Genomic DNA, 46,281 nt, shown 5'->3' on the forward strand with positions numbered 1-46,281 from the left:
TCAGTGTTACAGATTATAAAATCAACACCTGTAATACCTGCCTTGTACATGTGGTTTACTGCATTACCACCGCCGCCGCCAACACCAATAACCTTGATGATAGACGACTTTTCTTTTAACATCTCAAATTGCATAATCCTATTGTTCAGTTATATGTGATTTGACGAATTTTAGATTTCACCATTGTAATATTAGCACTTTTTCAACAACCTTTTTCCACAAATGTCTATAATGTGGAAAAATTGAAAATTGTGAATAAGTCAGCCTTTTGTTCCCCTCCTGAGAGGGGGCGCATTGGATTTGTGTGATGGCAGGGGTGTGTTTTACTCTGCAAATCTTATAAACACACCCCTACCCCTCTCCAGAGGGGAACCCGGCGCTCAAAGCTTGTTTCCTATTTCAAAAAGTCCTCATCTTTAATATCGTCCTTAATAAATTTCTTACCGCTTTCCAATATTTTGCCAAATAATCCAAACTTTTTATCCTCAGCGTATTTAACAGTTTTATCAACCTTTTCTGCGGCCGGGGTTTCTACTATTCCGGTATATTCCATCTTCTGGATACCTTTTATTAACAGACCTATACCTGTTGCAAAAGTTGGGCTTTGCAGCTCTTCGTAAACGTTTTTAGGCAATACTTCGTTCTTGGCTAAATGCTCGTTAGGATAGCCTACGCGGCAATCTAAGCCGGTAACAAATTCAACCATCTGCGGCAGATGTTTTAATTGCGCGCCGCCACCTGTTATTACAATACCTGCAATTAATTTTTTCTCGTACCCGGATGATTTGATCTCATAATACACATGCTCTACGATCTCTTCCATACGGGCCTGAATAACAAAAGCCAGGTTTTTTACTGATATTTCTTTGGGCTCACGTCCGCGTAAACCAGGCACACACACAATCTCATTCTCTTTGTTTTCTTCAGCTAAAGCTGATCCGAAACGTATCTTTAACTGCTCTGCAATATTGCGCATCACTGAACAGCCTTCGCGGATATCCTCGGTCACGCTGTTACCACCAAATGGTATAACCGCTGTATGACGAATAATACCTTCATGAAAGATGGCCACATCAGTGGTACCGCCACCAATATCAACCAAAACCACACCTGCTTCTTTTTCCTCGTCGCTTAATACCGACTCGGATGATGCCAATGGTTCCAATATCAGTTCCTGGCTTTCTAAATTTGCTTTGTTAACACATTTCACAATATTCTTTATAGCTGTAACCTGGCCGGATATGATATGGAAATTAGCTTCCAAACGTACACCCGCCATGCCGATTGGGTCTTTAACTCCAGGCTCGCTGTCAACAGTAAACTCTTGAGGTAATACATGGATGATCTCCTCGCCCGGAGGCATTACCAGGTTGTACATATCTTCTATCAGCTTGTCAATATCCTTGCGACTGATCTCTGATTGCAGATCGCGACGGGTTATCAGCCCGCGATGCTGTAAGCTTTTAATGTGCTGCCCTGCAATACCTACATTCACTACCCTTATCTCTACGTTTGATTGTGTGCTGGCAATTTCAACCGCCGCGGTAATGCCCTGCACAGTTTTGTCGATATTTGAAACTACACCACGGGTTACACCCGCAGACTCGGCCTTACCGATACCCAGTACTTCGATCTTGCCGTTTTTGCTGCGGCGGCCAACAATTACGCAAATTTTTGTGGTACCAATATCCAATCCCACTACAATTGGCGAACTTTTTTCTTGTGTTGAACTCTTATCCATATTACTGCTTTATTAGAGATGTGTCTTTTTTTAATTTTGTTGAATCAGCAGCAGCCTTCATTCTTACCGAATCTGCCTTTGAATTTTTTACGCCTATTATTTGGTTGGCATATTTAATGTTTATCAGCTTATAAGCATCCCAGCCAACTTGTGGCAATGCCTGTTTATAAAATGCCAGCAGGTTATGAAATTTCAGATCTAATGAATCTGCATTACCCAGCAATATGCGCTGGTTGCCAACCCTTGGTATCAATTCAATTTCATGCTCCTTGTTCACATATATCTGCGCTATCTGCGCATCCCAAAGCGAATCCTTCCTGATGTAAGAAACCGTTTTAAAAAGATCTTTTGCCAGCATAGTATGCAACGTATCTATCTTGCCGCCAAAAAACTCATCAATAAACCCGTTAGCTGCCAATACCCTCGCGGTATAGTTATCTGATAATGGAATTTTTAACCCATTCTTATCTATATAATAATCCTGGTTAAATTGGTTCATAACGCGCAATATGGGTTGGCGCTGTGCTATCTCTATCATAATAACACCATCCATATCCGCATATACTTTAACCAGTTCAATAAAAGGGTTTGCCTTTAATTTGCCTTCCAGGTCATGCAGGTTAATATTTTTCATTTTACGCCCAACCAATGTATAACTGCTGATGTGCAAAATATTCTCTACTTCCTCTTTGTCAATAAAATACTGGTTGCCCGGTATGTATATTTTTACATCCTTACAAACCACTTCCGCCTTTTTTATTTCGATGAAACTCATGAACACAACCAGTCCGCCCAGGCTTATCAGCCATAAGAAACTAATTAATAATATGCGCCATATTGGTTTCTTAAACATCTTCTAAAGCACTTTTTAATGGATATACTAACTGATCAATATCGCCCGCGCCAACTGTTAACAGCAGCTCGGGTTGTTCTGATCTTATTTTATTAATAGCTTCCTGCTTGCCTAATATTTGTTTGTTCTGCAACTTCATGCGGTCCAATATCATATTCGAGCTTACGCCTTCAATCGGTAGTTCACGGGCAGGATAAATATCCAGCAATATTAATTCGTCGCTCATATCCAATACCTCTGCAAACCCGTCCACAAAATCGCGTGTACGGGTATATAAATGAGGTTGAAAAATTGTTGTGAGTTTTTTATTTGGATATAAGCGTTTAATAGATGTAATAGCCGCCCTTAATTCTTCCGGATGATGTGCGTAATCATCAATATAAATATGCTGCTTGTTTTTAACAATGTATTCAAACCGGCGCTTTACTCCTTTAAATGAGCCTAAAGCACTTTTTATGGCATCCCAATCAATATGCAAACGCAATGTGGCTTCAATGGCAGCAACTGCATTTTCAATATTATGCAAACCGGCAATACCGAGTTTTATATTGGGGATGATGATAGACCCACGTTTAAAATCAAAATAAAAATCGCCATTTTCAATGCGAATATTTTCTGCCATCGCGTCAGCAGCTTCGGTGATGCTGTAAGTAAATCCATTGTTTAACGGAAGCCCCCGGCGATGGATCAATGCACCGCCCATTTTTATTTGCGATGCAAAAAGCTGAAATGATTCTGTTAATTGTGCATGGTCACCGTAAATATCCAGGTGATCAGCATCCATAGAAGTAACAATAGCAATATTTGGAAAAAGCGTAAGGAACGAACGGTCATACTCATCAGCCTCAACCACCACGATATCATTATTGCCAAACAATACATTGGTTTGATAATTGGATGCAATACCACCTAAAAATGCCGAACAATCTTTGCCCGAATCTTTCAATATATGTGCTATCATACACGAGGTAGTGGTTTTACCATGTGTGCCTGCAACAGCAATAGTGAATTTACCTTTGCTAATCAATCCCAATACCTGCGAGCGTTTCCAAAGCACAAAACCCTTTCGCTGGAAAAAGTTTAAGATCACCGAATCCTTAGGAATAGCAGGTGTATAAATAATCAAGGTATTATCATCTACATCTCTAAAACTCTTTGGTATGCCTTCAGCGTTGTCTTCAAAGATCACCTGTATACCTTCATTACGTAATTCGTCGGTAAGGTCGGTAGGGGTTTTATCATAACCACAAACAATACAACCCAAATGACAGAAATAGCGGGCCAGGCCACTCATGCCGATGCCGCCAATGCCGATCAAATAAACCCGTTGTATGTTGCGTAATTCCATTGTTCTTAAAAAGCCCTCCTTCCTTTGCGGGGAAAGAGAGCTAAGATTTAATTGTTATTAATTGTTATTTGAATAACCTCTTTTGCAATAACCTCATCGGCATCAGGCAGGGCCATTTTACCAATGTTGTCGCTTAATTTTTTTTGTAATTCTTTATCATTTAAAAGCTCAATGGCTCTATCTATCAATTTCAATTCTGCATCCCTGTCGGCAACAAAAACAGCCGCCTGGTCATGTACCAGCGCCAGCGCATTTTTGGTTTGATGATCTTCTGCCACGTTTGGCGAAGGCACCAGGATAACCGGCTTTTTTACCACACATAACTCGGCAATAGTACCCGCGCCTGCTCTTGATATAATAATATCAGCAGCGGCATAAGCCAGGTCCATCCGGTTAACAAATTCCATTATGCGAATATTTGGATGATAATCTTCGCCCAACTTTTCAATTATACTGTTGTAATAAAACTTACCGGTTTGCCATATTACCTGCACATCGGCAGCTATTAATTTATCCAGGCCAGCCATCACGCTGTTATTTAAAGTACGCGCGCCCAAACTACCGCCCGTAACCATGATGGTTTTTTTAAACGCCGATAGCTTATACAGCTCTAAAGCCTGCATTTGCTTACCATCTATAGCAACCGATTCTTTACGGATTGGATTACCTGTTTTTATCAACTTATCTGCAGGGAAAAACTGCTCCATACCATCAAACGCAACACATATTTTTTCGGCCTTTTTACCCAGCCATTTATTGGTGATACCTGCATACGAGTTTTGCTCCTGTATTAAATAGGGTATCCCTTTTAATGATGCCGCATATAATAGCGGACCAGACGCATAACCTCCTACACCAACCGCCGCATCGGGTTTAAAATCTTTTATGATCTTAAGCGCCTTATTCACACTGCTGAATAATTTTACCGGAAACAGCAGGTTTTTCCAAATCGATTTACGTTGTATCCCTTGTATGTTCAACCCTATAATTTTATACCCCGCTGCCGGAACTTTTTCCATTTCCATACGGCCGATGGCACCAACAAATAATATCTCGGTAGCAGGATCAAGCTTTTTCAAAGCATTGGCAATAGCAATAGCCGGGAAGATATGCCCCCCTGTACCGCCGCCGCTAATAATGATCTTCTTTGATTTCACCGATTTTATTATTTGATTACACTGATTTATTTTCTTACCCGCTATTGTTCCCCTTTTAGGGGGTTAGGGGCTTATGCTATGTTCATTTGTATATTACCTGATTCTTTTATTTCGCCAACTACTACTTTTTTCGGGTCCTCTATATCACGGCTAACCGATAATATAATACCGAACGCTATGCTTGTAAACAAAATGGACGTACCGCCCATGCTTATAAAAGGCAAAGGCACACCCGTTACCGGCCCTAAGCCTACCGCTACCGCCATGTTGGCAAATGCCTGTATGGTTAAACTAAAGCTTAAGCCTGCGGCCAATAATGCCCCGAACGCTTTTGGCGCTTTTGTTACAATCTTTATACATCGATATAATAAAAACAAGTAGATGCCTATTAGTGCTATCCCGCCTACCATGCCGTATTCTTCTATTATAATGGCGTATATCTCATCCGAATATGCCTCAGGCAAATAATTCACCTCGTTGCTTTTACCCGGGCCTTTGCCAAACAACCCGCCGGTAGCAATAGCTATTTTAGCATGGTCTGCCTGAAATGATTTATCAGGATTTGCTGCTTCGGGGTGTAAGAACGTATGGATACGCGATGTATAGGTATGCCTGCGCGGACCTAAAAACACTACACCTGTAAGCAATATGGCACCTGCTAAACAGGTAATTGCTATTTGCTTTATGCTGATACGGCCAATAATAAGCAGTAAAACGCTTACACCAAAAAGCATTAACGCGGTAGATAGATTTGCCAATGCTATCAATATAAAAACTATGCAAACCGCACCCATTATCGGGATGAATGATTGCTTAACATCTTTAATGTTTTCTTGCTTGCGCGACAGGGAACGCGCCAGGAATGTTATCAACGCCAACTTAGCCAGATCGGATGTTTGGAAGCTTAGGCCGGTACCGGGTATAGCTATCCAGCGACTGGCATCATTTACATGGCTACCAAATATCAACGTGTATAATAACAAGGGTATAGTGATATACATCAATAGTTTTGATATGCCCGAATAGTACCTGTAATCCAACTTATGCGAAATATACATCAGCACAATACCACCAATTATCATGGCCAAATGCTTCATTAAAATAGACTCGGCACCTACCCCACGTTTGTAAGCCAGCGTGCCAATAGCGCTATAAACAGACAACAGCGATATCAACGAAAGCAATATGACAATAAGCCATATCCAACGATCTCCCTTTATGTTACTGAGTATTGCGTTCATTTTACTTGTTTATAAATCTTAAATATCCGGCGTCATTGCGAGGAACGAAGCAATCTCTACACATGCATATTTTAGAGATCGTTTTGTTTTTGCGATGACGCTTTATTATATTTTTCTTTTTTCCTTCGGCATTCTACTTATGCTTAGCTTATGTAGAGATTGCTTCGTTCCTCGCAATGACGCGTTGGTTATTTGCACATCCGCAAATCTGCATATCCTATAACTCTTTTACTGCCGCTTTAAACTGCGTTCCTCTATCTTCATAATTTTTAAACAGATCAAAACTTGCACAAGCCGGTGATAATAAAACGGTATCTCCTTTTGTTGCTAAATGGTAAGCTATTTGTGCCGCTTCTGCTGCCGAAGATGTGTTTACTATAATGTCTACATCATCTTCAAAAGCGTTATGAATGCGTTGGTTATCCTTGCCTAAACATACTATTGCTTTTACCTTTTGCTTTACCAGGTCCTTAAGCATAGTATAGTCGTTGCCTTTATCTACGCCTCCTAATATCAACACCACGTCGCTGGTCATACTCTCTAATGCGTACCAGGTTGAGTTAACGTTGGTAGCTTTAGAATCATTAATGAAGCTAATGCCCGATATTTTGCCAACAGACTCCAGCCTGTGCTCAATGTTTTTGAATGTAGCCAGACTTTCCCTGAGGGTGTCGTTGCGTAATTCGAGCACTTTTGCTACAATACCAGATGCCATAGAGTTGTAGATGTTGTGCTTGCCTTGCAGGGCCAGTTCTGTAATTGACATTTCAAAATGTTCTTGAGGGGTGTTGATGACAATATTGTCGTTTTCGAGATATGCTCCCGTTGCAATTTTTTTTTTGATTGAAAATGGCAGTTGCCTTGCTTTCAGGTTGCGTCCTTCCATTCCTTTTATCGTTTCATCATCATCAGCACAGTAAATAAATACATCATCGGCTGTTTGATTTTGTGTTACACGGAATTTTGATGCTGCGTAATTTTCCATGTTATAGTCGTACCGGTCCAAATGATCGGGCGTTATGTTTAATAATACCGCTATGTCTGTTTTAAACCGGTACATATCGTCAAGCATAAAACTGCTTAGCTCTAAAACATAGCAATCGTATTTTTCGGTAGCTACCTGGTAGGCAAAACTTTTACCTATGTTACCTGCCAAACCCACATTTAATCCTGCATTTTTTAGGATGTAGTGGGTTAAACTGGTAGTGGTAGTTTTCCCGTTCGATCCGGTAATGCCTATTATCTTAGCCTTAGTATATCTTCCCGCAAACTCTATCTCTGATATAACCGGTATACCTTTTTCTTTTATTTTTTTGATGATAGGCGCCTTATCAGGTATACCCGGACTTTTTATTACTTCAACCGCGCTTAGTATTTCGGCCTCCGTATGTCCATTTTCTTCGAAGCGGATATTCCAGCCTTGTAACTGCTCTTTATAATGCGGGGTAATAGTGCCAAAATCTGAAACAAAAACATCATACCCCTGCTGTTGGGCAAGGTATGCCGCACCCACACCGCTTTCGCCGGCACCAAGGATTGCTATGTTTTTGTTTTCGTTCATTTTTTTTAGTCCATAGTCCATAGTCGATGGTCCATAGTCCTTTTATCTTTTTTACCATGGACCATCGACTATGGACCATAGACTTTATCCTACCTCAATTTCAATGTTATTACGGTTAAAATAGCCAGCATTATACCTATGATCCAGAAACGTGTTACAATTTTAGCTTCGTGAAAACCTTTTTTTTGATAATGGTGATGAAGCGGGGCCATTAAAAACACTCTTCGTCCTTCGCCAAATCTTTTCTTGGTGAATTTGAACCACCCCACCTGCATAATTACCGACAAGCTCTCCAACAGAAATATGCCGCACAATAGCGGTATCATTAGTTCCTTACGTATCATGATAGCGAATACAGCTATAATACCGCCTATTGCCAAACTGCCGGTGTCGCCCATAAATACTTGTGCCGGGTAAGAGTTGTACCATAAAAATCCAACACATGCCCCAATAAACGCACCGGCAAAAACCACCAGCTCTTCCGATTTAGGGATGTACATAATATTGAGGTAATCAGAAATAATGTAGTTACTTGATACATACGCCAGGATAGCCAGCGTAACCCCGATAATTGCCGATGTCCCAGTGGCCAACCCATCTATTCCATCGGTTATATTTGCCCCGTTGGATACAGCTGTTATAATCACAATAACAAAAAATAAGAATACAACCAGTGTATATTTTTGATAACCCGGCCCTAAAAACTTAAGCACTTTATCATAATCAAACTCGTTGTTCTTATAAAAAGGCATGGTGGTTTTGGTAGATTTAACATCCTGCGTTAAAACCGGCTTATTACCCCGCATGTGGAAATCTATCTTGGTATCATATTGTACAGGTAATTTAACTTCCTGCTGTATCATTATGTCTTTATGATTGTACATGGTAAAGCCTATAATAAGCGCTAAACCAACCTGACCCACAATTTTAAACCTGCCGGCTAAACCTTCTTTGTTTTTTTTGAATACTTTGATATAATCATCAAGAAAACCAATAGCGCCCAGCCATACCGTAGTTATTATCATCAGGATGATATAAATATTATCCAACTTGGCAAACAAAAGTGTTGGTATTAATATACCCAGGATGATGATGAGCCCACCCATGGTAGGTGTGCCTGCTTTTTGCATTTGGCCCTCTAAACCTAAATTCCTTACCGTTTCGCCTACTTGCTTGTAGCGTAAATAATCTATCAGTCTGCGCCCGTAAACGGTGGTCACAATTAACGACACAATAACTGCCATAGCCATCCTGAACGTGATGTATTGAAACACCCCCGTTCCCGGAATGCTGTAGTTTTTGTTTAAGTATGTAAATAGATAGTATAGCATTATCCCATCAATTTAAATTGGTTTATCAACTCTTCTTTATCATCAAAGTGATTTTTCACACCTTTTATTTCCTGGTATTTTTCATGACCTTTTCCTGCTAACAGGATAATATCACCCGGCTGTGCCAGCATACAAGCCGTTTTAATTGCTTCATGCCTGTCTGTAATACTTACGGTCGATCTTTTAAAAGCCGGGTCAACCCCTGCTTCCATATCCTTAATAATCGCCTCCGGATCTTCAGAGCGTGGATTATCAGATGTAAGTATTACCTTATCACTCCACTCGCAGGCTACCTTTGCCATTATGGGGCGCTTGGTCTTATCCCTGTCGCCGCCGCAGCCAATTACGGTTATTACTTTTTCAGTGCTTTTACGGATATCATGAATGGTGCTCAATACATTTTGCACAGCATCCGGCGTATGGGCGTAATCAACAATCCCAATGATCTTATTTGGTCCTACTACATAATCAAACCGACCTTCGGCACCTGATAGTTTACTTAAGCCGGTTAATACTTTGGCCCTGTCCTGCTCTAACAACATGGCAGCAGCATATACTGCTAATAAGTTATATGCATTAAAGGTGCCTACCATCTTAAACCAAACTTCCTCGTTATCTATCAGCAGCAATAAGCCACCGAATTGATTTTCAAGGATCTTGCCTTTATAGTCCGCCATACTTTTAAGGGCATAGGTTTTTTTATAGGCCTTAGTATTTTGCAGCATCACGCTGCCATTCTTGTCGTCGCTATTAGTTAATGCAAAAGCGTTTTTTGGTAAACCGTCAAAAAATGTTTTTTTGGCTTTTAAGTAATTATCAAACGTTTTGTGATAGTCTAAGTGGTCATGCGTCAAATTAGAGAATATACCGCCCGAAAATACCAATCCTTCTATTCTGTGTTGGGCCACCGCGTGCGAGCTTACTTCCATAAAGCAATAATCGCAGCCTTGCGTAACCATTTCATCCAGTAGCTTATTCAGTTCTACAGGGTCGGGTGTGGTATGGGTTGATGGGATGACTTTGCCATTAACCTGGTTTTCTACCGTTGAAAGTAAACCGCATTTATAACCCAGATCGCGAAACAATTGATACAATAATGTAGCAATGGTAGTTTTGCCATTAGTGCCCGTTATCCCAACCAACTTTAATTTATTGGATGGGTTGTCATAAAAATTAGCAGCAATAATACCCAGTGCAATGGCCGAATTTGCCACCATTAAAAAGTCGACCTCGCCTGCTGTATGGCCCGGCAGTTCCTCGCATATTACTGCTATGGCTCCATCTTTTACAGCTTGCTCAATATAATCATGACCATCAACCAGTGTACCTTTTACTGCAACAAATAAACAACCCGGCACAACCTTGCGCGAATCAAACACAACAGCGCTGATCTCTACGTCTACCGCGCCTTGCAGCTCGGTAAACGGTAACCCGGTTAATATGTCGCTTAAATATCTCACTCTAATATTATTGTAATTTTTGAACCTTTTGGCACCTGGCTTCCTCCTGTTATGGATTGGCTTTTTACTACACCACTACCTTTCACACCTACTTTATACCCGGCGTTACCTAATAAATATAGGGCATCACTTAATCCCATACCTGTTACTGTTGGTACAGTGCCGGTTTTGTATTTAACTTCTTCATATGGCAAACCGCTGCTGGTATCTAAACCAGTATTAACCGCGGCATACAATGGCTTAACGCCCAATTTTGAATATACTTGTTTTAACGCGCTTAAATTACCCTGCTTAACTTTTGGTAAAGTTGTATTACCTACAAAATGCGCGGGCGCATTATGTTTCATTTCCAAATCGCTTGAGTATACCCTGTCTGCCACCTCCCTAAATACCGGGCCAGCCACATAAGCTGCCAGATAATTGCCCGCCGTTGGGTGATTGATCACTACTATCATAGCATATTTAGGATGATCTGCCGGGAAATAGCCGCAGAAAGATGCCTGGTAGGTTTTTTGTTCGCCATAACCTGCTCCGTCATTTGCAATTTGAGCCGTACCTGTTTTACCTGCTACCGTGTATAAATTGTTTTTGATAAAGGTCTTACCCGTTCCGTTCAATACAACCCCCTCCAACAGGCTTTTCATTTTACCTAATGTAGCGTCCGAACAAACTTTAGGATTGATAACCCTTGCCTGAAAATGCTCAACAGTATTACCCATGCGCTGTATCTCCCTTACAAAAATTGGCGCTATCATTTTGCCGTTATTGGCAATAGAATTATATAAGGTAAGCATCTGTAAGGGTGTAATTTGCATTTCGTACCCGTAGGCCATTTGCGGCAATGTTAATTTGCTCCAGCTTCTGTTTGCTGGATTTTTAACTACCGGGCGCGCTTCGCCGGGTATTTGCAGGTCAAGCCTTTTATTTAAATGCAGGGCATATAAATTATCTGTAAATTCCTTAGGGTTATCTTTATAATGCGAGCTGATAAATTTTACTACCGCAACGTTTGATGATTCTTCAAAGGCGTGTTTCGCGGTCATCGGGCTTGGGTTGTATTCTGCATCGGTAAAGGTTTTTAGCACTTTATCCTTATAATACATTTTATATTTTCCGCCTTCAACATCAACCAAACTATTGGTATCAATTTTATGCTGATCAAACGCTGTCATGTACGATGCTAATTTAAATGTCGACCCCGGATCTCGCGCGTCACTTATAGCGTAGTTCAATTTTTCCTGGTAATCTTTAGCCTCGTAACCGCCGCCTTTTATATGGGTAAAATTAGCAATGGCCCTAATTTCGCCGGTTGCTACTTCCATTAAAACCACACAGCCATGATCGGCCTGGCTTTTTATCAGTTGTTTCTTTAACGCATCCTGTGCAACATCCTGGTAGTTAACATCAATGGTGGATATAATATCGGCACCGTCCTTAGCGGGTATTTCTTCATCTTCATCATTAACCGGCATATAGGTGCCGCCGGCAATACGCTGCATTAAACGTTTGCCATTTTCGCCATTAATATAGCTTGCGTAAGCACCTTCCAAACCAACAGCGTTTTTTACGTTTTCGTTTTTATAGCCTATGGTACGTGCCGCTAATGAGCGGAAAGGCAGGATACGTTTGTTTTGCTGCAACACAATTAAGCCGCCCTTATATTTTCCCATGTTAAATATCGGGAACTTTCTTATCTGCTTTAATTCCTGAAAAGTTACCTTGCGCCTTATTAACTCATAACGCGAACTATCTTTACGGGCATCACGCAACATGCGTGAATATTCCGTTTCTGATTTATCAGGGTAAAGCTGTGATAGTTTAAGAGCCAATGAATCAACTTTTCCGTAAAACGCTTTATCTTCGGCAATACCACCAGCAAACATATCCATGTGCAGTTCATACTCTGGTACAGACGTAGCCAGCAAACTGCCATCAACCGAAAGTATATTACCACGGGTAGCTTCAACGCTTTCATAACGGGTTGAAAGTTTAGAAGCCATTGCTTTCCATTTATTGCCCTGTACAAATTGCAAACGGTACATTTGTACCACAACAGCCAGGGCAAAAAGCAATATCAAGCCAAAAGCTAAATAAACACGGAGCAGTATATTGGTTCTGATACTCATTGTGCAGCATCCTCCTTCATCGTAATTTTTTGCGCAGGTTGTATAGACTCTCTTATTCCTAAAGTATCTACACGCTTGGCTACTTCTGTTAAAGTACTTTTATAAGCAAGGTCGGCTTTGGTTATTTTATATTCCCAACCTAACTCGTGTACCTCTTTGGTTATTTTTTCTATATCACGTATATTTTTTTCGGCCAGGTGACGGTTGCCTATATATATCATTCCTAAAAAAGCCAGGAACAAAACAAAAGGCAAAGCACGGGTAGCATCATCAGTAGTGATAAATCCTTTGGTTAAAAACTTGGTCAGAAAGTTGTCGGGGATTTCCTTTACGGTCTTTTCCTCAACGATCAATTCGCTCTCCAACTCTTCTTCCGGAATTTCTGTACGCAAACGATTCATCTCTTTACTGCTATTCTTAATTTTGCACTGCGTGCCCTGTTATTAATTGCTATCTCCTCTTCTGACGCTGTGATCGCTCCGCGACTTACCGCATCAAATGGCTTTTGGTCATTGCCAAAAAAATCTTTCTCTACCTCGCCGCTAAATTTGCCTTTGGCGATGAAATTTTTCACCAGCCTGTCTTCCAGCGAATGGTATGACATTACTACCAACCTTCCGCCCGTTTCCAACACCTCTGCCGTTTGAATTAAAAAATCTTTCAATGCCTCAAGCTCTTGGTTCACTTCAATACGCAATGCCTGGAACACTTGCGCTAGGTATTTATTTTCTTTTCCTTTCGGGATGCGTGCTGCGATGGCATTTTTTAAATCAGCAACTGTTATAATTGGCGCGTTTAACCGGGCAGTTACAATTGTATTTGCCAGCGATTTTGCATTTTGTATCTCACCGTAAATACCGAATATGCGGTGCAGCTCGGCCTCCGAATAATTATTTACTACTTCTTTAGCGCTTAGTTCTGCCGATTGATTCATGCGCATATCCAACTCCGCATCAAAACGAATAGAGAACCCACGCTCGGCCTGGTCAAACTGGTAGGATGATACGCCCAGATCAGCCAAAATACCATCAACCGGGATAGCGCCGTGCAGGCGGCAAAAGTTTTTCAGATAGCGAAAGTTCTGATCAATGAACACAAAGCGTTCATCATCTATTAAATTTTGCTGCGCATCGGCGTCCTGGTCAAAAGCCAGCAATACGCCGTCTTTACCCAAGTGCTTTAATATTTCTTTTGAATGACCACCGCCACCAAAGGTTACGTCAACATACGTGCCGTCTTTTTTTATGTTCAGGCCCTCAATACACTCCTGCAGCATTACGGGATTATGATAATTGCTCATCATTCCTCCTTCCTGCGTTACCCATTACCTCTTCGGCAAGGTTTGCAAAGTTTTCAGGCTCGTCATCCATTTGCGCTTCATAAGCCTCCTGGCTCCAAACCTCTATTTTATTAAACTGGCAGGCCAATACCACATCAGCATTAATGCCTGCATATTCTAATAATGGTTTAGGCAAAAGCACCCGGCCGGCCCCATCAAGTGTTAATTCTGACGCGCCACGGGTAAAATATCTTATAAATTCGCGTGTTTTTTTCTCGTACGAATTGAGCTTGCTCAGGTCCTCAACTATCTTATCCCACTCATTACGGGTGTAAATAACCAAATGCTTTTCGAAACCGCGATTGATGACAAGCCCCTCACTTACAGCTTCGGGAAGCTGTTTTTTGAGGCCAACGGGTATCATCATACGCCCTTTAGCATCCAGTTTGCAATCAAATTCGCCTAAAAAATTTGACATAGTTACACTTCGACAATTTTGGTAACGTAAAAGTAAATTAGTTTTACCACTTTTTAACACATTTTACCACCAAAAGTTTTCAACACTATTGTGATAATCTTTACTCCCATTTAAAAAATAAAAAAGCAACGGCAAATCACTGAAGCCTGATTTACAACAGAGTACTATTATTTAACGTTTAATAATTGAGAATTATTGGTCAGGTATATGCTATAAAAGAAACGTTTTTTTATAAGCATGTGCTTCAAGTGTACCAGGGTGTACTCAGGTGTATCAACGTGTTCGTGGTACAGTACACTGCCATGACGTGCTTGTTTAAACCTTGTAAGACTTGTGAAATTTTATAACTCAGGATGAAATATCAGGATGACAAGTAGTACTAAATAATCCCGTACAACGCTCCACCCTTTTCTCCCATTTTATCCACCAGCTTCTCAACTTCCGGGTCTTTCTCTAACACGGGTGCATGATGCGGTTTGATCCTCGCGTCAATTATCAGCGGACCATTACAGCCCCAGTGCTTATGCTCTATAAATTCATTAATACCATAAATATCATGCGATGGGTTGCTGCGGGTAAAGGTTACCCACACAAAGTTATTCAGGTTTTGGGCAGTAAAGGCAGCATTATCACACAATACCATTAACGGGATGCCCGACAGATCGGTTTCGCCAAAATGTTCCTGTAAAATTTCCAACATCAGGGGCATATCGCTGGTTCTTATATTGTTAGGAACCTCGACGGCCAGCACACCCGGCATTACCATTTTGTAATTAATAAATGGCAGCGGCAATTCAAAACCTGCAGGCACACCGCTCCATAGCTCACGCTTAATATCGCCGGCAACGGTAACCGCTAATTTACTGCCGGAATTTAGTCCGCTGCCGCTATAATCTAAGGTGTCAATAGTGGTTTTGGTATGAAAATGCAAATCACGGGTTAAATCTATGCGCTGCAGTATGTGTGTTAAAAAAGCACCAATATCATTTACATTTAGTTTTGGGTCATCCTCCTGCGCGGCAATGAACAAGTATTTAGCCAGGCTCAATTGGTTCTTACCTAATATATGGTTGGCAATGGTTAATATTTCCTGTGGTTTACGTTCTTTTATATAGGGCGTATAGCGCTCACTGCCTATGGCAAATAACAGAGGGTGCACTCCCGCTGCGTCAACGGCATTAACCGCGTGTAATCCTGGTATTTCCTGCGATAAAGCCGAACCGGCAATTTCATGTATCAGCGCGCCAAAACTGGTATCTTCCTGCGGTGGCCTGCCTACTACTGTAAACGACCATACCGCATCCTTACGATGATAAACATTATGAACTTTTAGTAACGGGAACGGGTGTGCTAAACTATAATAACCCAAATGATCGCCAAACGGGCCCTCTGGTTTATTTTCGTGCGGCTCTACCGTGCCGGTTATTATAAAGTCCGCGTCTGCAGAAATACAAAACCCTTCTTCATCATAAAAATAGCGGAAACGGCGATTACCCAAAGCGCCGGCAAAGGTCATTTCTGATAGGCCCTCGGGTAACGGCATCACTGCTGCCACCGGGTGCGACGGCGGGCCGCCTACAAATATACTTACCTTTAACGGCTGCCCTTTTGCATTGGCCTTGGTTTGGTGTACACCTATGCCACGGTGCAGTTGGTAGTGCAGGCCAATTTCTTTGTTTAATATATAATCATTGCCAGCCATTTGTATGCGGTACATGCCCAGGTTGGCATTCATAATACCGAGCTTGTCGCTATCCTCGGTATAAACCTGTGGCATGGTAACAAACGGACCACCATCTTTGGGCCAGTTTACAATTTGCGGCAGATCACTGATATCGCATTTAGCAAAATCTTTCTTACCCACTTTCATCGGCAAAGCCGATAAGGCGGTAAGCGCCACACTACCATACTTAAAGGGATGTTTGATAGCTTTTAAGGGGTCTGATTTTATGTCGACCAATGTCTTTACTTTATCCAGCGAATCCCTGAAAATAAATTTAGAGCGCTCCAGCGTACCAAACAAATTAGATACCGCGGGAAATTTACTACCCTTTACATTTTCGAATAAAATGGCCGGCCCGCCATGCTCGAACACGCGCAGGTGTATTTGTGCCATTTGCAGATAAGGGTCAACCTCTTCTTTTATACGTATTAAATGACCATGTTTTTCAAGGTCGGTAATGCAGGCTTGTAAACTTGGGTAACCCATATTAATTAGCTAAACAGCAGCAAATGTACAAATTGAAAAAGTGTATGATGGTATAGTATTTTATCATTCTAAATCAGGCTCTGTTCTCCACTAAATCCATAGACAAACATTAAACAATGTGCTTAAAAAAAGTTATTATTACTTTTAGAGCCTAAACGTTTTGGTGTTAATATGTCGGTAATTGAGCTCACTATTATTATACTCATCGGCTCGTATTTCGCGGGCCTGTTAGGTTCGCTAACCGGCCTGGGCGGCGGGTTTATCATCATCCCCTTACTCACCTTATTATTGCATGTTGATATTCATTATGCTATTGGCGCGTCCCTTATATCAGTTATTGCCACATCGTCCGGATCAGCAGCGGCTTACGTAAAAGAGGGTATTACCAATATGCGGCTGGGTATGTTTTTAGAAATAGCTACAACGGCAGGGGCCATGACAGGCGCTATGCTGGCAATTTATACATCCACACATTATATAGCCATACTATTTGGGTTGATATTAATATCATCAGCTTTAATGTCATTACGAAAAAAAACCGGGCAGATCACTAAACACAAAAGCTACCTGGCCGAAAAACTAAAGCTTAACAGCAGCTATCCAACAGCAGATGGCGAGGTTGAGTACGGTGTAAATAATGTAGCAGGCGGCTTTTTCATGATGTTATTTGCAGGTGTTATATCGGGCCTGCTGGGGATAGGATCCGGCGCTTTAAAGGTTTTGGCCATGGATAGCATTATGCGTATACCGTTTAAGGTTTCAACCACTACCAGCAATTTCATGATTGGTGTTACTGCTGCGGCAAGCGCGGTGGTTTACCTGCAGCGGGGGTATATTGATCCGGGCCTGTCAATGCCGGTTGTTATTGGTGTATTGCTTGGTGCCATGAGCGGGTCGAAGATATTGGTAAACAGTACTTCATCCAAATGGATAAGGGTAGTTTTTTCGGTGGTGGTAAGTGTACTGGCTATACAGATGATTTATAACGGTATAATGGGAAAGATTTAAAATAGTGATTAGTTATTGGTGATAAGAGATTTAGTAGATATATAATAAAATAGTGCTATACAAATGAACAAACTTAAAGATACAGATATACAATCTGCAATAGGCTGGGTATTACGCACAGGTGTATTTCTTTCCATCGGCATTGTACTTTTTGGGGGAATAGTGTACCTATACAGGCATGGAAATGAGATAGCTGATTACCACACATTTAAAGGTGTACCAGATTTTGTGCGAACCGGCGCCAATATTTTACATGGCATATTAACTTTTAGGGGCAGAGCAGTAATACAAGGCGGCATCGTTTTATTAATAGCCACACCTATTATACGCGTACTATTTTCGGCAGTGGGGTTTATATTAGAGAAAGATTATTTGTATACAAGTATTACGATATTGGTCTTACTAATAATTTTCATCAGCATGCTAAGCGGGCACGCGGGATAGGTTATTAATTTCCGGATGTATTACCGGCCACCCCGCCAGTTGCACGCTTTTGCTCATCTTCATTACCGGCACTATGCCGGGTTGTTCCTTTAAGTGACGTATTTCCAAAACGATAAGTAAAGCCTAATCTTATAACCCGGGTCTCTATCTTGTCATAAATTGTCATATTAAGGTTTTGATAATTAACAACTGCCCTATCTCTATAGGTATTAAAAATATCATTTATAGTTAACCGCAACGTTCCATTTTTATTAAACAGCTGCTTACTAATACCCGCGTCCACTCGATAATTTGCCTTGATCTGGCCAATGCCATAAAAATTAGGCGTTTCGTATTTACCGGTAAGTTGTGCAGACATTGTACTGCATATTTTAAAATCTTGCTCACTTGATAAAATGATATCCGACGTACCTTTATTTAAATTACCATTTTCAGGATAGGCCTTAAAGCGCTGATAAGAGGCATCCGCTAAAAAATTGCCATTCCACCATGCATTAAATGTAACAGGGGCAAAAAACTTTAAGCCTACGCCCGAAAAGGAGCCGAAATTTTTCTTTGTGGTAATATTTACTTTTGATGAGTCATTTTGTGAATAATCAGTTAAATCATAAAGATCAGTAATAACAGCGGCATATAAAGTGGTTATAAATGTTTTATTATAGGTATGCGATAATTGTATCCTATTGGCATATTGAGGAAGTAAGTTGGGATTGCCTGAGCGATAATCATACAAATCAACATAATATAAAAACGGGTTTATATCCTCATATTGCGGTCTGGTTATACCACGGTTAAAGCTAAAATTAAACTCATTTTTTTCGTCGGCCTGGTAAATCAGCTGCAATTGTGGGAACCAATCCAAATAGCTTTTTTTAGTATATTTCATCGTGGTTGCCGAGGTCGAGGTCGAATTGGTTTCTTCAATGCGTAACCCTGCCGTCATATTTAATTTACCTATATTGTTAGTGTAATTGATATAACCCGAGTTAATATTTTCCTTAAATATAAAGGTATTGCTAAACTTAGGGGAGCTTGTATAAATGCCATTTACTTTGGGCCCAAAAACCAAATCATTATTACTCTCTACCCAACTGTATTTTACACCGGCCTCTATTTGTGATGTTTTTGAAAGCGGGTTAACATAATCAATCTTTGCCGCCCAAATATGTATGACAGATGGTGATAGGTTTTGCAGGTACAAGGGCAAACGGTAACTGACGCCGGCAGCATTATAAAAATGATTGTCTATATACTCGGCAGAGTGACGGTCAATCTTATTAAATACTAAATCTGCTGATAGCGTTTTTCCTGCGGCATCCAGTTTGCCGGTATAATTAACATCATAGCTTATATTACTTTGCCCCCGATTTGGCTTTGACATGGTAGATATGGTAGAATCCAGCTTGCCTTGGTTACTGATATTTAATACATTATTTTTTATATAATCATTATTATTAACCGTGCCGCTTACTAAAAAGCCCAATGTACTATTATGTGAAATAACAATATCTGTACCTAACCTAAAATTATGACTTTTGCCTAATTGGGTGGCAGAATAATTAACATCATAATCACTTAATAAACCACTATAGTTGATAATCCGATCTGTAGTAATATTGTGAAAGGTTTTATTTTGAAGATAACTGTAATTACCAAAAATATTTACGTTATCCATGCGGGTATTAAAATTTAACCCTGCATTGGTTTTGTAAAATTTACCATAACCAATGCCAGCATTCGCTGTAAAGTTTGTACCTGCATTAGTTCCTTTTTTTGAAACGATATTTATCACACCCGCGCCCCCAGCCTCATATCTTGATGACGGATTGGCTATTAACTCTATCTGCTGTACATTACTGCCCGGCATACTTTGTAGTAAATCAGTTAGATCTTGCCCCGATAAATTTACCTGCTTGCCATCAATTGTTATTAAAGCACCCTGGCGGCCAATAATACTTAAATTGCCATGACCATCATCATGTACACCCGGTGCCTGTCGTAAAATTTCAATTACAGAATTTCCTTCAGCAATTATACTGCTTTGAACATTTAATACAACCTTACCCGGTTTAACTTCCACATAAGACCGCTGAGCGGTTATAGAAACTTCTTTTAATTGTGGAAGATGAGGGACAAGTACAATATCGTTGTTAACAACTTCTTTACCCGCCATCAGTTCATACGGACCGGTTAAAGATTGTTCATACCCTATTTTGCTTACCAGTAGTAAATAATTACCTGGTTTGGTACTAAATTTAAACAAGCCATTTACATCGCAGCCTATTGATTTGATGATAGATGAATCAGCTGCAGCCAACAATATAACCGTAGCAGCTTCAGCAGCCAAATGCTTATCATCAGAAACCTTACCATAAATTTCCGAAAGACTTGTTTGTGCGTATGAATAGCTGTACGCACACACCATGAACGTTATTAATAAGCCCCTCGTTAAAAACTTCATTAAATGTATTGATGTAGAATTTATTATAACCTAATATTAAATTATAAATATGCAATAACTTATGCGTATAAAATATCTATTATCGGGTTTTTACACCTTATTTGCAACTAAAGTTATCAATATCCGACTTATATGATATATAAGTTTCTAAATTATATAATAAAAAAAAGTTATCCCTATTTTTATTAATTTTCCCCAGTAAAATATTACCACTGATAAATGAAAAAAATAGCTTTTTTTTTACTGACCATACTTTTTACAGTTAAGATTTTTGCACAGGCCGAACCACCAAAATATATGGCTACTGCAATCCAGTTTAAAAAGTTTTATAATGCTAATAGCCCCGACAGTATTTCTAAAGACTTTAGTCCCGAAATGATGGCAGCCTTACCTGGGGATAAATTTAAAACTACTACAACGCAGTTAAGAGGGCAGCTTGGGCAACTGTTAAAAACCGAATTCCTGAAATACAATAATCCACTGGCTGTTTATAAAGCTACTTTTCAAAATGGAACATTTTTACTTAATATCTCATTAAATAGTAAAGACCAAATAATTGGATTGGTATTAACCCCCTATCAGGAGCCTGCTAAAATTGATACCAGGATCGATCAGGCTATAACAGAATCGCCAATATTGTTAAAAACATTGTCGGGTTCTATTTCCGGTACTTTGGCGGTACCAAAAGATGCAAAAGATAAATTTCCGGTTGTGTTAATAATTGCGGGCTCGGGCCCGGTTGACCGTAATGGTAACAGTGCCAAACTTAACCTGGCTACAAATGACTATAAATTAATGGCCGAAGCTTTAGGCAAAAATGGCATCGCATCTTTACGTTATGATAAACGCCTGGTTGGCGAAAGCCCAGGCTCTGGTAAAGAAAGCGAACTGCGTTTTGACGACTATGTAGATGATGCCATTGGTTTGATCAATTTATTAAAAGAAGATCAGCGGTTTTCAAAGGTAATTGTAATGGGCCATAGCGAGGGTTCGTTGGTTGGGATGCTTGCTTCCAGGGCTACTGAAACAAGTGTTAACGCTTTTATTTCACTTGCCGGCGCCGGCCGGCCGGCCGAAGAGGTATTAACCGAACAAATGAAATCGCAGCCGCAATATCTTGCTGATGGTTTTAAAAAAGTCATGGATTCATTACGCAGAGGTAAGGTCCAAAAAAGCGTCGACCCTTCGTTATATTTTATAATCAGGCCAAGTATACAAATGTATGTAATGAGCTGGTGCAGGTTCGATCCGCAGAAAGAGATAAAAAAATTAAAAATCCCAACATTAATTGTACAAGGCACTACCGACTTGCAGGTAACGCTTGAAGATGCTGATAAACTAAAAAAGGGAAAATCAACATCCATACTAACCATTATCCATGGCATGAACCATGTACTTAAAGATGCCCCTGCCGATAAGACACAGAACCTGGCTACTTATAATCAACCAGACCTGCCTTTGAAACCTGAATTAGTGACGAGTGTGATTGACTTTGTGAAAGGAGTAAAGTAAGCTCCACCCAACCCTCCCCGGAAGGGAGGCCCTATAGAGAACTGCTTAATAATTATCCTGCAACCTTCTTATCACAATTATCTCACTGATATGATAAGCGTTATGATCTGCAATTTGCAGGGCTTCGCGTAAAATGGTTTGCCCGTTGCCATGCGGAAGCTTTTTATAAATATCCTCTTTTTTTACCAGTTCAATAAATTCTGTAAGATCATTATCTATTTGCTTTAAAGAGTTTTCCCAGGCTTCATCGTCTGCGGGGGAGCTTTCCTTTGGCCAGTAATCATCCGGCCATTTTGGCGATTTATGGTTGGCATTCAAGCAAAATTGCACCATATCCCATTGGGCAATACGTATATGTTCTACCAATTGCCATATGCTATAAGGTAGTTTATCTGGTGTAGCCCCCCGCGCTTCGGCAGGAAGGCCCTTTAGTGCACCTTTTAAGCTAATATGGGCGCTGCCGCCTTGTAGTAGTTTTACTACTTCATCAATAATAATTTCATGCTCGTTGTTCATAACAGGTGTTTGTTTTTAATAGACAATCGCTTTTTTGGGTTAAATGTTCTAAGTTTATGCAACAAAACATTATCTGTAATGGTCAGGAAAATATTGCTTCTTCTTATAGTATGTGCTACCTTGTTTATAGGATGTAAAAAAGATGCCGGTAGTGGCCCATCAGACAAAAAAGGCAACGAGGCATTTACAGCTTATGAAGAACATTTTCTGGATGCTTTATGGAAACTTAACCCCGATTGGGCAACCGGCGAAGGCTATCATAAATATGATAGCTTATTGGTTATCCCTAACGAGAAAAGCCGGGATGCCATGCTTAATTTTATTAAGTTGCAAAATGATTCTTTGTCGCGTTTCGAGGTGAATGATCTGTCGGAATTGAATAAAATAGATTATCGCCTGATGCAAAACCATTTGGATTATACCAATTGGCAAATCATGATACTTAAAGCATACGAGTGGAACCCCACCCATTATAATGTTGTTGGCACATTTGCACAAATACTAAATAAGCCTTATGCGCCTTTAGCTAAGCGTTTGCGTAATTTCTATGAAAAAATGGCAGACCTGCCTGCTTATTATAAAGAGGCCGAAAAGCAAATTAAAAATCCGGTACCCGAGTTAACCGACCAGGCTATTGAACAGCAAACAGGTGGCATTAATGTAATGGAAAAAGACTTCTTAGACTCATTAAAGAAAACTAATATCCCTAAGGACGAGCAGAAAAAAATGACGGAACGGGCTAAAATATCAGCAGAAAGTATTAGAGCCTATATAGCCTGGTTAAAAAACATTAAGAATGACCATGCCCGCAGTTTCAGGCTGGGTAAGGAATTTTATGATGATAAGTTTAAATACGAAACACAATCTGCCTACAGCGCACAGCAGTTATTTAACATGGCGGGCGAAAGGAAGAAACAGGTACACCGCGAAATGACCAAACTAAGCCGACAGCTTTGGCCAAAATATTTCGGAAAGAAAACCATGCCTGCTGATTCGCTTGAAATGATAAGCCGGGTATTGGATACGCTCTCGGGCAAGCACACCACACCTGGCGCGTTTCAGTCGGCCATTGAAAACCAGTTCCCTAAATTAACAGCATTTTTAAAAGCCAGGGACCTGGTTACAGTTGACCTTACTAAACCATTACTGGTACGTAAACTACCCGCTTATTTTGCTAACGCGGCATTTGCCTCTATGAGCTTACCGGGAGCTTACGACAAGGGAGGAAACTCTTACTTTTATATAAGTAATCTTTCTGCCCTGCCCCCAGATAAAGCCGAAAGTTACCTGCGCGAATACAATCAATATATTTTACAAATACTATGTATACATGAAGCCATACCCGGGCATTATGTACAGCAAGTATATGCTAATAAAGCCCAAAGCAAGATTAAAGCCATTTTTGGCAATACGGCCATGATTGAAGGCTGGGCCGTTTACAGCGAACAAATGATGTTGGAAAATGGTTATGATGATTCGCCCGAAATGAAGCTGATGTGGTACAAGTGGCACTTGCGGTCTGTTTGTAATAGCATTTTAGATTATGCTGTGCATTGTTTGAGCATGACCAAAGAACAAGCTATGACGTTTCTTACCAAAGAAGCTTTTCAACAGCAGGCAGAGGCCGAAGGTAAATGGAAACGTGTAAGTGTTACCAGTGTACAATTAGATAGCTATTACGATGGTTATAAAGAGATCATCGATTTACGCGAAGCTTATAAAACCAAAATGGGCGACAAATACAAACTGAAAGATTTTAACGAAAAATTTCTGAGCTATGGCAGCGTTCCTGTTAAGTTTATAAGAACTGCTATGCTGGGGAATAAATAATCATATAGTGAGGGGAATGTGAGCTGTTTCTGTGTTATCTTAAACAATAGGAAGATATTGTTGTAATAATATATAAGCGATCATTCAGCTTGTAAAATAAATAATCGTTTTTGAGTTTTGTCATCGCAAACAATAGTGTGGGATCTATCATATACATCCAACCATACACTTGTATGATTTCTCCCTCGGTTGGAAATGACAATTTTTAATTAAACTATAATGACAACTAATACCAACTGGCCCGAACTAATTTTCGATCAACTAAAAGACACAGTTGCTACCGTACAACTTTGGACACAGATAGTTGGCAAAATACGGTTAAAAAAAACGCCCTGGCTCAATCACTCATGGCACGTTACCTTATATGTTTATCCGCGTGGCTTAACTACCCATAGCATATCTTACGGGGATGGCAGCTTCCAGATTGATTTTGATTTTATAGCGCATGAGTTGATAGTTACCTGCAGTTCCGGCGAAAGCCAAAGAATAGAATTATACCCGCGCACTGTAGCGAGCTTTTACAAGGAACTTTTTGAAAAGCTGAAAATATTGGGTATTGACGTTACTATTTATGCCAAACCAAATGAAATTGACCCAGCTATACCTTTTGAACAGGACGACATTCATCGATCATACGATAAAGAACAGATAAACAAGTTTTTTAAAGCTTTATTAACCATTAACACAATTTTCACCGGGTTCCGCTCAAAATTTAGCGGCAAGTGCAGCCCTGTTCACTTTTTTTGGGGGGCGTTTGATCTGGCTGTTACCCGTTTCTCGGGCAGGCGGGCGCCATTGCATCCCGGGGGTATACCCAATATGCCCGACCGCGTAACGCAGGAAGCTTATTCGCATGAAGTAAGTAGTTGTGGCTTTTGGCCCGGCAATGAGCAATTTCCTTACCCAACTTTTTATGCCTACTGCTACCCCACCCCGGCTGCATTTAGCAAGCAACCGGTTAAACCAACCCAGGCATTTTATAGCACCGAAATGGGCGAGTTCTTTTTAAAGTATGATGATGTGCGATTGGCTGCTAATCCTGAAAAAACATTGCTTGAATTTTTAGAAACTACCTATATAGCCGCGGCGAATACCGGCAATTGGGACAGGAATGCTTTAGAGTGTGATTTCTCGTGGTTGGAGAGATGAAGATAACTCATCCGGCGAGTTAAAGGTAAATATTTAATTAGGTTTAGACTTATATATCCTTCATTTAAGCATTGACGCTTGAATGGGCATTTAGTTTTTGTACTTTTATAAAAGCTACCTAACCAAATGATAAAACGTAAAAGCGGGGAATTTTTAGAATTTATAAAATCTGAACAAGCCAGCGGTGTAATACTAATTATATGTGTAATTATTTCTTTAATCATTGCCAATTCATCAGTTAGCCAGGGTTTCACAAAACTGTTATCATTTAAAGTTGGTTATGAATCTCCCCAAATTCAATTAGAGTATTCTTTATTAAACTGGATCAATGATGGCTTAATGGCAGTTTTCTTTTTCCTGATAGGTTTGGAAATTAAAAATGAGATTATCGGCGGGCACTTATCTAACTTTAAAATTGCCGCGGTACCCATATTTGCCGCGATAGGCGGGGCCATGGTGCCGGCAGTAATATTCTTCGCATTAAATTATGGCACTAATACCGGCGCAGGCTGGGCAATACCAATGGCTACTGATATAGCATTTGCATTGGGCGTTTTGGCCCTTTTAGGAAAATTGGTACCACCCGCGCTTAAAGTTTTATTATCAACCCTGGCGGTTGTTGATGATCTGCTGGCTATAGTAATCATCGCTATATTTTATTCAACCACATTGCACTGGCTCTATTTATTGGTAAGCTTGGGTATATTCCTGTTATTACTGTCGATGAATAAATTGGGCGTAAAGCATTTGGTCTTTTATATTATCCCGGGGATAGCATTATGGTATTTTATACACCACTCGGGTGTACATGCCACTATTGCAGGCGTATTAACAGCATTTACTATACCTATAAGTTCTAAAAAAGGCCCGGTATTAGAAAAACTGGCACACCAATTAACTACCCCGGTAAACTTTTTTATAATGCCGCTTTTTGCGCTGGCCAATACAAACATTCATTTTGAAGTTAATATGGTTAACGGCGTTATCAGTGTATTAGGTTTAGGGATTATTTTAGGATTGCTGATTGGTAAACCGGTTGGGGTAATGCTTTTTGCCTGGCTTTCGGTTAAATTTAAAATAGGCTCATTACCTGAATTAATAACCTGGCGGCATATTACAGGCATGGGTTTATTAGCCGGTATAGGCTTTACCATGTCTATATTTATCTCTTTATTATCCTTCGGTAACTCAATTTATAACATTGAGGCAAAGTTTGCTATTTTGATAGCATCTGTTATTGCAGGCATAGCCGGGTTTATCTACTTAAAAAGCGTACTGGCCATAAACAACAAGTCCCGCGGTTAAGCAGGATCTATAATATTTTAGAAAAGACTTACGAAGTTTTGAAAACTTCGTAAGTCTTTTATTTTTTAGCTCCAAAGATTGGCCGGATATGTTCCGTTTGCTACCAGTTCCGAAATTGATTTTTGCACAATAGGCTTATCCTCTTTATAAGTAACACCAAACCATTTTGACGCGGTAGGTATTACCTTAAACGATGCTGTACCGCTTTTAATCAGTTTATCAGCAACTAAGGGAATAAAAAATTCTGCTTTAGGGTTATGTTCGTTTGCTTCAACAAATTCTCTGAACATTTGCTCGCTTTGTTTAAATACAGCCGGTGTAAATCCCCAGAAATTCATAGATACACGGGTATCATTTGGCAGAGGGTGTTCGCCTGTGGCATCTTTATAAGCCACGCTGCCACCATCGGTAAAATAAACTTCGGTGCGTTCATTTACTTCCGTCATGTTACCATTGGCATCAACCTCGCATACACCGCGCGATACCGAACCATAATCAGACAAGGTTTTATCTATCTGGTAACCTACCAATGAATATTGCGTATCCGATGCTTCGGTAGTTAAAAACTTAACCATCTTTTCAAATGCATCATAACCATAGTAATCATCAGCATTAATTACGCAAAAAGGCTCATGTACCTGATTACGGGCAGCCAATACAGCATGCGCGGTTCCCCATGGTTTAGCACGCTCAATAGTTTTATCTATCCCAAAAGGTTTCAGGTCAAAGCTTTGAAAAACATAATCTGTTTCAACCTTGCCCTTTAATTTAGGTTCGAATATGGCTTTAAAAGAGTCTACAAATTCTTCGCGTATAATGAAGCTTATTTTTCCAAATCCGGCCTTAATGGCATCATGAATAGAATAATCTATAATGGTTTCTCCGTTAGGTCCAAATCCGTCAATTTGCTTCATGCTTCCGTAACGGCTGGCCATACCGGCGGCCAGTATTAATAGTGTTGGTTTCATAGTTTAATTAAAGAGGTGCTAAATAATTTTGTCAATATCCCGGGGAATTATTACCCACGGATATTTCAACATCATTTTTAAGAAAATGTTTATTTAATATACCGGAAATCTTGTCCTGATTTGATATTTAGTAATACTTCATAAATCAGCCTGATCACGTTATCAGCATCTTCCTTATGTACCATTTCTACAGTGGTGTGCATATAGCGCAAACATAAAGAGATCAATGCAGATGGTACACCATCGTTAGAGTAGGCAAAAGCATCAGTATCAGTACCTGTTGAACGTGATGAAGCCTGGCGCTGGAAAGGGATACCCTCTTTTTCGGCTGTATCTATCAATAGCTTATTCAGGTTATTTTGTACCGCGGGCGCGTATGATACAACCGGACCGCGACCGCAAGCCAGGTCGCCTTGGGTTATCTTACTTATCATTGGCGTTTGAGTATCATGCGTAACATCGGTAACAATAGCTACGTTTGGTTTAATACGATGTGCTATCATTTCGGCACCGCGCAAGCCAATTTCTTCCTGTACAGCATTTACTATGTATAAGCCAAAAGGCAATTTCTTTTTATTTTCTTTAAGCAGGCGGGCAACTTCGGCAATCATAAAACCACCTACACGGTTATCTAAAGCGCGGCCAACGTAGTAGCGGTCATTCAATACAATGAATTCATCCTCATAAGTAATAACACAACCTACGTGAATACCCAATTTTTCAACTTCGTCTTTTGTGGTGCAGCCGCAATCTAAAAAAATGTTTTTAAGTGATGGCGCCTCTTCTTTTTCGCCAGCCAGGCGGGTATGTATAGCCGGCCAGCCAAATACAGCTTTTACAACCCCTTTATCAGTATGAATATTAACCCTTTTTGAAGGAGCTATCTGATGATCTGAACCGCCGTTACGGATAACATATATTAAACCATCGCTGGTAATATAATTTACAAACCATGAAATCTCATCGGCATGCGCCTCTATAACTACCTTATATTCGGCCTTGGGGTTAATAATTGCTACTGCTGTACCATAATTATCAACGTAATGATCGTCAACATACGGTTTAATATAATCCAGCCATAGCTGCTGGCCCTTCCACTCAAAACCGGTAGGCGAGGCATTATTGATATATTTTTCAAGAAAAGACAGGGAAGCATCTGTTACTATAGCAACGTGTTCTTTTTTATCTGATTTTTTTTTAGACATAGCTTTATGTTTTCAGCCGTTTTTATTAGCTATCGCAAATATAGTAATTGAGGTAAAAGGTTAAAGGATAAAGGCAAAAGGTTTTTTTGGTATCGATATAATGTTTAAGCCTTAATCTTTCAGCTTTTGCTTAAATGGTTTTTTCCATAACCTCATAATCTATCCCATTTTGTGTATACCTGGTACCGGTGCCTGCAAAACCGTATCGTGAATAAAATCCCATTGCCGTTACACGTGAGTTGCACCATATCCGTTTAGCACCTTCGGCTATGGCAAAATCCTCTATATAATTTAACAGGGTTTTTCCAATTCCCATATTTTGCATATCAATATCTACCGCAAATTTGCGAAACTGAAAATCGGTTCCTTGCTGAAATAAAGAAACTACGCCCACCAAACTATCCCCTTTAAATGCCCCAAAATGATAACCGAGGTTATCTTCCTCCATTTCCATTTCGTAAAGCTTTTTGTTGGGATACATAACCCGCCGCCGCAAGCGCCAGGTTAGTTCGGGGCGGATTTGTTCGATAGTTATCATGAGATAAAAGGTGAAAGGACAAAGGTTTTACAAACTATGCAAAGCATAGGACCGTGCGATTCCCTCCCTCGGGAGGGGCAGGGAGGGGTTTCGTTAACTATCCAATAAACTCGCATCAAATTCCTTAGGCAATTTTATAGAAGGATTACTTTTTATAATGTCAACAAGTATACCTTCAATACCTCGCAGAACATTCATCATATCATTTTTAACTTCCGATTCTGAAAATCTAATAAACCTTACCCCTAATTTTTCCAATTTCTTTTGTCGGATCTCATCTTTTGCAAATGTCTCTTCATTATTATGAGACATTCCATCTATTTCTATAGCTAATAACAACTCTTTACAGTAAAAATCGACTATGTAATTGTCGATGCAGCGTTGCCTATCAAAATCAAATCCAAAAAGTTTATTTCTTTTCAGTTCGTTCCAAAGCAAAACCTCGCCATAGGTCATGTCTTTTCTAAGCTTGTTAGCGAGACGTTTTAGATTAGAGTTATATGGAATTATTTTGACCATTTTTCTTTATCGCTTTATTAAACCCCTCCCTTCCCCTCCCAAGGGAGGGAATCGCACTAGGCCGGGCTTTTTAAGTCTTTAACCTTAAAGAGGTATATTCCCATGCTTTTTCCTCGGGTTATTAACTACTTTATTCTCCAGCATTTTAAAGGCGTGGATAAGTTTTAGCCGGGTTTCCGCGGGTTCTATCACCTCATCAATAAAGCCGCGTTCGGCAGCGCGGTAGGGGTTTGCAAAGATGTCTGAATATAGTTGTTCCTTTTCTTTCCATTTGGCTTCTTTATCTTCGGCAGAGATTATTTCGCGCTTGAAAATAATTTCGGCAGCGCCTTTAGCACCCATTACCGCAATTTCGGCAGATGGCCATGCAAAGTTCATATCGGCACCAATGTGTTTGGAGTTCATTACATCGTAAGCGCCGCCATAAGCCTTACGGGTAATAACCGTAATACGTGGAACGGTAGCTTCACAAAATGCATAAAGTAACTTAGCTCCATTGGTAATAATGGCATTCCATTCCTGGTCTGTACCCGGTAAAAAGCCCGGTACATCTTCTAATACTAATAGCGGAATATTAAAGCTATCGCAAAAGCGCACAAAGCGCGCGCCTTTGGTAGATGAATTAATATCCAACACTCCTGCCAAAAAAGCAGGCTGATTAGCTATAATACCAATGCTGCGCCCGGCTAATCTGGCAAAGCCTACAACAATATTTTCGGCAAAGTCTTTATGCACCTCTAAGAACGAATCGGTGTCAATTAAATGATTAATAACCTCGCGCACATCATAGGGCTGTGATGTTGCTTGTGGTAATATAGTACCCAGTTCGGGGCGTAATTCGTTTTGGGGTTCGTAGGGTAATGCCGGCGCTTTATCCTCGCAGTTTTGCGGCATATAGCTTAAGAGGCTTTTAACATTTTTGATAGCTTCTATCTCATTCGCACAGGCAAAATGCGTGACGCCCGATTTACTGGCATGCGTATTTGCTCCGCCCAGTTCTTCGGAAGTAACTACCTCGTGCGTAACGGTCTTTACCACGTTGGGCCCGGTAACAAACATGTACGAGGTATGCTCAACCATCAAAATAAAATCGGTAATAGCAGGTGAATACACTGCACCACCCGCGCACGGACCCATAATGGCCGATATTTGCGGCACCACGCCTGATGCCATGGTATTGCGGTAAAAAATATCAGCATAGCCGCCTAATGATACTACACCCTCCTGTATACGCGCGCCGCCCGAATCATTCAAACCAACAACCGGGGCACCGTTTTTAATAGCCAGCTCCATTATCTTGCATATTTTTTCGGCATGGGTTTCAGAAAGTGAGCCGCCAAAAACGGTAAAATCCTGCGAGAAAACATAGATCAATCTGCCGTTCACAGTTCCGTAACCGGTTACAACCCCGTCGCCGGGATACTTCTCCTTTTCCATACCAAAGTCGGTAGACCGATGCGTAACCAGCATACCAATTTCCTGAAAAGAACCTTCGTCCATTAAAAAGTGTAAGCGTTCGCGAGCGGTAAGCTTACCTTTTTTATGCTGGCTTTCAATACGGACCTCACCGCCGCCGGCCAGGGCCTGTTCGCGTTTATGTTTTAATTGCTTTATTTTATTATCCACAATGCAGGTTTGAAAAATGTAAGATGATAAAAATAGCAATTAAAATATTAGCCTTTTACTTTCCTGTGGCGTTTGTTCGCAATATTTCTTCTACATTTGCGCCAATGCATACCAAGAATATTAGAAAATATATAAGCCTGTTATTTATGTTCGTCTTTTTTGCAAAGATGGCAGTATCGGTTATTCCTGTATTTTCATTTCTTGATGCCCGGATCGCTTCAAAAGTAATTTTGCAACTTGAGCAAGAAACCAAATCAGAAAAAAATGATCCTGAAAAAGATGCTTTTAAAGAAAAGAAAGTATTTGATGAGCATCTGTTTGCATTTTTCCATTATGATCCTTTTTTGGTTGAAACCAATTACCTGCATAATTTAGAACATACGCTGTTGGTTCAGCTTTATCACCCTGTGGTACCCACGCCCCCTCCAAACGTTTAGATGAATATCCGGGCCCTGATCCGGACTAAATTTCAATTCATTTAATTTTTTAATTCAAACTATTCTATATGCATTTAAAGCAAGATGGGACAGCTATGGGCAGTCTTAATCTCAAAAAATATTTTTTGCCAAAAAATCTTAAAAAAGATCTTCCTTCAAGTATTGTTGTTTTTTTAGTTGCGCTCCCGCTGTGCCTGGGCATAGCGTTGGCCTCGGGCGCACCGCTGTTCTCGGGTTTATTAACCGGAATTATTGGCGGTGTAGTGGTTGGTATGCTAAGCGGCTCTCAGTTAAGCGTTGCCGGCCCGGCCGCGGGGTTAACCGTAATTGTGTTAAACGCAATTACCGGGCTTGGCTCGTTCGAGTTATTTTTATTGAGCGTAGTATTAGCCGGTGTTATGCAAATAACACTGGGCATTATTAAAGCCGGAACTATAGGTAACTATTTTCCATCGGCAGTAATAGAAGGGATGCTTGCCGCTATCGGCATAATTCTTATTATGAAACAGTTTCCGCATGCTGTTGGCTATGACGCTAATTTTGAAGGCGATGAAGGTTTTAGCCAAATAGACAAGCACAATACGTTCTCGGGAGTTTTGGGGGCATTAGCTAAAATAAACTATGGCGCCGTTATTATCAGTTCCATATCACTTTTGTTAATGATTTATTGGCCCAGGTTTAAAAAACTGGCTATGGTGCCCGCGCCATTATTGGTTGTACTTTCCGGAGTAGCTTTAAGCTTTTTATTTACCGATACCGATTTTGCGTTAAAAGGGAAACAACTGGTAAACATACCCGTAGTTGGTAATGCCACCGAGTTTTTTGGCCTGTTTAAAACGGCTGATTTTTCGGCAATTGGTAATAAGGATGTTTGGATAACCGCCTTTACCATAGCTGTAGTGGCCAGTTTAGAAACCTTGTTAAGCCTGGAAGCTGCCGATAAGATAGACCCCATAAAAAGGATATCGCCTACCAATCGCGAACTGGTTGCACAGGGTGCAGGCAATATAATAAGCGGCTTGCTTGGCGGGCTACCTATGACGGCGGTAATAGTCCGTTCATCAGCAAATGTTAACGCGGGCGCACGTACAAAAATGAGCGCTATTATACATGGTGTATTATTGTTGTTATCACTATTGTTAATCCCGGGGCTTATAAATTATATACCGCTGTCATGCCTGGCTGCTATCCTGTTGGTTACCGGCTACAAGCTGGCTCGCATAAGCTTGTTTAAACATATGTGGCATAAAGGGCTGTCGCAATTTATTCCTTTTGTGGTAACTATTGCTGCAGTGGTATTAACAGACCTGTTAATTGGTGTAGGCATAGGTATGCTGGTAGGTATATTTTATATACTGCGTACCAACATGCGTAATCCTTATTTTTATCATATTGAGGATAGCGAGAACAAAAAGATAATTCGCATAAAGCTTGCCGAAGAAGTCTCTTTTTTAAACAAAGCAGCCATTCAGATAACACTCACCAGTTTACCTAAGGAAACAGAAGTAATAATTGATGGCTCTAATTCCAGGTATATAGATCCGGATGTGCTGGAGATCATCAACAACTATAAGCAAAACGCTTACACTAAAGGCATCATTGTAGAACTGGTTGCTATAAAAGACCATTACGATGTGCCTAAACTTAAAGAATTAATTTATCACACTAATTAATTACGATCATGAAAAACGAAATTCAAAAAAACGAAATAATTGATCCGGTTACTAAAACCGGTAAAGTACACCTTACCCAAAAAGAAAGCTATAACGCTTTATTATCCGGCAACCGCGAATGGGTAAATGCAAGATTAAAGGATGACCCGGAATACTTTAAAAAATTATCAAAGGGCCAAAGTCCCGAGGTATTGTGGATTGGCTGCTCAGATAGCCGCGTGCCTGCTAATGAGGTAACCAATACCAAACCGGGCGAAGTATTTGTACATCGTAACATAGCCAACGTGTGCGCACACTCAGATATGAACATGCTAAGTGTGTTAGATTATGCGGTTAACGTATTAAAAGTTAAACACATTATAGTTGCGGGCCATTACAATTGCGGCGGCGTAGCAGCGGCATTAAGCAATAAGCAATTTGGTTTAATTGACAATTGGTTAAGACATATTAAGGATGTATATCGCCTGCACAGCCATGAGCTTGACCGCATAACAGACCAGGAACATAAAATTAATCGCCTGGTTGAGTTGAATGTTGTTGAACAAGCCTACAATTTGTGTAAAACAACTATTATACAAAATGCCTGGAAAGAACGCGACGATCTGGAAGTACATGGCTGGGTAGTAGATATTAATACAGGATTAGTTAAAGATTTGAAGGTAACTAATAACGATTCGCAAAATTTAGGTTATGTATATGAATTAGAAATGGAGGCGGTGGCCGCCCATTAATTTAATAGCAACTTATAGCATCCTATTGTAATCCCGGTTTCATATAAATGTAACCGGGATTTTTTTACCGCATAACCATGAATATAATTTATATTTTTATGCCGTAATGTCTACAAAACTTAATCATATTCATGTGCGCTAAAAAAGACACCATAGATAGTAGCTTATATAATGGCCTGCTGGAAGGAAACAAACAGTTTGTTAAAGACACATTAGCTCTTGATCCTGAATACTTTGTAAACCTTGCAAAAGGGCAGACCCCACCAGTTTTATGGATAGGTTGTGCTGATAGTCGTGTACCGGCCAACCAGATAACCAACACCAAACCGGGCGAAATATTTGTGCACCGTAATATTGCCAATATGGTTATTCATACCGATATGAATATGCTTTCGGTGCTGGATTATGCAGTAAATGTGCTGGAAGTAAAACATGTAATAGTAACCGGCCATTACGGCTGCGGTGGTGTAATAGCCGCCATGACCAACCAGGAATATGGCTTAATAGATAACTGGCTGCGCCACATTAAAGACGTATATCGCTTGCATGCAAATGAGCTGGATATTATAAAAGATGATGTAGAAAGATCAGACCGTTTGGTTGAATATAATGTTATCGAAAACGTACACAATCTATGTAAAACATCCATCGTGCAAAATGCATGGCTTAAGGGCCAACCGCTTGGTGTACATGGCTGGGTGTATAGCTTGAATACAGGTATAATAACCGATATGAAAGTTAGCGCTTATGATAACGCTAATATGGATAATGTATTTAGGTTTAAGTAGGCCCCTGCCCCCTTGTGTAAGTAATAGCCCATTAGTTGACATTATTGATCCTTATATCAACAACATACCCTGCCGGATAGTAGCGGTTATTACATATAAAAAAAGGTAATGTAGTGTTTCACAAAATAATGAAACACATGAAACACTCTTTCAGGTTAACCTATTGATATATAGTATTTTGACAAAATGAGTGAAACACTTTGAAACAGTACAAAAGCTTTAGGTAAAATAGCATAAATGACTTATAATAAGATTTTTATGCTGTTTTATGGATTTTTGCAAATTTAGAGTGAAACACCTGATGTGAAACACTTTTTTTGCACCCCTTTAGGGGGTTGGAGAGCTCAAAAATGGGTATCTGTAATCCTTCGGCGGATCAAAAGTTTCTTTAATAGTTCTTGGTGATACCCAGCGCAACAGGTTGATCATTGACCCGGCTTTATCATTGGTGCCAGAGCCCCTTGCACCGCCAAATGGCTGCTGACCAACAACCGCGCCGGTTGGTTTGTCATTAATATAGAAGTTACCTGCCGCGTTACGTAAATGGTGCGTTGCTTTCGCGATTGCATAGCGGTCTTGTGATATGATACTGCCTGTTAGCGCGTAAATGGATGTTTTATCTACAACGTCTAATATCTCATCAAATTTATCGTCTTCATAAACATAAACCGTTAATACAGGGCCAAACAACTCTGCGCACATGGTTACATAAAACGGATCATTTACTTTAATTACTGTAGGCTCAATAAACCAGCCATGGGTTTTATCATAATTACCGCCGGCAACTATTTCAACACTATCATCTGCTTTGGCATCGTCAATATATTTTGCCAGTTTATCAAATGAAACCTCGCTGATAACCGCGTTAATAAAATTCTGAAAATCTTCTACCGGGCCCATTTTAAAGGTGGCCATTTCACGCTGCATGGTTTCTTTTATAGCCGGCCATAACGATGCCGGTATGTAGGCTCTTGAAGCTGCAGAACATTTTTGCCCCTGGTATTCAAATGCGCCACGCAAAAGTGCTGTACTAACTACATCGGCATCAGCGCTTGGGTGTGCCAATACAAAGTCTTTACCCCCTGTTTCGCCAACTATGCGCGGGTACGTTTTGTATTTGTGTATGTTGGTGCCAATGGTTTGCCATATGTTTTGGAACACGGCGGTCGAGCCTGTAAAGTGTATGCCCGCAAAATCAGGATGATTAAATATTACATCACCTGCAACAGGACCATCAACATAAATTAAATTGATAACACCCGGCGGCACTCCTGCCTCCAGGAAGACCTGCATCAACACGTTTGCCGCGTATATTTGGGTATAGGCGGGTTTCCAAACCACTACATTACCCATCATAGCTGCTGATGTTGGCAGGTTACCGGCAATAGCAGTAAAGTTAAATGGAGTTAACGCGAATATAAATCCTTCCAGCGGGCGCTGCTCCACACGGTTCCAAACTCCTTTGGGCGATATAGGCGGCTGCTGCCGGTATATCTCGGTCATATAATTCACATTAAAGCGCAAAAAGTCTATCAGTTCACAAGCCCCGTCAATCTCGGCCTGGTAAGCGTTTTTTGATTGACCTAACATGGTAGCCGCGTTTATCTTTGCACGGTATGGGCCGGCAAGCAAATCGGCAGCCTTTAAAAATATGGAGGCACGTTGCTCCCAGGCCAGGTTTTCCCAATCTGCTTTTGCAGCTAAGGCAGCATCAATAGCTTGTTCTACCGTGCTTTTATCACCTTCAAAAAAATTAGCCAGTAAATGTTTATGATCATGTGGCGGACGGATCTCCATCCTTTTGCCGGTATGTACCTGCTTAGCGCCAATGTACATAGGTATATCAATTTTATATGCGCGAGCTTCATCCAAAGCTACTTTAAGCGCTGCCCGTTCCAAACTGCGGGGGCCGTAATTTAATACAGGCTCGTTTTGCGGTATCGGAACATTAAAAAATCCTTTAAGCATAATGGTCAGTTAATGTTATGCCAAAGATACAGATAATGTGCAGATGTGCAGATATGCAGATGTGCAAATTACGGGTGGGTGACAGTGAGACAGAAATGCGGATAAGCTGATCTATTTACTTAAAAATATAACGTACCGATAATGTGCAGATGTGCAAATTACGGTGGGTGGCAGTGAGACAGAAATATGGATTAGTAGATCTATTTACTTAAAAATATAACGTACCGCTACTCCAACCGATTGAAACTTAGGATTAGTTTGCGAACCCATAGTAAGGCGCGGCGAATAATTAACCGCTGCCTCTACATTATGATTTAGTTGCACCCCGGCCTGGAAAGGGATATTAACAAGAAAAGGTGAATATTTAATACTGTAATCTGTTGCAGGAGTTAATGTATAAGGTGCAAACGAGGTTATAGTATAATAATCAGTCTCATTGGTTTGATATATAGAAAGGTTAAAAGCCATGCCCGCACCTATAAATAATTTAAATGAATTTGAATTATAGATATTATAAATAACCTGGGGTGTAAACGCCATAGAAAAAGCAGTATACCTGTAAGTATTATTATCTATTGTATTAACACCGTTTGGACTATAAGAAAAAGTATAGCTCGGCTTTAAATAAGAAAAAGACAGTTCGCCCCTTAATACAAACTTTTGTACAGTAGGATCATGCATCAAACTAACACCCACACTAATTCTGGGAGAAATATCGGTACTTTTAATGTCGTTTATACGGCCCAGCACATTATAAGCTTTTGAAAATACAGCAGCCACTGATGCTCCGGCATAAAACTGGTAAGTAGCTTCTGTATATTCTTTATCAGGAACATCATCATTAATTATATGTAAAGCGTCTTCCAGCGATGCTAATGTAAATTCAGTACTTTCAAGGGCCAGTAATTTCTTATTATTGCCCGTGTTGTACCGGTAATAAGTTTCTTTAAGCTTACCGGTAAAGCCTGTGGCTGTTAACTCAACCGGCAAAGCATTTTTTTCCTTTAAAAAATAGCGGGTCTTTTTATCATCTTTATTAAAGTATAAGGTAGCGTTGGTTCCTTTAAGTCTTTGCTCTAAAAATATCTGCACTTCTTTATCATTATCACTTACGCGGCCCTCATAACTTACATAAGCATAAAAAGGAGCAATATAAAATGCTTTTATATCCGCGGGGGTGCATAAAATTGCTTCTTTAGTTTCTTTTGTTCTTTTAAATAGAATGGTTTGAAAGGTATACGCAGGGTTTTTATATTCGATAAATCCACGTATGGTATCATTGGTTTTTTTGTCAACAATAAATCCGTTTTGGTAGTTTGATTGCGCGGCAGCATTAAATGCTATAAATAGCAATACAAAGTTCAGGAAGTATTTCATAGTGGTGGTTAGGATTGGTTAGTGCTAATGTAAGTCTTTAATAATAATTAATAAAGATCTTTTACCCTTATCTGCAATAAAACAATCACCATATTAACTATTCTTTATCTTTTCCAAACTAAAAAAACCTTATAGCTGTTAAACAGACATATGCAGGTAGAAATATTAGGAAATGCCGATACCGTAACTGAGCAAAATGGCGCGTTAGTTGTTAAAACCCCACAAGCCCAGGCGCGGGTTATGGTTTATAGCCCAACTATTATCCGGATTTGTATCAGTAAAAATTTTGATGAAGCAGACAGTTCATTCGCCGTAATAGAAAAACCACTTGATAAATTTACTTATCAGAAATTAACTGATACTATCGAAGTATCTACATCGGCACTAAAGCTGGTCATCAATAAAAATCCGTTACGTTTTAATTTTTATACAGCCGATGGAAACGCGTTAAGCGGGGATGATGCGCGTTTCGGTACCACCTGGCAGGCAGAACGGGTAATAAACTACCGCAAATTATATGCGGATGAAAAGTTTATCGGCCTGGGCGAAAAGGCCGGCGACCTTAATCGCCGTGGCTGCAACTATGTAAACTGGAACACAGATGCCGCCATGCATACCATTACTACTGATCCTTTATATAAGACCTTCCCGTTTTTTATCGGCTTGCATAGCGGCCTTACTTATGGTTTGTTTTTTGATAATACCCATAAAAGCTATTTTGATTTTGGTGCTACTACCGATGAGCAAATGAGCTGGTTTGGTGCCGATGGCGGCGACATGAATTATTATTTTTTTGGCGCGCAAAGCATTCGAAACATTTTAGAAGATTATACCTGGCTAACCGGGCGCATGGAAATGCCGCCGTTGTGGAGCCTGGGCTATCAGCAATGCCGCTGGAGCTATATGAGCGCTAATGAGGTATTAGCTATTGCCCGCAAATTCAGGGAGAAGAACATCCCGGCCGATGTTATATATTGTGATATTGATTACATGGACGGGTTTAAAATATTCACCTGGAACAAAGAAACCTTTCCTGATCCGAAAGGAATGATTGCCGAACTGAAAGCAATTAATTTTCGCCTGGTTACTATTGTTGATCCGGGCATTAAGATTGACGAAGAATATGCGGAATATAAAGAAGGCGTAGCCAATAACTATTTTGCCACCTACCCTAACGGCGAACTATTTACCGCCAGCGTTTGGCCCGGCCGCTGCCATTTCCCTGATTTTTTAAATGAAGAGGTGCGAGAATGGTGGGGAGTATCCTTTAAAGCGCTTACCGGCCCGGGTGTTGAGGGTTTTTGGAACGACATGAATGAGCCTGCAGCCTGGGGGCAAAACATGCCGTGGCTTGTAAAATTTGGCGAGAAGTTTATGCCCGAAATACGAAATGTGTATGGCATGCAAATGGCACGAGCCACTTATAATGGCACTAAACGCATTTTAAACAACAAGCGCCCATTTATACTCACCCGTGCTGCTTATGCCGGCACACAGCGCTATTCGGCCGTGTGGACGGGTGATAATGCTGCTACAGATGAGCATATGCTGTTTGGCCAGCGTTTGGTAAATAGTTTGGGGTTGACGGGCATGTCATTAACAGGTGTGGATATTGGCGGCTTTATGGGCAACCCAACGCCTGAGTTAATGGTACGATGGAACTCGTTGGGTGTATATACCCCAATGTTTCGTAATCATGCCGCAAAAGGCATGGTAATGCGTGAGCCATGGCAATGGGGCGAGGAAAATGAGCAGGTTATTAAAAAAGATATTGAGCAGCGCTATAAGTTACTGCCTTATATCTATTCGGGCTTTTACCAGTCTGCCCAAACCGGTTTACCTTTAAGCCGCACACTGGCTATTGACTATACCGCTGATGAAAATATTTTTGATGTTAAATATCAGAACCAGTTTTTATTTGGCGATTCGATATTAGTAGCGCCGGTTATAAGTACGGCAGAAACCGTTGATGTTTATTTACCTGCTGGCGATTGGTATCGTTTAAGCAGCGACGAAAAATATACAGGCAAACAGGTTATAAATGTGCAATGCCCGTTAACAGATTTGCCGGTATTTGTAAAAGCAGGAGGTATTATCCCCATGCAAAGCATCATACAGAGCACCAATGAGCAAGGCGATGGCTTATTGTTTATCCATATCTGGAACGGTAGCCAATCCAATGAATTTATTTATTATGAGGATGACGGCACATCTTACGATTACCAGAAAGGGGCCTACTATAAACGCACTATAGTTTTTGATCCGCAGAAAAAAGAGATAATATTTTCTGCTGTTGAGGGGATTTATCAGTCTAAGTACTCAAAGGTTGAGGTTGTTTGGCATGGATTTGAAGAAGGAGTTTTAGGTAGTGAATTTGAGAATGGCAGTGAGATTATTAGTATAACCTACTAATTAAGCGTCATTGCGAGGAACGAAGCAATCTCTGCACTTGCTAATCAGTCAGGAAAATATTTGTTTGAAGCATAAGAAAAACCGTACTCTTCTTGACTGTCCTATGTAGAGATTGCTTCGTTCCTCGCAATGACGCGGCGGTAAGCTATTGATTATCAATACAATTAAATTGTCATCTCGAACATAGGGAGAGATCTATACACGCGCTAAGCAGACGATTGAAATGTATAGATTTCTCGCTACCGCTCGAAATGACAATGCGTTTTATATAGTTTCCTTGTACCCAGGTGGAATACTCAGCAATGACGCGTGGGATGGATATAAAACAAAAAAGCCCTGTTCTGGTAAACCAGAACAGGGCTTTTACTAATATATTGAGAATTATTTATTGTCGTCTTTTACTTCTTCAAAATCAACGTCAGTTACGGTATCAGAGTGATCTTGCGGACCTGCTCCGGCACCCGCGTCAGCACCCGGTTGTTGTCCACCTTCTGCCGATGCTTTGTACATCTCTTCAGAGGCTGCGGTCCAGGCTGTGTTAAGCTCATTTTGAGCAACCTCTATGTCAGCCAGGTTTTTAGAAGCATAAGCTGCTTTTAATTTTGCTAAACCTTCTTCAATAGGTGCTTTTTTATCTGCTGATATTTTATCACCGTATTCTTTCAACTGTTTCTCGGTCGAGAAGATCAGGGCATCGGCGCTGTTCAGTTTTTCAACTTCTTCTTTTGCCGCTTTATCAGCATCCGCGTTAGCTTCAGCTTCGTCCTTCATTTTCTTTATTTCGGCATCAGTTAAACCAGATGACGCTTCAATACGGATCTTTTGCTCTTTACCGGTAGCTTTATCTTTAGCCGATACGTGTAATATACCATTGGCATCAATATCAAAAGTTACTTCAACCTGTGGTACGCCACGAGGTGCAGGCGGCAATCCATCTAAGTGGAAACGGCCAATGGTACGGTTACCTTGTGCCATAGGGCGCTCGCCTTGTAAAATATGTATCTCAACTGATGGCTGGTTATCAGACGCGGTAGAGAATGTTTCTGATTTCTTGGTAGGGATAGTTGTGTTTGCTTCTATCAGCCTGGTCATTACACCACCCATAGTTTCAATACCTAATGATAATGGGGTAACATCTAACAACAACACATCCTTAACTTCGCCGGTTAATACACCACCTTGAATAGCTGCACCAATAGCAACCACTTCATCAGGATTTACACCTTTTGATGGCGCTTTACCAAAGAATTTTTGTACTGCATCCTGTATAGCGGGGATACGTGTAGAACCACCCACCAAAATAACCTCGTCAATATCGCCAATGCTGTAACCTGCATTTTTCAAAGCAGTTTTACAAGGCTCAATAGTACGTTTGATCAAACTGTCGGCCAGCTGCTCAAATTTAGCACGGGTTAAAGTTTTAACAAGGTGCTTTGGCATGCCATCGGCAGCAGTAATGTATGGTAAGTTAATTTCTGTTTGTGCCGAGCTTGATAATTCAATTTTAGCTTTCTCTGCAGATTCTTTTAAACGTTGCAAAGCCATTGGATCTTTACGCAGATCAACACCTTCGTCGCTTTTAAATTCGTCTGCCATCCAGTCAATAATTACCTGGTCAAAGTCATCACCACCCAGGTGGGTATCACCATCGGTTGATTTTACTTCGAACACGCCATCACCTAACTCAAGGATAGAAACGTCATGTGTACCACCACCGCAATCAAATACGGCAATTTTCATATCCTTGTGTGCTTTGTCCAAACCATAAGCAAGGGCAGCAGCAGTAGGCTCGTTAATGATACGACGTACTTTTAAACCTGCAATTTCACCGGCTTCTTTAGTAGCCTGGCGCTGTGCATCATTAAAGTAAGCCGGCACGGTAATAACCGCTTCGGTAACTTCATGACCCAAAAAGTCTTCAGCAGTTTTCTTCATTTTCTGAAGGATCATTGCCGAAATTTCTTGCGGGGTGTATTTACGATCGCCAATTTCTACGCGTGGTGTATTATTGTCGCCTTTTACTACGGTATAAGGCATGCGGGCCGCTTCTTTAGTAACCTCATTAAACTGGTTACCCATAAAGCGCTTGATAGATGAAATAGTTTTTGTAGGATTTGTAATAGCCTGACGCTTGGCAGGATCTCCTACTTTACGCTCGCCGTTGTCGATAAAAGCCACTACTGACGGCGTAGTACGTTTTCCCTCGCTGTTTGCTATAACTACAGGCTCGTTACCTTCCATTACAGCTACGCAGGAGTTTGTTGTACCTAAGTCGATTCCAATTATTTTAGACATATGATTATAATTTCTTGATTGTTTATATTACCTGTTTAACAATGCTTGTGCCAATTTGGGTTTGGCAGAATTATTAGGGGTAAAAGGTAAATTATTAGGGGTAAAAGGCGAAAGGTGAAAGGTGAAAGGTATTAATTAGTCAGAAATGTGTGTAAAAACGGTGACAGGTTGGCAGAAAAACTTATGATATACCTTGCGCTCGTGTATCGCATTTGGAAATGCTAAACTACGTTAAGCACTTGTTGCAAACGAGCGCAAGGTATAGCGTTAACAAAAAAAGAGAATTAATTATTTGCTACCGTGTAGTTTCTGTTATCACGACGCAATAGCAAAAGGCACAACATGAATGCTTTCCGATTTCTTTTCTGCCACCCAAAGATCATATCCTTGCTGCATATTCATCCATAACTGTGGCGTTGTGTTTAATGCTTTTGATAAACGGATAGCCATCTCTGCACTAACACCCATATGGCCGTTAACCAATTGCGACAGTGTTTTACGGGCAACACCCAGTTTACTTGCCGCTTGTGTAATGGTTATTTCCATAGGTTCCAGGTAAAGTCCTTTTAATATCATCCCCGGGTGTGCCGGGGCCATGCCGCGCTTTATCATAATTTTATTTTTTAATGGTAATCAATATAATCTACATCGAAAGCATTTTCGTTTTCAAAACGAAATATCAGGCGGTAGTTCCCATTAATTTTAACCGCCCAAAATCCTGCCATGTTTCCTTTCAATATGTGCATATCTGAACCAGGGAAATTCATATCCTTTATATCTGCCGCGTTGTCAAGCAATGTCAAAATCATCCTGATCTTAAAGATTTGTGTGGAAGGTAATTTAGATGTATCATCCTTCTCCCATAATAACTTTAAACCTTTATGCTTAATACTTTCAATCATTAATACAAATGTAACGCATTACGTAACACGTGTCAAGCAATACACAAACAAAAAAACGCCCCACTCAACTAAGCAGGGCGTTTTTAATATAATTTTAAAGTCTCCCCTACCGGGGGAGATTTAGAGGGGGCTTATTCTCCTTTTTCTGCGTTTTCTTCGTCAGCAGCTGGTGCTTCCGGAGTTTCTTCGGCAGCTGGTGCTTCTGCTACTGCAGCATCTTCAACAGGCGCTTCTGCAACTTCAAATTCATCAGCAGGCGTTACTTCTGCGCTTGCAGCTGGTGCTGCTGTTACAGGGGCATCAGCTTTTGCTTTGCCGGAACCACCACGACGACGTGTTGATTTCTTGGCAGCTTGTGCAGCATCTGTACCGTAAACTGTGTTATAATCTACCAACTCTATAATTGCCATTTCGGCATTATCACCTAAACGATTTTGTAATTTAACGATACGAGTATAACCACCCGGGCGGTTAGCAATTTTCTCAGCAATTTCGCGGAACAAAATAGTTGTCGCGTCTTTATCCTGCAGGTAGCTAAATACGGTACGACGTGAGTGTGTAGTATCGTCTTTACCTTTAGTTAGGATAGGTTCTACATACACGCGTAAAGCTTTTGCTTTAGCTAAAGTAGTAGTGATACGCTTGTGTAAGATAAGCGATGTAGCCATGTTACTCAGCATCGCTTTGCGGTGACTGGTGGTGCGGCCTAAGTGGTTGTGTTTTTTACCGTGTCTCATTGTTTTGTTATTTGTGGCACGTGCATACCGTTGGGCGGCTTTTCAGTCAAGCCCGCGGAATTATGCAAATACTCCGTTAAAAATTTGCGTTTGGAGTTAGTGAGATCGCCTCACTATAACTACTCTTTGTTATAAATGATTAGAGGTTAAAGACTATTCAACTAATCTCTAACCTCTAACCACTAAAATTATTCTTCGTCTAATTTAAATTTCGACAGGTTCATACCAAAAGATAATCCTTTTGATTTAACCAGGTCCTGAATTTCAGTCAACGATTTTTTACCAAAGTTTCTGAATTTCAACATATCGGCTACATCGTAAGATACCAAATCAGCCAGGCTGCGGATATCAGCTGCTTTTAAGCAGTTTAATGCACGAACAGAAAGGTCAAGATCAACCAATTCAGTTTTAAGGATCTTACGCATGTGTAAAATTTCCTCGTCAACTTCTTTAGTTTCTTCTTTAGCTTGTGCTTCAAGCATCATGTTCTCGTCGCTAAACAACATAAAGTGCTGGATCAGGATCTTAGCAGCTTCTTTCAACGCGTCTTCAGGATGAATTGAACCATCAGTAGCAATGTCCAATACTAATTTCTCGTAATCGGTTTTTTGCTCTACACGATAGTTCTCGATAGTGTATTTTACGTTTTTGATTGGGGTGTAGATAGAATCAATAGCTATTACACCAACATTCGCATCCGGATTTTTATTTTCTTCGCTTGCAACATAACCACGACCTTTATTGATCGTAAATTCAATTTCAAGCGTTACTGATGAATCCATATTGCAGATAACCAAATCAGGATTTAAAACAGTAAAGTTGTTAGAAAATTTAGTTATATCACCGGCATTAAAAGTATCCTGACCGTTGATGATCACGAAAACTTTTTCACTGTCGCCAGACTCACCGGTCTTTTTAAACCTAACTTGTTTTAAGTTTAATATGATCTCGGTAACGTCTTCAACAACCCCTTTTATAGTTGAAAACTCATGCATTACGCCTGAGAAACGTACAGAAGTAATTGCATAACCTTCAAGCGATGAAAGTAATATACGACGTAGCGCATTACCAATGGTTATACCAAAGCCTGGTTCTA

At 40.4% G+C, this 46,281-nt stretch carries 38 protein-coding genes; 11 read left to right on the forward strand and 27 right to left on the reverse strand.

What is annotated here, in order from left to right:
- Window positions 1-394: 394 nt before the first annotated feature.
- The 13 genes from ftsA to JWR23_RS17410 all read right to left on the reverse strand — a co-directional run bounded on the left by ftsA (window position 395) and on the right by JWR23_RS17410 (window position 16,784).
- Window positions 395-1,741 (reverse strand): cell division protein FtsA, encoded by a 1,347-nt coding sequence (gene ftsA, locus JWR23_RS17350; RefSeq protein ID WP_299517715.1) that lies wholly within the window; start codon window positions 1,739-1,741, stop codon window positions 395-397.
- Window position 1,742: 1 nt separating this feature from the next.
- Window positions 1,743-2,594 (reverse strand): cell division protein FtsQ, encoded by an 852-nt coding sequence (locus JWR23_RS17355; RefSeq protein ID WP_299517718.1) that lies wholly within the window; start codon window positions 2,592-2,594, stop codon window positions 1,743-1,745.
- Complete coding sequence (gene murC, locus JWR23_RS17360) at window positions 2,587-3,942, reverse strand: UDP-N-acetylmuramate--L-alanine ligase (RefSeq protein WP_299517720.1); 1,356 nt, start codon at window positions 3,940-3,942, stop codon at window positions 2,587-2,589. Before murC ends, JWR23_RS17355 begins: the two co-directional genes overlap by 8 nt.
- A 47-nt stretch (window positions 3,943-3,989) precedes the next feature.
- Window positions 3,990-5,099 carry an undecaprenyldiphospho-muramoylpentapeptide beta-N-acetylglucosaminyltransferase gene (murG, locus tag JWR23_RS17365; protein ID WP_299517722.1) on the reverse strand — a complete coding sequence of 370 codons (1,110 nt, stop codon included), beginning with the start codon at window positions 5,097-5,099 and terminating at the stop codon, window positions 3,990-3,992.
- A 71-nt stretch (window positions 5,100-5,170) separates the two neighbouring features.
- Window positions 5,171-6,340, reverse strand: coding sequence for an FtsW/RodA/SpoVE family cell cycle protein (locus JWR23_RS17370; protein WP_299517724.1), 1,170 nt, complete (start codon window positions 6,338-6,340; stop codon window positions 5,171-5,173).
- A 217-nt stretch (window positions 6,341-6,557) separates the two neighbouring features.
- Window positions 6,558-7,901, reverse strand: coding sequence for a UDP-N-acetylmuramoyl-L-alanine--D-glutamate ligase (murD, locus tag JWR23_RS17375; protein ID WP_299517726.1), 1,344 nt, complete (start codon window positions 7,899-7,901; stop codon window positions 6,558-6,560).
- Window positions 7,902-7,990: 89 nt separating this feature from the next.
- A complete protein-coding gene (mraY, locus tag JWR23_RS17380) occupies window positions 7,991-9,232 on the reverse strand; it encodes a phospho-N-acetylmuramoyl-pentapeptide-transferase (protein ID WP_299517728.1) in 1,242 nt (413 codons plus the stop codon).
- The gene (locus JWR23_RS17385) at window positions 9,232-10,692 is read right to left on the reverse strand and encodes a UDP-N-acetylmuramoyl-L-alanyl-D-glutamate--2,6-diaminopimelate ligase (protein WP_299517731.1); all 1,461 of its coding nucleotides are present in this window, start codon (window positions 10,690-10,692) and stop codon (window positions 9,232-9,234) included. The genes mraY and JWR23_RS17385 overlap by 1 nt, the downstream gene beginning before the upstream one ends.
- Window positions 10,689-12,818 carry a penicillin-binding protein gene (locus tag JWR23_RS17390; RefSeq protein ID WP_299517733.1) on the reverse strand — a complete coding sequence of 710 codons (2,130 nt, stop codon included), beginning with the start codon at window positions 12,816-12,818 and terminating at the stop codon, window positions 10,689-10,691. Before JWR23_RS17390 ends, JWR23_RS17385 begins: the two co-directional genes overlap by 4 nt.
- Window positions 12,815-13,219 (reverse strand): FtsL-like putative cell division protein, encoded by a 405-nt coding sequence (locus JWR23_RS17395; RefSeq protein WP_299517735.1) that lies wholly within the window; start codon window positions 13,217-13,219, stop codon window positions 12,815-12,817. The genes JWR23_RS17390 and JWR23_RS17395 overlap by 4 nt, the downstream gene beginning before the upstream one ends.
- Window positions 13,216-14,121: a 16S rRNA (cytosine(1402)-N(4))-methyltransferase RsmH gene (gene rsmH, locus JWR23_RS17400; protein WP_299517738.1), complete on the reverse strand. Its 906-nt coding sequence runs from the start codon at window positions 14,119-14,121 to the stop codon at window positions 13,216-13,218. Before rsmH ends, JWR23_RS17395 begins: the two co-directional genes overlap by 4 nt.
- Complete coding sequence (gene mraZ / locus JWR23_RS17405; RefSeq protein WP_299517740.1) at window positions 14,102-14,575, reverse strand: division/cell wall cluster transcriptional repressor MraZ; 474 nt, start codon at window positions 14,573-14,575, stop codon at window positions 14,102-14,104. Before mraZ ends, rsmH begins: the two co-directional genes overlap by 20 nt.
- 379 nt (window positions 14,576-14,954) lie before the next feature.
- Entirely contained in the window at window positions 14,955-16,784 is a 1,830-nt protein-coding gene (locus JWR23_RS17410) for a UbiD family decarboxylase (protein ID WP_299517743.1), read from the reverse strand.
- A gap of 171 nt (window positions 16,785-16,955) precedes the next feature.
- On the opposite strand from JWR23_RS17410, the gene JWR23_RS17415 reads away from it, so the two are divergent.
- Window positions 16,956-17,792 carry a sulfite exporter TauE/SafE family protein gene (locus JWR23_RS17415; RefSeq protein ID WP_299517745.1) on the forward strand — a complete coding sequence of 279 codons (837 nt, stop codon included), beginning with the start codon at window positions 16,956-16,958 and terminating at the stop codon, window positions 17,790-17,792.
- 63 nt (window positions 17,793-17,855) lie between these two features.
- A complete protein-coding gene (locus tag JWR23_RS17420) occupies window positions 17,856-18,236 on the forward strand; it encodes a DUF1634 domain-containing protein (protein ID WP_299517747.1) in 381 nt (126 codons plus the stop codon).
- A gap of 4 nt (window positions 18,237-18,240) precedes the next feature.
- On the opposite strand, the gene JWR23_RS17425 is transcribed toward JWR23_RS17420, so the two are convergent.
- Window positions 18,241-20,661, reverse strand: coding sequence for an outer membrane beta-barrel protein (locus JWR23_RS17425; RefSeq protein WP_299517750.1), 2,421 nt, complete (start codon window positions 20,659-20,661; stop codon window positions 18,241-18,243).
- Window positions 20,662-20,916: 255 nt separating this feature from the next.
- Between JWR23_RS17425 and JWR23_RS17430 the strand changes: the two genes are divergently transcribed.
- Entirely contained in the window at window positions 20,917-22,209 is a 1,293-nt protein-coding gene (locus JWR23_RS17430; RefSeq protein WP_299517752.1) for an alpha/beta hydrolase, read from the forward strand.
- A gap of 45 nt (window positions 22,210-22,254) precedes the next feature.
- On the opposite strand, the gene JWR23_RS17435 is transcribed toward JWR23_RS17430, so the two are convergent.
- Window positions 22,255-22,725, reverse strand: coding sequence for a DinB family protein (locus JWR23_RS17435; RefSeq protein ID WP_299517754.1), 471 nt, complete (start codon window positions 22,723-22,725; stop codon window positions 22,255-22,257).
- A gap of 78 nt (window positions 22,726-22,803) precedes the next feature.
- Between JWR23_RS17435 and JWR23_RS17440 the strand changes: the two genes are divergently transcribed.
- The 3 genes from JWR23_RS17440 to nhaA all read left to right on the forward strand — a co-directional run bounded on the left by JWR23_RS17440 (window position 22,804) and on the right by nhaA (window position 27,009).
- Window positions 22,804-24,555 carry a DUF885 domain-containing protein gene (locus tag JWR23_RS17440; protein ID WP_299517756.1) on the forward strand — a complete coding sequence of 584 codons (1,752 nt, stop codon included), beginning with the start codon at window positions 22,804-22,806 and terminating at the stop codon, window positions 24,553-24,555.
- Window positions 24,556-24,774: 219 nt separating this feature from the next.
- Window positions 24,775-25,704, forward strand: a complete 930-nt coding sequence (locus tag JWR23_RS17445; RefSeq protein WP_299517758.1) for a DUF5996 family protein — start codon at window positions 24,775-24,777, stop codon at window positions 25,702-25,704.
- 126 nt (window positions 25,705-25,830) lie between these two features.
- Window positions 25,831-27,009, forward strand: coding sequence for a Na+/H+ antiporter NhaA (gene nhaA, locus JWR23_RS17450; RefSeq protein ID WP_299517760.1), 1,179 nt, complete (start codon window positions 25,831-25,833; stop codon window positions 27,007-27,009).
- Between the two features lie 65 nt (window positions 27,010-27,074).
- Here the strand turns inward: nhaA and JWR23_RS17455 are convergent, their stop codons facing one another.
- The 5 genes from JWR23_RS17455 to JWR23_RS17475 form a co-directional block, all read right to left on the reverse strand.
- Window positions 27,075-27,977 (reverse strand): sugar phosphate nucleotidyltransferase, encoded by a 903-nt coding sequence (locus JWR23_RS17455; RefSeq protein ID WP_299517763.1) that lies wholly within the window; start codon window positions 27,975-27,977, stop codon window positions 27,075-27,077.
- Between the two features lie 89 nt (window positions 27,978-28,066).
- Window positions 28,067-29,182, reverse strand: coding sequence for a M42 family metallopeptidase (locus tag JWR23_RS17460; protein WP_299517765.1), 1,116 nt, complete (start codon window positions 29,180-29,182; stop codon window positions 28,067-28,069).
- A 130-nt stretch (window positions 29,183-29,312) separates the two neighbouring features.
- Window positions 29,313-29,720 carry a GNAT family N-acetyltransferase gene (locus JWR23_RS17465; protein ID WP_299517768.1) on the reverse strand — a complete coding sequence of 136 codons (408 nt, stop codon included), beginning with the start codon at window positions 29,718-29,720 and terminating at the stop codon, window positions 29,313-29,315.
- A gap of 93 nt (window positions 29,721-29,813) precedes the next feature.
- The gene (locus tag JWR23_RS17470) at window positions 29,814-30,239 is read right to left on the reverse strand and encodes an endonuclease domain-containing protein (RefSeq protein ID WP_299517771.1); all 426 of its coding nucleotides are present in this window, start codon (window positions 30,237-30,239) and stop codon (window positions 29,814-29,816) included.
- A gap of 84 nt (window positions 30,240-30,323) precedes the next feature.
- Complete coding sequence (locus JWR23_RS17475) at window positions 30,324-31,865, reverse strand: acyl-CoA carboxylase subunit beta (protein ID WP_299517774.1); 1,542 nt, start codon at window positions 31,863-31,865, stop codon at window positions 30,324-30,326.
- 23 nt (window positions 31,866-31,888) lie between these two features.
- Here JWR23_RS17475 and JWR23_RS17480 point away from each other — a divergent pair, with 23 nt between their 5' ends.
- The 4 genes from JWR23_RS17480 to JWR23_RS17495 all read left to right on the forward strand — a co-directional run bounded on the left by JWR23_RS17480 (window position 31,889) and on the right by JWR23_RS17495 (window position 35,494).
- Window positions 31,889-32,302, forward strand: coding sequence for a hypothetical protein (locus JWR23_RS17480; protein WP_299517776.1), 414 nt, complete (start codon window positions 31,889-31,891; stop codon window positions 32,300-32,302).
- Window positions 32,303-32,370: 68 nt separating this feature from the next.
- A complete protein-coding gene (locus JWR23_RS17485; protein ID WP_299517777.1) occupies window positions 32,371-33,975 on the forward strand; it encodes a SulP family inorganic anion transporter in 1,605 nt (534 codons plus the stop codon).
- An 8-nt stretch (window positions 33,976-33,983) separates the two neighbouring features.
- The gene (can, locus tag JWR23_RS17490) at window positions 33,984-34,706 is read left to right on the forward strand and encodes a carbonate dehydratase (RefSeq protein ID WP_299517779.1); all 723 of its coding nucleotides are present in this window, start codon (window positions 33,984-33,986) and stop codon (window positions 34,704-34,706) included.
- A gap of 131 nt (window positions 34,707-34,837) precedes the next feature.
- Window positions 34,838-35,494 (forward strand): carbonic anhydrase, encoded by a 657-nt coding sequence (locus JWR23_RS17495; RefSeq protein ID WP_299517783.1) that lies wholly within the window; start codon window positions 34,838-34,840, stop codon window positions 35,492-35,494.
- Between the two features lie 327 nt (window positions 35,495-35,821).
- On the opposite strand, the gene pruA is transcribed toward JWR23_RS17495, so the two are convergent.
- Together pruA and JWR23_RS17505 are read right to left on the reverse strand one after the other, a co-directional pair.
- A complete protein-coding gene (gene pruA, locus JWR23_RS17500) occupies window positions 35,822-37,462 on the reverse strand; it encodes an L-glutamate gamma-semialdehyde dehydrogenase (protein WP_299517785.1) in 1,641 nt (546 codons plus the stop codon).
- A gap of 204 nt (window positions 37,463-37,666) precedes the next feature.
- Window positions 37,667-38,839: a hypothetical protein gene (locus JWR23_RS17505; RefSeq protein ID WP_299517786.1), complete on the reverse strand. Its 1,173-nt coding sequence runs from the start codon at window positions 38,837-38,839 to the stop codon at window positions 37,667-37,669.
- A 150-nt stretch (window positions 38,840-38,989) separates the two neighbouring features.
- On the opposite strand from JWR23_RS17505, the gene JWR23_RS17510 reads away from it, so the two are divergent.
- Window positions 38,990-41,251 (forward strand): glycoside hydrolase family 31 protein, encoded by a 2,262-nt coding sequence (locus JWR23_RS17510; protein ID WP_299517788.1) that lies wholly within the window; start codon window positions 38,990-38,992, stop codon window positions 41,249-41,251.
- A 381-nt stretch (window positions 41,252-41,632) separates the two neighbouring features.
- On the opposite strand, the gene dnaK is transcribed toward JWR23_RS17510, so the two are convergent.
- The 5 genes from dnaK to JWR23_RS17535 form a co-directional block, all read right to left on the reverse strand.
- Window positions 41,633-43,546 carry a molecular chaperone DnaK gene (gene dnaK / locus JWR23_RS17515; protein ID WP_299517790.1) on the reverse strand — a complete coding sequence of 638 codons (1,914 nt, stop codon included), beginning with the start codon at window positions 43,544-43,546 and terminating at the stop codon, window positions 41,633-41,635.
- 315 nt (window positions 43,547-43,861) lie between these two features.
- A complete protein-coding gene (locus JWR23_RS17520) occupies window positions 43,862-44,158 on the reverse strand; it encodes a HigA family addiction module antitoxin (protein ID WP_299517792.1) in 297 nt (98 codons plus the stop codon).
- Between the two features lie 11 nt (window positions 44,159-44,169).
- On the reverse strand, window positions 44,170-44,448 hold the full coding sequence (locus JWR23_RS17525; RefSeq protein ID WP_299517795.1) for a type II toxin-antitoxin system RelE/ParE family toxin: 279 nt from the start codon (window positions 44,446-44,448) through the stop codon (window positions 44,170-44,172).
- A 131-nt stretch (window positions 44,449-44,579) separates the two neighbouring features.
- Window positions 44,580-45,185 carry a 50S ribosomal protein L17 gene (gene rplQ / locus JWR23_RS17530; RefSeq protein WP_299517798.1) on the reverse strand — a complete coding sequence of 202 codons (606 nt, stop codon included), beginning with the start codon at window positions 45,183-45,185 and terminating at the stop codon, window positions 44,580-44,582.
- 188 nt (window positions 45,186-45,373) lie between these two features.
- Window positions 45,374-46,281, reverse strand: a 908-nt coding sequence (locus JWR23_RS17535; protein ID WP_299517800.1) for a DNA-directed RNA polymerase subunit alpha, incomplete at its 5' end; no start/stop codon positions are given.

Origin of the sequence: Mucilaginibacter sp., from assembly GCF_028288205.1 — a bacterium.
Taxonomy (GTDB): Bacteria; Bacteroidota; Bacteroidia; order Sphingobacteriales; family Sphingobacteriaceae; genus Mucilaginibacter.

Bases quoted from the DNA above. Each gene is read 5' to 3' on its own strand.
- JWR23_RS17435 (WP_299517754.1), bottom strand. From the start codon at position 22,725: ATGAACAACGAGCATGAAATTATTATTGATGAAGTAGTAAAACTACTA.
- JWR23_RS17395 (WP_299517735.1), bottom strand. From the start codon at position 13,219: ATGAATCGTTTGCGTACAGAAATTCCGGAAGAAGAGTTGGAGAGCGAA.
- JWR23_RS17505 (WP_299517786.1), bottom strand. From the start codon at position 38,839: ATGAAATACTTCCTGAACTTTGTATTGCTATTTATAGCATTTAATGCT.
- JWR23_RS17525 (WP_299517795.1), bottom strand. From the start codon at position 44,448: ATGATTGAAAGTATTAAGCATAAAGGTTTAAAGTTATTATGGGAGAAG.
- ftsA (WP_299517715.1), bottom strand. From the start codon at position 1,741: ATGGATAAGAGTTCAACACAAGAAAAAAGTTCGCCAATTGTAGTGGGA.
- JWR23_RS17440 (WP_299517756.1), top strand. From the start codon at position 22,804: ATGGTCAGGAAAATATTGCTTCTTCTTATAGTATGTGCTACCTTGTTT.
- JWR23_RS17370 (WP_299517724.1), bottom strand. From the start codon at position 6,340: ATGAACGCAATACTCAGTAACATAAAGGGAGATCGTTGGATATGGCTT.
- mraY (WP_299517728.1), bottom strand. From the start codon at position 9,232: ATGCTATACTATCTATTTACATACTTAAACAAAAACTACAGCATTCCG.
- JWR23_RS17455 (WP_299517763.1), bottom strand. From the start codon at position 27,977: ATGAAACCAACACTATTAATACTGGCCGCCGGTATGGCCAGCCGTTAC.
- mraZ (WP_299517740.1), bottom strand. From the start codon at position 14,575: ATGTCAAATTTTTTAGGCGAATTTGATTGCAAACTGGATGCTAAAGGG.
- JWR23_RS17520 (WP_299517792.1), bottom strand. From the start codon at position 44,158: ATGATAAAGCGCGGCATGGCCCCGGCACACCCGGGGATGATATTAAAA.
- murC (WP_299517720.1), bottom strand. From the start codon at position 3,942: ATGGAATTACGCAACATACAACGGGTTTATTTGATCGGCATTGGCGGC.
- JWR23_RS17410 (WP_299517743.1), bottom strand. From the start codon at position 16,784: ATGGGTTACCCAAGTTTACAAGCCTGCATTACCGACCTTGAAAAACAT.
- pruA (WP_299517785.1), bottom strand. From the start codon at position 37,462: ATGCTTAAAGGATTTTTTAATGTTCCGATACCGCAAAACGAGCCTGTA.
- JWR23_RS17430 (WP_299517752.1), top strand. From the start codon at position 20,917: ATGAAAAAAATAGCTTTTTTTTTACTGACCATACTTTTTACAGTTAAG.
- can (WP_299517779.1), top strand. From the start codon at position 33,984: ATGAAAAACGAAATTCAAAAAAACGAAATAATTGATCCGGTTACTAAA.
- JWR23_RS17445 (WP_299517758.1), top strand. From the start codon at position 24,775: ATGACAACTAATACCAACTGGCCCGAACTAATTTTCGATCAACTAAAA.
- rplQ (WP_299517798.1), bottom strand. From the start codon at position 45,185: ATGAGACACGGTAAAAAACACAACCACTTAGGCCGCACCACCAGTCAC.
- JWR23_RS17485 (WP_299517777.1), top strand. From the start codon at position 32,371: ATGCATTTAAAGCAAGATGGGACAGCTATGGGCAGTCTTAATCTCAAA.
- JWR23_RS17460 (WP_299517765.1), bottom strand. From the start codon at position 29,182: ATGTCTAAAAAAAAATCAGATAAAAAAGAACACGTTGCTATAGTAACA.
- rsmH (WP_299517738.1), bottom strand. From the start codon at position 14,121: ATGATGAGCAATTATCATAATCCCGTAATGCTGCAGGAGTGTATTGAG.
- murD (WP_299517726.1), bottom strand. From the start codon at position 7,901: ATGAACGAAAACAAAAACATAGCAATCCTTGGTGCCGGCGAAAGCGGT.
- JWR23_RS17415 (WP_299517745.1), top strand. From the start codon at position 16,956: ATGTCGGTAATTGAGCTCACTATTATTATACTCATCGGCTCGTATTTC.
- JWR23_RS17480 (WP_299517776.1), top strand. From the start codon at position 31,889: ATGATAAAAATAGCAATTAAAATATTAGCCTTTTACTTTCCTGTGGCG.
- nhaA (WP_299517760.1), top strand. From the start codon at position 25,831: ATGATAAAACGTAAAAGCGGGGAATTTTTAGAATTTATAAAATCTGAA.
- JWR23_RS17510 (WP_299517788.1), top strand. From the start codon at position 38,990: ATGCAGGTAGAAATATTAGGAAATGCCGATACCGTAACTGAGCAAAAT.
- JWR23_RS17425 (WP_299517750.1), bottom strand. From the start codon at position 20,661: ATGGTGTGTGCGTACAGCTATTCATACGCACAAACAAGTCTTTCGGAA.
- dnaK (WP_299517790.1), bottom strand. From the start codon at position 43,546: ATGTCTAAAATAATTGGAATCGACTTAGGTACAACAAACTCCTGCGTA.
- JWR23_RS17470 (WP_299517771.1), bottom strand. From the start codon at position 30,239: ATGGTCAAAATAATTCCATATAACTCTAATCTAAAACGTCTCGCTAAC.
- JWR23_RS17420 (WP_299517747.1), top strand. From the start codon at position 17,856: ATGAACAAACTTAAAGATACAGATATACAATCTGCAATAGGCTGGGTA.
- JWR23_RS17390 (WP_299517733.1), bottom strand. From the start codon at position 12,818: ATGAGTATCAGAACCAATATACTGCTCCGTGTTTATTTAGCTTTTGGC.
- JWR23_RS17355 (WP_299517718.1), bottom strand. From the start codon at position 2,594: ATGTTTAAGAAACCAATATGGCGCATATTATTAATTAGTTTCTTATGG.
- JWR23_RS17495 (WP_299517783.1), top strand. From the start codon at position 34,838: ATGTGCGCTAAAAAAGACACCATAGATAGTAGCTTATATAATGGCCTG.
- JWR23_RS17465 (WP_299517768.1), bottom strand. From the start codon at position 29,720: ATGATAACTATCGAACAAATCCGCCCCGAACTAACCTGGCGCTTGCGG.